The organism is Pseudomonas sp. ZL2, assembly GCF_054788455.1.
This window is the reverse complement of sequence record NZ_JBGOGX010000018.1, coordinates 1-41,247: the sequence shown is the minus strand read 5'-3', so window position 1 is coordinate 41,247 and position 41,247 is coordinate 1. Positions and strand designations below refer to the sequence as shown.

General features: G+C 64.3%; 28 protein-coding genes and 2 pseudogenes. 12 read left to right on the top strand and 18 right to left on the bottom strand.

Features of this window, described 5'->3' with window-relative positions:
• Positions 1 to 50: 50 nt before the first annotated feature.
• The 3 genes from mobA to ABM562_RS14760 form a co-directional block, all read right to left on the bottom strand.
• Positions 51 to 626: a molybdenum cofactor guanylyltransferase MobA gene (gene mobA / locus ABM562_RS14770; protein ID WP_115086476.1), complete on the bottom strand. Its 576-nt coding sequence runs from the start codon at positions 624 to 626 to the stop codon at positions 51 to 53.
• Positions 627 to 687: 61 nt separating this feature from the next.
• Positions 688 to 3,816, bottom strand: coding sequence for an efflux RND transporter permease subunit (locus tag ABM562_RS14765; RefSeq protein ID WP_115086477.1), 3,129 nt, complete (start codon positions 3,814 to 3,816; stop codon positions 688 to 690).
• Between the two features lie 11 nt (positions 3,817 to 3,827).
• The gene (locus ABM562_RS14760) at positions 3,828 to 5,006 is read right to left on the bottom strand and encodes an efflux RND transporter periplasmic adaptor subunit (RefSeq protein WP_134062490.1); all 1,179 of its coding nucleotides are present in this window, start codon (positions 5,004 to 5,006) and stop codon (positions 3,828 to 3,830) included.
• A 156-nt stretch (positions 5,007 to 5,162) separates the two neighbouring features.
• Between ABM562_RS14760 and ABM562_RS14755 the strand changes: the two genes are divergently transcribed.
• Positions 5,163 to 5,864 carry a response regulator gene (locus tag ABM562_RS14755; RefSeq protein WP_115086479.1) on the top strand — a complete coding sequence of 234 codons (702 nt, stop codon included), beginning with the start codon at positions 5,163 to 5,165 and terminating at the stop codon, positions 5,862 to 5,864.
• 6 nt (positions 5,865 to 5,870) lie between these two features.
• A complete protein-coding gene (locus ABM562_RS14750; RefSeq protein WP_115086480.1) occupies positions 5,871 to 7,169 on the top strand; it encodes an ATP-binding protein in 1,299 nt (432 codons plus the stop codon).
• Positions 7,170 to 7,184: 15 nt separating this feature from the next.
• Here the strand turns inward: ABM562_RS14750 and ABM562_RS14745 are convergent, their stop codons facing one another.
• The 3 genes and pseudogenes from ABM562_RS14745 to ABM562_RS14735 all read right to left on the bottom strand — a co-directional run bounded on the left by ABM562_RS14745 (position 7,185) and on the right by ABM562_RS14735 (position 10,707).
• Positions 7,185 to 7,907, bottom strand: a complete 723-nt coding sequence (locus ABM562_RS14745; RefSeq protein WP_115086481.1) for a DUF4434 domain-containing protein — start codon at positions 7,905 to 7,907, stop codon at positions 7,185 to 7,187.
• Positions 7,907 to 9,580, bottom strand: a pseudogene (locus tag ABM562_RS14740) (NfrA family protein); the annotation flags it as partial. The gene ABM562_RS14745 and the pseudogene ABM562_RS14740, both read right to left, overlap by 1 nt.
• Positions 9,581 to 9,813: 233 nt before the next feature.
• Positions 9,814 to 10,707 carry a LysR substrate-binding domain-containing protein gene (locus ABM562_RS14735; protein ID WP_346617215.1) on the bottom strand — a complete coding sequence of 298 codons (894 nt, stop codon included), beginning with the start codon at positions 10,705 to 10,707 and terminating at the stop codon, positions 9,814 to 9,816.
• A 98-nt stretch (positions 10,708 to 10,805) separates the two neighbouring features.
• Between ABM562_RS14735 and ABM562_RS14730 the strand changes: the two genes are divergently transcribed.
• The 3 genes from ABM562_RS14730 to yiaY all read left to right on the top strand — a co-directional run bounded on the left by ABM562_RS14730 (position 10,806) and on the right by yiaY (position 14,194).
• The gene (locus tag ABM562_RS14730; RefSeq protein ID WP_115086484.1) at positions 10,806 to 11,234 is read left to right on the top strand and encodes a PACE efflux transporter; all 429 of its coding nucleotides are present in this window, start codon (positions 10,806 to 10,808) and stop codon (positions 11,232 to 11,234) included.
• 177 nt (positions 11,235 to 11,411) lie between these two features.
• A complete protein-coding gene (gene ilvA / locus ABM562_RS14725) occupies positions 11,412 to 12,974 on the top strand; it encodes a threonine ammonia-lyase, biosynthetic (RefSeq protein ID WP_258579209.1) in 1,563 nt (520 codons plus the stop codon).
• Between the two features lie 71 nt (positions 12,975 to 13,045).
• Positions 13,046 to 14,194: an L-threonine dehydrogenase gene (yiaY, locus tag ABM562_RS14720; RefSeq protein ID WP_115086486.1), complete on the top strand. Its 1,149-nt coding sequence runs from the start codon at positions 13,046 to 13,048 to the stop codon at positions 14,192 to 14,194.
• 109 nt (positions 14,195 to 14,303) lie between these two features.
• Here yiaY and ABM562_RS14715 read toward each other — a convergent pair whose 3' ends face one another.
• Positions 14,304 to 15,656, bottom strand: coding sequence for a GntP family permease (locus ABM562_RS14715; protein WP_134062498.1), 1,353 nt, complete (start codon positions 15,654 to 15,656; stop codon positions 14,304 to 14,306).
• Between the two features lie 99 nt (positions 15,657 to 15,755).
• Positions 15,756 to 16,295, bottom strand: coding sequence for a gluconokinase (locus ABM562_RS14710; RefSeq protein ID WP_115086487.1), 540 nt, complete (start codon positions 16,293 to 16,295; stop codon positions 15,756 to 15,758).
• A gap of 206 nt (positions 16,296 to 16,501) precedes the next feature.
• Between ABM562_RS14710 and gntR the strand changes: the two genes are divergently transcribed.
• From gntR to ABM562_RS14695, 3 genes and pseudogenes are all read left to right on the top strand, one after another.
• On the top strand, positions 16,502 to 17,521 hold the full coding sequence (gene gntR, locus ABM562_RS14705; protein ID WP_115086488.1) for an HTH-type transcriptional regulator GntR: 1,020 nt from the start codon (positions 16,502 to 16,504) through the stop codon (positions 17,519 to 17,521).
• Between the two features lie 45 nt (positions 17,522 to 17,566).
• Positions 17,567 to 18,403 (top strand): annotated as a pseudogene (locus tag ABM562_RS14700) (PAS domain-containing protein); the annotation flags it as partial.
• Between the two features lie 42 nt (positions 18,404 to 18,445).
• The gene (locus tag ABM562_RS14695; protein ID WP_371128680.1) at positions 18,446 to 18,940 is read left to right on the top strand and encodes a methyl-accepting chemotaxis protein; all 495 of its coding nucleotides are present in this window, start codon (positions 18,446 to 18,448) and stop codon (positions 18,938 to 18,940) included.
• Here ABM562_RS14695 and ABM562_RS14690 read toward each other — a convergent pair.
• From ABM562_RS14690 to ABM562_RS14645, 10 genes are all read right to left on the bottom strand, one after another.
• Entirely contained in the window at positions 18,915 to 22,226 is a 3,312-nt protein-coding gene (locus ABM562_RS14690; protein ID WP_460422444.1) for a transporter substrate-binding domain-containing protein, read from the bottom strand. The genes ABM562_RS14695 and ABM562_RS14690 overlap by 26 nt on opposite strands.
• A gap of 7 nt (positions 22,227 to 22,233) precedes the next feature.
• A complete protein-coding gene (locus ABM562_RS14685) occupies positions 22,234 to 22,848 on the bottom strand; it encodes a response regulator (RefSeq protein WP_460422442.1) in 615 nt (204 codons plus the stop codon).
• A gap of 291 nt (positions 22,849 to 23,139) precedes the next feature.
• Positions 23,140 to 25,386: a TonB-dependent siderophore receptor gene (locus ABM562_RS14680; protein ID WP_115086492.1), complete on the bottom strand. Its 2,247-nt coding sequence runs from the start codon at positions 25,384 to 25,386 to the stop codon at positions 23,140 to 23,142.
• A gap of 183 nt (positions 25,387 to 25,569) precedes the next feature.
• Positions 25,570 to 28,494: a TonB-dependent receptor gene (locus tag ABM562_RS14675; RefSeq protein WP_460422440.1), complete on the bottom strand. Its 2,925-nt coding sequence runs from the start codon at positions 28,492 to 28,494 to the stop codon at positions 25,570 to 25,572.
• Between the two features lie 115 nt (positions 28,495 to 28,609).
• Positions 28,610 to 29,554, bottom strand: coding sequence for a FecR domain-containing protein (locus ABM562_RS14670; RefSeq protein ID WP_460422438.1), 945 nt, complete (start codon positions 29,552 to 29,554; stop codon positions 28,610 to 28,612).
• Complete coding sequence (locus ABM562_RS14665; protein WP_233673436.1) at positions 29,551 to 30,063, bottom strand: sigma-70 family RNA polymerase sigma factor; 513 nt, start codon at positions 30,061 to 30,063, stop codon at positions 29,551 to 29,553. The genes ABM562_RS14670 and ABM562_RS14665 overlap by 4 nt, the downstream gene beginning before the upstream one ends.
• A gap of 216 nt (positions 30,064 to 30,279) precedes the next feature.
• Positions 30,280 to 31,659 carry a curlin gene (locus ABM562_RS14660; protein WP_233673435.1) on the bottom strand — a complete coding sequence of 460 codons (1,380 nt, stop codon included), beginning with the start codon at positions 31,657 to 31,659 and terminating at the stop codon, positions 30,280 to 30,282.
• 16 nt (positions 31,660 to 31,675) lie between these two features.
• Entirely contained in the window at positions 31,676 to 32,146 is a 471-nt protein-coding gene (locus ABM562_RS14655; protein WP_115086497.1) for a curlin, read from the bottom strand.
• A 16-nt stretch (positions 32,147 to 32,162) separates the two neighbouring features.
• Positions 32,163 to 34,394, bottom strand: a complete 2,232-nt coding sequence (locus tag ABM562_RS14650; RefSeq protein WP_460422436.1) for an Ig-like domain-containing protein — start codon at positions 34,392 to 34,394, stop codon at positions 32,163 to 32,165.
• Positions 34,395 to 34,429: 35 nt separating this feature from the next.
• Positions 34,430 to 35,776 carry a hypothetical protein gene (locus tag ABM562_RS14645; protein ID WP_115086499.1) on the bottom strand — a complete coding sequence of 449 codons (1,347 nt, stop codon included), beginning with the start codon at positions 35,774 to 35,776 and terminating at the stop codon, positions 34,430 to 34,432.
• Between the two features lie 249 nt (positions 35,777 to 36,025).
• Between ABM562_RS14645 and ABM562_RS14640 the strand changes: the two genes are divergently transcribed.
• The 4 genes from ABM562_RS14640 (at position 36,026) to ABM562_RS14625 (ending at position 41,116) form a co-directional block, all read left to right on the top strand.
• Positions 36,026 to 37,498 carry a sensor histidine kinase gene (locus ABM562_RS14640; RefSeq protein ID WP_115086500.1) on the top strand — a complete coding sequence of 491 codons (1,473 nt, stop codon included), beginning with the start codon at positions 36,026 to 36,028 and terminating at the stop codon, positions 37,496 to 37,498.
• Between the two features lie 126 nt (positions 37,499 to 37,624).
• Entirely contained in the window at positions 37,625 to 39,121 is a 1,497-nt protein-coding gene (locus tag ABM562_RS14635) for a sensor histidine kinase (RefSeq protein ID WP_115086501.1), read from the top strand.
• A complete protein-coding gene (locus ABM562_RS14630; RefSeq protein WP_115086502.1) occupies positions 39,090 to 40,517 on the top strand; it encodes a sigma-54-dependent transcriptional regulator in 1,428 nt (475 codons plus the stop codon). The genes ABM562_RS14635 and ABM562_RS14630 overlap by 32 nt, the downstream gene beginning before the upstream one ends.
• A gap of 143 nt (positions 40,518 to 40,660) precedes the next feature.
• On the top strand, positions 40,661 to 41,116 hold the full coding sequence (locus ABM562_RS14625; protein ID WP_115086503.1) for an REP-associated tyrosine transposase: 456 nt from the start codon (positions 40,661 to 40,663) through the stop codon (positions 41,114 to 41,116).
• Positions 41,117 to 41,247: the final 131 nt, after the last annotated feature.

Here is a 41,247-nt window from a genome sequence, read left to right as displayed (position 1 = left end):
CTCCCACAGGACCACACAACCTCTGTGGGAGCGGGCTTGCCCCGCGATGACTAGTTGCGCAAAAACTCCGGAGTATTGAAATTGCTCAGGCGCGGGTCTCCCTCGGCGCACTCCAGCGCCCGCACCGGATGCTGGCGCAAGGTGCGCTGCACGCCCCGATCCCCATCAGCCCAGGCCTGCTGAAAATCAGCGCGCAAGGCACGGGGAATCAGGCTGAACATCGGCTGCCAGTAACCACCCTGGCGAACCATCGCCGGTTGCTGCTGGTCATTGGCCAGGCTCATCAGCTCGAGTATCAACGCACTGTCGATCAACGGCGCGTCACAGGCCAGCACCAGCAGCCAGTCATGCCGTGCCACCGCCAGCCCCGCCAATACCCCGGCCAGGGGCCCGGGAAAGTCCGCTTCGGCATCCCCCACCAACTGGTCGGCATAGGGCCGGTAGCGGTCCTGGTTGCGGTTGCAGGAAATGATCAGGTCGTCGGTCAGGGGCCGCACCACGGCGTGGATGTGGGCGATCAGCGGTTGGCCCTGCCAGTCGAGCAGGCCCTTGTCCTGGCCGCCCATGCGCTGGCCGCGGCCACCGGCAAGGATGAGGATGGAGCAGGGGGGAGGGGCGGCGGGCATGGTCAGGGTTCCTGGCGGTATCAGCCGATCACCTTCCCATGCACGCCGCGGTCTGTCCAGATCAGCTGTCGCTGGCCACTGGCGCAGGCGTCTGGCCCCTGGCCCGGCGCTTGCCGGTCAGGCGCATCACCACGACAAAGAACACCGGCACGAACACCACCGCCAGGGTGGCGCTGAGCATGCCGCCGATCACCCCGGTACCGATTGCCTGCTGGCTGGCCGAGCTGGCACCGCTGGCAATCGCCAGGGGCACCACGCCGAGAATGAACGCCAGCGAGGTCATGACGATCGGCCGCAAGCGCAAACGCGCGGCCTTCACGGTGGCGTCGACCAGGTCGTGGCCTTCATCGACCAGGCTCTTGGCGAACTCGATGATGAGGATGGCGTTCTTCGCCGACAGACCGATCAGGGTGATCAGGCCGACCTTGAAGAACACATCGTTGGGCATCCCGCGCAGGCTGACCGCAATCACCGCGCCAAGCACGCCCAGCGGCACCACCAGCAGTACCGAGGTCGGGATCGACCAGCTCTCGTACAGCGCCGCGAGGCACAGGAACACCACCAGCAGCGACAGGCCCATGAGGATCGGCGCCTGAGCCCCGGACAGGCGCTCCTGCAGCGACAATCCGGTCCATTCCAGGCCCATGCCCTGAGGCAGTTGATCGACCAGGCGCTGGATCTCGTTCATCGCCTCACCGGAGCTGTGGCCCGGTGCCGGCTCGCCCGACACGGCAATGGCCGGGTAGCCGTTATAGCGGGTCAGTTGCACGGGGCCGGTGATCCACTTGGCCTGGACGAACGCCGACAGGGGCACCATCTTGCCGTTGCTGTTGCGCACGTGAATCTTCAACAGGTCGTCGACCTGGCTGCGCTGGTCGCCTTCGGCCTGCACCACCACGCGCTGCATGCGCCCCTGGTTGGGGAAGTCGTTGACGTAGTTGGAGCCTACCGCGGTGTTGAGCACGTTGCCGATATCGGCAAACGATACGCCCAGGGCGTTGGCCTGTTTGCGGTCGACTTCCAGCTGCACCTGCGGGCTTTCGGCCAGGGCGCTTTCGCGTACGTTGACCAGCACCGGGCTCTTTTCGGCGGCGGCGAGCAACTGGTCACGCGCAGCCATCAGGCCGGCGTGGCCGAGGCCACCACGGTCCTGCAGGCGGAACTCGAAACCGCTGGAGGTACCCAGGCCATCCACCGGCGGTGGCAGCACCGAGTAGGCGATGGCGTCCTTGAGCTGGCTGAAGGCGGCGTTGGCGCGGTCGGCAATGGACTGGGCGCTGTCATCGCTACCGCGCTCGGACCAGTCCTTGAGGGTGGTGAACGCCAGCGCCGCGTTCTGGCCGTTGCCAGAGAAGCTGAAACCGAGAATCAGGGTGCTGTTGCCGACGCCAGGTTCCGTAGCGTTATGCGCCTCGATCTGCGCTGCCACCTGTTCGGTGCGGGCACGGCTGGCCCCCGGCGGCAGCTGGATGTCGGTAATGGTGTAACCCTGGTCTTCGGTGGGCAGGAACGAGGAGGGCAGCTGGCTGAAGCCGTACACCAGCCCGGCTACCAGCACCACGTACACCAGCAGATAGCGGCCGCTGCGCTTGAGCGCCTGGATGACCCAGCGCTGGTAGCCGTTGGTCAGGCTTTCGAAGCGGCGGTTGAACCAGCCGAAGAAGCCGGTTTTCTCGTGGTGCGAGCCCTTGGCGATCGGCTTGAGCAGGGTCGCGCACAGGGCCGGGGTCAGGCTCAGGGCGAGGAACGCCGAGAACAGGATCGACACCGCCATCGACACCGAGAACTGCTGGTAGATCACCCCCACCGAGCCTTTCATGAAGGCCATCGGCAGGAACACCGCCACCAGCACCAGGGTGATGCCGACGATGGCGCCGCTGATCTGGCTCATGGCCTTTTTCGTCGCCTCGCGCGGCGCCAGGCCTTCCTCGCTCATGATCCGCTCGACGTTCTCCACCACGACGATGGCGTCGTCGACCAGGATACCGATGGCCAGGACCATGCCGAACAGGGTCAGCACGTTGACCGAGAAGCCCAGCGAGAGCATCACCGCGAAGGTCCCCATCAGCGCCACCGGCACCACCAGGGTCGGGATCAGGGTGTAGCGGATGTTCTGCAGGAACAGGAACATCACCGCGAACACCAGGGCCATGGCTTCGAGCAGGGTGGTGATGACCTGCTGGATCGAGACCTTGACGAACGGCGAGGTGTCGTAGGGGATGTCGAACTTGGCCCCCGGCGGCAGGTAGCGCGACAGCTCGTTGAGCTTGGCTTGCACCAGGGTCGCGGTTTCCATGGCGTTGGCACCGGGCGACAGCTGCACGCTGAAGGCGCTGGTCGGCTTGCCGTTGAGGCGGGTGCCGTACTGGTATTCCTGGCTGCCGATCTCGACCCGGGCGACATCGCCGATGGTCACGGTCGAGCCATCCGGGTTGGCGCGCAGGACGATGTCCTTGAACTCCTGCACGGTGCTCAACTGGCCCTTGATCACCACGTTGGCGGTGATTTCCTGAGTGCCGGTACCCGGCAGATCGCCAATGCTGCCTGGCGCCACCTGGGCGTTCTGCGCCGCGATCGCGTCGTTGACGTCATCCGGGGTCAGGTTGAAGCCAATCAGCTTGGCCGGGTCGATCCAGATGCGCATGGCCCGTTCCGAACCATACAGCTGCGCCTTGCCGACACCCTTGAGGCGGCGGATCTCGTTCATCACGTTCCGGGCGAGAAAGTCGCTCAGGGTCACTTCGTCGAGGCTGCCGTCCATGGCGGTGAGGGTCACCATCAGCAGGAAACCGGTGGAGACTTTCTCCACCTGCAGGCCTTGCTGGGTGACCGGGCGCGGCAGGCGCGACTCGACCACTTTCAGGCGGTTCTGCACGTCGACCTGGGCCAGGTCCGGGTTGGTGCCCGGCTCGAAGGTGGCGGTGATGGTGGCGCTGCCCAGGCTGCTTTGCGAGCTGAAGTAGAGCAGGTTGTCGGCACCGTTGAGCTCTTCCTCGATCAGGCTGACCACGCTGTCGTCGATGGTCTGCGCCGAGGCGCCCGGGTACACGGCGTAGATTTCCACCTGCGGCGGCGCCACATCGGGGTACTGGGCCACCGGCAACTGCGGGATGGCCAGGGCGCCGGCAAGCAGGATGAACAAGGCGACCACCCAGGCGAAGACCGGGCGGTCAATGAAAAACTGCGGCATGAATCAGGCCCTCACTGGCCGTTGGACTGAACGATGGGGAGGGCGTCCTTGCCCGCGTTATCGACCTCTACCTGGTCGCCGGCGCTGATGTGCTGCAGGCCTTCGACCACCACCCGGTCACCGGGGGCCAGGCCGTCGCTGACGATCCAGCGGTCTTCCTGCACGCTGCCCAGGACCACCGAACGCTCGCTGATGCGTTGTTCGGCATCCACCAGCATTACCTTCGGATTGCCGGCGCTGTCACGCAGGATGGCCCGCTGCGGCACACTGATGCCTTGCTGCTTGACCGCCTGCTCCAGGCGCACGCGGATGAAGCTGCCCGGCAACAGGTCGAGGTCCGGGTTGGGGAACTCGCTGCGCAGGGTGATCTGCCCGGTGCTCGGGTCGACGCTGATGTCCGAGAACAACAGCTTGCCCGGCAGCGGGTAGGGGGTGCCGTCGTCCTGGATCAGCGTTGCGCTGGCCTGGTCCTGGCCCACCTGCTGCAGCTCACCTGCACGCAAGGCGCGGCGCAGGGCATTGAGCTCGCGGGTCGACTGGGTAACGTCGGCATGGATCGGGTCCAGTTGCTGGATGGTTGCCAGCGGCGTGGTTTCGTTCTGCCCCACCAGGGCGCCTTCGGTGACCAGGGCACGGCCGATGCGTCCGGAAATCGGCGCGGTGACGGTGGCGTAGCCCAGGTTGAGCTTGGCCCGCTCCAGGGCGGCCTTGGCCGCGGCGACATCGGCGTCGGCCTGCAGGAAGGCGGCGCGGGCGTTGTCATGGTCCTGGCGGCTGATCGCATTGATACCGATCAGTTCGCGATAGCGCTGGTCCTGCAAGCGGGCCTGGAACAGCGTGGCTTCGGCGCGGGCCAGGCTTGCGCGGGCGCTGTCGAAGTCGGCCTGGAACGGCGCCGGGTCGATGCGAAACAGCACATCGCCCTGTTTGACGTCGCTGCCTTCACGGTACACGCGCTTGAGCACCACGCCTGCGACCCGCGCGCGCACCTCGGCGGTCCGTGGGGCCAGGATGCGGCCATTGAGCTCGGTGGTGATCGCCAGCGGCTGGACGCGCACGGTCTCGACCTTGACTGCGCTTGGCGGGGCCTTTTCTTCGGCAGGCGATTTATCGTCGCAGGCGCTCAGGGCGAAGGTGATCAACAACAGCGGCACCAGGGCGCGCAGACGGACGGGACTTGTACTGGACATGCGGATCTTCCGAAAATGACCCGGCAATGCTAAGGCAGGCGACCGACGGGCAACAGTTAAGCTGTGTAGGCCATATGTAAAAAAGTGTGAAGCTTTACCCAGCGAGCGCTTGAGCTCTTATATCCTGCCTGACTTTCCCAGCCTGTCAAACTACCCATGCCCAATATTCTCCTGGTCGAAGATGACTGCGCCCTGTCCGAACTGATCGCCAGCTACCTGCAGCGCAACGACTTCAGCGTCAGCGTGATTGCCCGTGGCGATCATGTCCTGGCCGAAGCCCGGCGCAACAAGCCGGACCTGGTGATCCTCGACCTGATGCTGCCGGGCCTCGATGGCCTGCAGGTATGCCGCTTGCTGCGCGCCGAGTCCCAGGCCCTGCCGATCCTGATGCTGACCGCCCGCGATGACAGCCACGACCAGGTGCTGGGCCTGGAAATGGGCGCCGACGACTACGTGACCAAACCTTGCGAGCCGCGGGTGCTGCTGGCCCGGGTGCGCACCTTGCTGCGCCGCAGTTGCATCAACGAACCGCGACTTGAGAGCGACCTGATCGTGGTCGGAGGCCTGCGCATCGACCTGGCCGAGCGCAACGTGTTCTGGCGCGAACAGCCGGTGGAGCTGTCCAGCGGCGAGTTCAACCTGCTGGTGGTGCTGGCGCGCAATGCCGGCGTGGTGCTCAGCCGCGACCGCATCCTCCAGCAATTGCGCGGCATCGAGTTCAACGGCACCGACCGCTCGGTGGACGTGGCGATTTCCAAGTTGCGGCGCAAGTTTGACGACAGCGCCGGCGAAGCGCGCAAGATCAAGACCGTGTGGGGCAAGGGCTACTTGTTCAGCCGCGTCGAGTGGGAGTTCTAGCGGCCCATGCTGAAGATCCTCATCCGCCTGTACCTGATCACCATCGTTGCCTATGCCGGGGCGATCTTCCTGATCCCGGATGCCATCGTCGGCGCCTTTCACCAGCGCTTCATCGCCTACAACCTCGACCAGGCGCGGGGCGTGCAGCGGTTGATCGTCAAGCAGTTCGAGCAGGTGCCGCCCAGTGAATGGCCGGCCAAGGCCAGGGAGCTGGCGGCGGATTTCGCTCCGCTGCAGATCGAGTTGCGCCGCCAGGATCAGATCGGCCTGTCGTACGAGGAGCGTGACCGTCTCAACGCCGGCCAGAACGTCGTGCGCCTGGGGGATTGGGGCTATTACGAAACCGCCCTGGCGCCGCTGGACGACACCTGGCTGGTGGAGCTGAGCAACCCGCCCGACCCGCTGGACATCAGCCTGCTGTCCTGGGTAGTGACCGTCCTGATTGGCGCCGCCCTGCTCGGTTGCCTGCTGTTCTGGGTCTGGCCGCACTGGCGCGACCTCGAACGGCTCAAGGAAACCGCCCGACGCCTGGGCCAGGGCCAGTTGTCGGAGCGCACCCATATTCCGCCGCGCTCGAACATCGGCGAACTGGCCCAGGTGTTCGACACCATGGCCCAGGACGTCGAGCGCCTGCTGACCCAGCAGCGCGAGCTGCTCAATGCCGTGTCCCATGAACTGCGCACGCCACTGACCCGCCTGGACTTCGGCCTGGTGCTGCTGTTCGACGAGGTGCCGCCGAACTGCCGCAAGCGCCTGCTGGAACTGGTCGGGCATGTGCGCGAGCTGGATGAACTGGTGCTTGAACTGCTGTCCTACAGCCGCCTGCAGAACGTCGATCAGGCCCGCGAGCGGGTCGAGGTGTCGCTGCTGGAACTGGTCGACAGCATCCTCGGCAGCTTTGCCGAGGAACTCGATGGCCGCGGCATCGAGTGGCAGGTGCGCGCCGACGACAACCTGCCGCGTTTCATCCTCGACCCGCGCCTGACCGCCCGCGCTTTACAGAACCTGGTGCGCAACGCCATGCGCTACTGCGACGGGCAGATCCTCCTGCGCCTGAGCCTCGACCCCCAGGGCCATTGCCTGCTGACCGTGGAGGATAACGGCATCGGCATCCCCCACGACCAGCGCGAGCTGATCTTCCAGCCGTTCTACCGCCTGGACCGCAGCCGCGACCGCACCACCGGCGGCTTCGGCCTGGGCCTGGCGATCAGCCGCCGGGCCATTGAAGGCCAGGGTGGCACGCTGACGGTGGGGCAGTCGGCGCTGGGTGGCGCGCAGTTCAAGATCAGGCTGCCACGCGGTTGATGGGATGTCCTGGCCTCAGTGTGGAACAAGGGTTGCTTGCGCAGTGACGATATCGATGCTCGCGGGCAGGGCGTCCAGGTAACCCTGGCGTACCAATGGAGCCAGGCGTGAGCTGCCGAGGCCATCCTGCCACCAGACCCGCAGCTTGAGGCTGGCCAGTTGCTCGAGCCAGCGGGCGTTGACTGCCGGGCTCAGGCGTCCGGCACTGAAGGCGCTGATATGCAGGGGCGCATCGAGGCGGCGGTTGAAGGCCTGCAACTGGGTGTATAGCGCCTGGCGGCGATCAGCACTGTGAAAGTGCAGGTCGTCTACCGTCATCGGAAGGTACCAGCCTGTAACAGGCAGTTGCCACTGTTCGCGCACTTTGCGTTGCTGGGCCAGGGACTTGCCCAGCTGGGTTTGCCAGTAAGCCATCAGGCCGACGCCGTCCAGTTCGTCGATGTGCTGATCGTAGGCCGCGTCCCGGTACAGCCCCAGCACCAGCTGCAGGCCTTGTTCGTGGGCCAGGCGCAAGGTGTTGGCCAGCCATCCCTGAGCGCCCCCGAAGTCGTTGGCGCCGTAGGCGCTCCATTGCACGATCAGGGTCTTGCCACCCTGGGCCGCGGCGGCTTTCCACAGCGTGCGCCATTGCGCCTGGCTCAGTTGCGCGTCGCGCTCCAGCGGTTGGTAGAACAGGTGTTCGTCAGCCGTTGCCGACAGGCTCAGGGCGAACAGCAGCACAGCGATCAAGCGGCGCATCAAATGGTCAACTCCGCACCCAGCAACAGGCCGTTGGCATGTTCATAAAGATTGCCGCCCAGCGATTGCTGGTATTCGGCGCGTACTTTCAGCGAGCCGCGATAGGCGTTGTAGCGGTCATCGTCGAACCACCACTGCCAGCGCAGGCCCAGACCCGTGCGCAGGTCCTGTCGCCAGTCGTTGCTCGGGTCCTGGCTTGAGAACTCGAGAAAACCGTACGGCATCAGGGTTTGCGCCGTGTCGCTGGGCAGCTTCCAGGTGTGCCCGCGCTGGTAGCGCGACAGCCATTGGTGATCGCCTGCGCGGGTCCACCAGGCGGCGTCGTGGTAAAGGAAGCGCTCGTCCCACTCGTCCTCGTCAGCCCGCCAGTCGTTGCGCCATTTGCCCTGGTCAAGGAACGAGGCGGTCGCGCGCAGCAGCAGGTCGTTACTCGTTTCGGCGTGGCCGCGCAGGTCGCCATAGTTGTCGCCGACCTTGCTCGGGCTGATCAACTGGCCGAGGGTCAGGCCGCCGTACTGGGCATCGTCGATCTGGCGCTGGTGATAAAGCTCGCTGTACAGGTTGATGTTGCGGGTACCGAAGGGCTTGTAGCGCAGGCCGACACCGGTGCCCATGCTGTGCGCGTAGTCGGTGCGGCCAGTGCCTGCGAACAGCACCCGGCCATAGACCGAAAGCGTCCTGCCGTTGTGGCTCGGCTCGTCGCCCAGGGCGTGATCCCACATCGCCATTTGCACGTTCTGCGAGGTGCCACGGCGGTCTTTACGGTCATCGCGAACGTTGTCGTTGGTCGGCATCCCGGCGGGTGCCCAGGTGCTTGCCAGGGTAATACTGTCGCGCCGCGACAATGCCTCGTGAACCCGGCGCTGATGGTACGTGCGCGCGGCCAGGCTGCCGAACACCTGGTCACCGTCGACCAGTTCCTGTTCGACATCCAGTACCCGGCGCAGCGCCTTGCGTGCAGCGCGGTTGTTTTCCACTTCGACATAACGCCAGGCCAGGGCTTCGCCGATCCGGTAGTCCTCGGGGAGGGCGCGGGTGGCGCGCTCAAGGTAGGGGATCGAGCGGGCTCGGGTCGCTTGATCTTCGGCGCCTGCCAGGCGCATGCCGTAGTCGGCGCTGTAGCGCGGCTGCTGCGGTGCCAGGCGCACGGCTTCGGCGAGCCAGGCGGTGCTTTGCTGCAGGTGGCCAGATTGCGCTGCGGTTACCGCTGCGGCGTAGTAACGATCGGCGCGGGGCTGGTGCTTGAGGACCTGGCGCTGGTAGTCCATGGCATCCTGCTCCTGGAGTTCGCGCTGGGCGATGGCGGCGCCTAGCGCCCAGTCATCGGCCGTTATAGGCGTTGCCTGTTTCCAATAGGTGTGCGCCAGGTAAGAATTGTCGGCATTCAGCGCACTGCGCGCGGCAGTAAGGCGGGCGCTGGCGGTCCACTCGCTGTCGGCCAGGCTTTTCCAGATCCCCAAGGCGGCAATGGAATCACCCGAGGCTTCCAGGGCTTGGGCCAGCGGCAGGCGGCTGCCGCTGTCGCCGAGGTCTTCGGCGGCCTGGTAGTAGACCACCGCTTCACCGGGGCGCTCGGGCATGGCGCAGTCGCCCAGGGCGCGCAACTGGCTGACGTCGACAGGGTAAGCGGGCGTTGTCTGACGCAGCTGCTCGCACGGGCCGCTGTCGGCCAGGCTGGGAGCGGCGTAAAACCACAGCAGGACGCTGGCCAGTTGCATCGGCCCACGCAGGTGCTGGTTGATAGAGTGATGACTGACCCGCTTAGGTAGCGCGGCATCGTCCTGATGCATGTCGAGAACCGCGAGCATGAGCCGGGTCTCCTCCTTCTGCCAAGGGGCTGGGATAGGGGGGGTGCAAGCCGAGAGGCGCAGCAGGGTAATCAATTTGTGCGCGAGTTTGAACGGATTTAATTCGGTGCGGAGCAAATAGCGCTGCCCAGCCAATCCAGAAACGCCCGCAGCGCAGGCTCGCGCTCGCGGCCCGGCAACCACACCGCGCTGTACTGCGCGGCCGGCAAGCGCACCTCAGCGCGCCACGGTTGCAGCAAACCCTGGCGCACGCTGTCGGCCACCAGCACGTTGCTGGCCAGCACCAACCCATAGCCGGCAGCGGCCGCCTGCAGGGCATGGTGCTCATCGTCATAGTGATGAAAACGCGCCCGCTGCAGCCAGTCTTCACACCCGGCCAATGCACACCAGCGGGCCCAGTCGATGACCACGCCACTGACCGAAACCCACGGCACCTCGATCAACGACAGGGGCAGATTGGCAGGCAGCGGCTGCCAGCCGGGCGGGGTGTATACCGAAAAATGCTCGGCCAGCAACGGCAACCGCTGCAACGCCGGGTCAGGATTGAATTCGGCACGCAAGGCCAGGTCGAAACGGTGCTCGCGCTGCAGGTCGACCACCTCGCTGCCGGTCAGCACCCGCACTTGAATGTCTGCGTGGCGGCGATGGAAATCACCCAGCCGCGGGATCAGCCACGCGCTGGCAAAGGCCGCGGTAGTGGTCAAGGTCAGTTGCTGGCGATCGCACGGCGGTTGCAGGGCATCGACGCTGCGCTGCAGGTTGGCCAGGCCCTGGTGCACCTGCAGGTACAGACGCTCGCCGGCTTCGCTGAGCCTGACACCTTGGCTGCTGCGCTCGAACAGCAGCAGGCCGAGGTGCGACTCCAGGCGTTTGATCTGGTGCGACACCGCCGCCGGGGTGACCGCCAGTTCGTCGCTGGCAGCCTTGAAGCCGCCCAGGCGGGCCGCCGATTCGAAGGTGCGCAGGGCAGTCAGGGGCAGTTTGGCGAACACGGTGCTCAAGCCAATTGAGGGAGGCTCAATTTAGCTCAATTGAACCGGCGCCTCAACGCGGCTAGGGTGGGGCTTCATTGACGCTCAGGGAGCCGGACATGCAAGGCAAGGCGCGCAAGATCGTCCAGGCCATTCTCTACGAAACCATCGCCGTGCTGTGCGTGGCGCCGGTCTTGTCCTGGGCCTTCGATGCCGGCATGGCCCACTCCACGGTGCTGTCGCTGATTCTCTCGGCGGTGGCCCTGGCCTGGAACATGTTCTACAACTGGGCGTTCGAGTACTGGGAGGCGCGCCAGGCCCAACGCCAGCGCACGCTGTGGCGGCGCTTTCTCCACGCGCTGGGCTTTGAAGGCGGGCTGGTGCTGATCCTCTTGCCGGTGGTGGCCGGCTGGCTGCAGATCAGCCTGTGGGCGGCGCTGTTGACCAACCTGGCGCTGTTCGTGTTCTTCTTCGGCTATGCCTTTGTCTTCCAGTGGGCCTTCGACCGGGTATTCGATGTGCCCGATTCTGCGCGTGAGCCTGCTTGACTTTGCCCGGGCGGCTGCGCTAGTTTCGTGGGCATGAACACATTCCTGCAGTCGTCTCAGCACAGCATTATTACCGCCATTATCGTTTTGGCGGGCTAGCTGACACTTGCACCGAACCCGCCCTGGAGGCGGGTTCTTTCTCTCTCTCCTGGGCACTTAAAAAACCAGGAGTCACCGATGACCAGCCTTGCCGTTAGCCCCCGTACACCGTCCGCGCCGCTGAACCTGCTGTCCGACTACGTGCGGCGCATTCTTGCGGCCCCGGTTTACGACCTGGCGATCGAAACGCCCCTGCAAGCGGCGCCGGCCCTGTCGCGCAGCCTGGGCAACCAGGTGCTGCTCAAGCGGGAAGACCTGCAACCGACCTTTTCCTTCAAGATCCGCGGTGCCTATACCCGCCTCAGTCGCCTGAGCTCGGCCCAGCGCCAGCGCGGGGTGATCACCGCTTCGGCCGGCAACCATGCCCAGGGTGTCGCCCTGGCGGCTCGCGAGCTGGGCATGCGCGCCACCATCGTTATGCCGACCACCACCCCTGAACTCAAGGTTGAAGGCGTGCGTTCGCGCGGTGGCCAGGTGGTGTTGCACGGCGAAAGCTTCCCCCACGCCCTGGCCCATGCCCTGAAGCTGGCCGACAGCGAAGGCGCGACCTTCGTGCCGCCGTTCGACGACCCGGACGTGATCGCCGGCCAAGGCACCGTGGCCATGGAGATCCTCCGCCAGCAACCGGGCGAGCTGGATGCGATCTTCGTGCCGGTCGGTGGCGGCGGCTTGATCGCCGGCATCGCTGCCTACGTCAAATACCTGCGCCCCGAGGTCAAGGTGATCGGCGTCGAGCCGCATGATTCCAACTGTCTGCAGGCCGCTATGGCCGCCGGCGAGCGGGTGGTGCTGGCCCAGGTCGGCAGCTTTGCCGAGGGCGTGGCGGTGGCGCAGATCGGCGCGCATTGCTTTGAGCTGTGCCGCCACTATGTCGACGAGGTCATCACTGTCAGCAGCGATGAGCTGTGCGCGGCAATCAAGGACATCTACGACGACACCCGTTCGATCACCGAGCCGTCCGGTGCCCTGGCGGTGGCCGGGATCAAGAAGTACGTGGCCCGCGAAGGCGTGCAGGGCCAGACCCTGGTGGCCATCGACTCCGGTGCCAATGTCAACTTCGACCGCCTGCGTCATGTGGCCGAGCGGGCGGAACTTGGCGAGCAGCGCGAAGCGATCATCGCTGTGACAATCCCAGAGCAGCCGGGCAGTTTTCGCGCCTTTTGCCAGGCCCTGGGCAAGCGCCAGATCACCGAGTTCAACTACCGCTACTACCCGGGCAAAGAGGCGCGGCTGTTCGTTGGCGTGCAGACCCATCCGCAAACCGACCCGCGCGACAAGCTGCTGGCCAGCCTGCGCGAGCAGGGCTACACGGTGCTCGATCTGACCGACAACGAACTGGCCAAGCTGCATGTGCGCCACACCGTGGGCGGGCATGCCGGGCCGGGGGCGGACGAGCGCGTGCTGCGCTTTGAATTCCCCGAGCGTCCGGGGGCTTTGCTGGGCTTTCTCGAGCGCCTGGGCAAACGCTGGAACATCAGCCTGTTCCACTATCGCAACCACGGCGCCGCCGAGGCGCGGGTGTTTGCCGCCCTGGAAGTGCCGCAGGACGAACAGGCCAGCCTGCCCGAGGCGCTGGACGCCATGGGCTACCGCTACTGGGACGAAAGCGACAACCCGGCCTACCGGCTGTTCCTCGGCTGACTCAGATCAACACGGAGCAGGGCAGACAGGCGGATCCTCAAGGCAAAGGTACATTGCATGAGGATCTCGCCATGAGCAGCACGTTTTTCATTCCCGCCGTCAACATCATGGGCATCGATTGCCTCGAAGAGGCGATGGCTGCCATTGCCGGATACGGCCTGCGCAAGGCCCTGATCGTCACCGACGCGGGCCTGGCCAAGGCCGGGATTGCCGAGCGCATTGCCGAAATGCTGGCGATGCGCGACATCGACTCGGCGATCTTCGATGGCGCCAAGCCCAACCCGAGCATCGCCAACGTCGAGCAGGGCCTGGCGCTGTTGCAACGCGAGCGTTGCGACTGCGTGATCTCCCTGGGCGGCGGCTCGCCCCATGACTGCGCCAAGGGCATTGCCCTGTGCGCCACCAACGGCGGGCATATCCGTGACTACGAAGGGGTTGATCAGTCGGCCAAGCCGCAGTTGCCGTTGATTGCCATCAACACCACGGCCGGTACGGCCAGCGAAATGACCCGTTTCTGCATCATCACCGACGAAGCGCGCCACGTGAAAATGGCCATCGTCGACCGCAACGTCACGCCACTGCTGTCGGTCAACGACCCGGCCCTGATGGTCGGCATGCCCAAGGGCCTGACGGCGGCCACCGGCATGGATGCGCTGACCCACGCCATTGAAGCCTACGTCTCGACGGCCGCCACGCCGATCACCGATGCCTGCGCCATCAAGGCCATCGAGCTGATCAGCGCCAACCTGCGCCAGGCCGTGGCCGACGGCAGCGACCTCAAGGCCCGGGAGAACATGGCCTACGCCCAGTTCCTCGCCGGCATGGCCTTCAACAATGCCTCCCTGGGTTACGTGCATGCCATGGCCCACCAGTTGGGCGGTTTCTATGACTTGCCCCATGGTGTCTGCAATGCGGTGCTGTTGCCCCATGTGCAACGCTTCAACGCCAGCGTCAGTGCGGCGCGCCTGCGTGATGTGGCCAAGGCCATGGGCGTGGAGGTCGGCGCCATGAATGCCGAGCAGGGCAGCGCTGCGGCCTTGGCGGCGATCGAGAACCTGTCGCGGGCCATTGATATCCCGGCGGGGTTGGCGGTGCTGGGGGCGAAGGAGGCGGACATTCCGACGTTGGCCAGCAATGCCCTGAAGGACGCCTGCGGCCTGACCAACCCGCGGGTGGCCAGTCAGGGGGAGATCGAGGCGATCTTCAAGGCAGCTTTTTGATCTGATGTACTAGCAAGGCGTTGCCTTGCATCGCTGGCAAGCCAGCTCCCACACCGAACCTGTGGGAGCTGGCTTGCCAGCGATGGGCTGCGCAGCAGCCCGCAGATATTCAGACCACCAACGACAGCAGCATGATAAAGATGATCCCGACCACCGACAGGATGGTCTCCATCATGCTCCAGGTCTTGAAGGTCTCGGCCACGGTCATGTTGAAGTACTGCTTCACCAGCCAGAAGCCGGCATCGTTGACGTGCGACAGAATCAACGATCCCGCGCCGGTCGCCAGTACCAGCAACTCACGGTTGACCCCCGGAATCATGCCGATCACCGGCGCGACGATCCCGGCCCCGGTGATGGTTGCCACCGTCGCCGAGCCCGTGGCGATACGAATCACCGCCGCCACCAGCCAGGCCAGCATGATCGGTGAAATCTCGGCCTGCACGGCCATCTGCCCGATCACATTACCCACGCCGGTATCCACCAGCATCTGCTTGAAGCCACCACCGGCACCGACGATCAGGATAATCGCCGCGGTGGGCGCAAGGCTTTGATCGAGCAGCTTCATGATCTGCTGCCGAGAAAACCCGCGCGCCGCGCCAAAGGTGTAGAACGCCAGCAGCAGGGCCGCCAGCAGGGCGCTGATCGGGTGGCCGATCAGGTCCATCCACTGACGGACGATATGCTCGGCCGGCAGTACCACGTCGGCGAAAGTTTTCAGCAGCATCAGGAACACCGGCAGCAGCACGGTGATCAGGGTGATGCTGAAGCTTGGCAGGTTCTGCTGGTCGGACTCGCGGGCGATCTGGTCCATCAGCTCCTTGTTCGGATTGCCCGGGATGTACTTGGAGATGAAGTTACCGTACAGGGGACCTGCGATGATCGCCGTGGGCAGGGCGACGATCAGCCCGTAGAAAATGGTCTTGCCGATGTCGGCATTGAAGATGCCGATGGCCAGCAGCGGCCCCGGGTGCGGCGGCACCAGCCCGTGGACCACCGACAACCCGGCCAGCAGCGGAATGCCGATCTTGATCAGCGACACCCCGGAACGCCGGGCGACGATGAACACCAATGGAATCAGCAATACGAAGCCGATTTCGAAGAACAGCGGAATGCCGACCAGGAAGGCGGCGAACATCATTGCCCAGTGCACTTTCTGTTTGCCGAAAGCGCGGATCAGCGTCTGGGCGATCTGGTCGGCGCCGCCAGAGTCGGCCATCAGCTTGCCGAGCATGGTGCCCAGGGCCAGGACGATGCCGACAAAGCCGAGCACGCCGCCGAAACCGTCCTGGAACGATTTCATCACCTTGGCCACCGGCATGCCGGAGGTCAGGCCGAGAAAGCCGGCGGCCAGGGTCAGGGCGACAAAAGGGTGGACCTTGAAGTGGGTAATCAGCAGCACCAGGCCGATGATAGTGACGACTGCATCGAGCAGCAGGTAGGTATCAGTTGCCAAACCAAACATGGTTCAGTGCCTCGTATTGTCATTTTTGTGGGCGGAACATTTGTAGCGTTTACGGGTCGAGACAGCGCTATCTTGGGTGAGCCGAGAAAACAGCCAGGGTCAGGCCGTTCGCGCCAGCAGCGGTTCACCGCAGGGCTTTAGCCACTGGTCTACCTCGATGGCCAGCTTGTCCACCGGCAGGGTGGCGTCCAGGGGCAGGGTCAGCGGCTCGCCATGAGGCGGTTCGAGGGCGGCGAACTGGCTTTCGATCAGGCTGGCGGGCATGAAGTGGCCGGGGCGGGCCAGTACCCGGCGTTCGGCTTCTTGCGGGGTGAGTTCGAGGAACACGAAGCCCAGGTCCGGCACGGCGTGGCGCAGGGCATCGCGGTAGCGCTTCTTCAGCGCCGAGCACGTGAGGATCGGCCGTGCGCCGCTTTTGAGGGTCCGTTGCAGTTCTTCACCGAGGAGGATCAACCAGCCAGCGCGGTCGTCGTCGTCCAGGGGAATGCCGGCGCTCATTTTCTGGATGTTGGCAGCAGGGTGAAAGGCATCGCCTTCGATCAGGCGGCCGCCGCTATGGCTGGCGATGGCGGCACCGACGCAGCTCTTGCCGCAGCCAGCTACGCCCATTACCACGATTGCGGACAAGGGGGGATTCATCGGTACCTCCTGCAGGGCAAGATAGCGCTATCTTGAAGCGAGACGGCTAATGTCTCGAGCGCTTCCCACCCAGATGTTATTGATCTTGTAAAAGCAGTCTGGATGCTCATTCCTGGGCGCATGCAGTTTTGCATTGCCTGTGGTCTGAGACAGCGCTACCTTAGTGCCCGTTCCCCATTCTTTGCAAGTCGAAAATAAAACCTGTCATGACCCGCATCGGCTCCCGTACTACCGGTCGTCCCACCCTGGCTGAAGTGGCCAGGCTTTCCGGGGTTTCCCCGATTACTGCTTCGCGTGCGTTGCGCGGGGTCAGCACGGTGGCACCGGAGCTGGTCGAGAAGGTCCAGGTCGCCGCCGCCAGCCTGGGCTACGTGGCCAACCCGGCAGCACGGGCACTGGCCTCGGCACAAAGCCAGTCGATCGTGGTATTGATCCCGTCGTTGTCCAACCACCTGTTCATCGACACCCTGGAGGCCATCCACGAGGTGATGCGGCCCCGTGGGCTTGAGGTGCTGATCGGTAACTATCACTACGATATCGCCGAAGAAGAGAACCTGATCCGCAACTACCTGGCCTACCAGCCGCGTGGCATCCTGCTCACCGGTTTTGATCGCAGCGACGTGGCCAAGCAGATGCTGGCCGCCAGCGGCGTGCCCTGTGTGCACATGATGGAGCTGGGCGGTGAGGCCCAGGCCATGTCGGTGGGTTTCTCTCAGCAGGAAGCGGGCAGGGCGGCGGCGCGGCATCTGCTTGAGCGCGGCTGCAAGCGCCCGGGCTTCATCGCCGCGCAGCTTGATCCGCGGGTAATGCAGCGCGCCGAGGGCTTTCGCCAGGCCCTTGCCGAGGCCGGTATGGATGCCCACGCCCGGGAAATGCTGGCGCCGCAGCCTTCTTCAATCGGCCTGGGTGGTGAGCTGTTCGCGCAGTTGCTGCAGCGCCATGCCGACGTCGACGGCATCTTCTTCTGCAACGACGACCTGGCCCAGGGCGCCATTCTCGAAGCCCTGCGCCAGGGCATCAAAGTGCCGCAGCAAGTGGCGATGGTCGGGTTCAACGACTTGCCTGCCTCGGCGCACATGGTCCCGCGCCTGACCTCGATTCGCACCCCGCGCGCCGCCATTGGCCGTTGCGCCGCGCAGGCGCTGTTGGGCCTGCTCGATGGCAAACGTGGGCAAGTGCAAAGCCAGGACCTGGGGTTTGAGCTGATGGTTCGCGAAAGCAGCTGAAACCGCCAGTCGGCGGGCGTTGCACGGTGATGTCATAGTGCTTGCATGGCGCCAATCGCCATCTATGCTCAGCAAATCCCGAGCATGGAGTGTTGCAAAATGTTTGATTTGCATCGTAAGTCCGATCTGGCTGAAATCGAGCGTTGCACCCAGGCCTTGGGCCATATGACTGCCAAGTTGGCGGCGATCAGCCGCTCGATGGCGATGATCGAGTTCAGCCCCGACGGGATCATCCTCGACGCCAACGAGCACTTCTGCAAGACCATGGGCTACGGCGTCGAAGAGATTCGCGGCAAGCACCATCGGATGTTCTGCGACGAAGCCTTCAGCAAGAGCGAGGAGTACCGCCAGCTATGGCGCGATTTGGGTCGTGGTGAAGCGCGCAGCGGCACCTTTGCCCGTGTTGACAAGCGGGGCCGCGAAGTCTGGCTCGAGGCCAGCTACATGCCGGTGCTGGGTGCCCAGCAACAGGTCACCAGCGTGATCAAGGTCGCCTCCGATATCACCCAGCGGGTGCAGCACGAGCACGAGACCGAAAGCCTGATCAACGCGATCAGCCGCTCCATGGCGATGGTCGCGTTCACTCCGGATGGCAAGGTTATCGAAGCCAACCAGAATTTCCTCGACACCATGCATTACCGCCTCGACGAAGTGGTCGGCAAGCACCACAGCCTGTTCTGCCACAAAAGCGAAAGCGAGTCAGCGGCCTACAAGGCATTCTGGGCGTCGCTCAACCGTGGCGAGTACCATTCCCACCGTTTTGAACGGATCAACAAACTGGGGCAGATGGTCTACCTGGAGGCTTCCTACAACCCGATCTTCGACACCCGTGGGCGCCTGTACAAGGTGGTCAAGTTCGCCAGCGATATCACCCGCCAGGTCAGCACCCAGCAGACCGCCGCCGAATCGGCCCACGCCACCTCGGTGCAGAACGACGCCTGCGCACGCAAAGGCTCGCAGGTGGTGCAGCAAACCGTGCAAGTGATCGAGGAAATCTCCCAGGACCTCAACGCCGCAGCGCGCAGCATCGATGCGGTGAGCAAGCAGTCGGAGCTGATCGGGCAGATCGTCCAGACCATCCGCAGCATTGCCGATCAGACCAACCTGCTGGCGCTCAACGCCGCCATCGAGGCAGCCCGGGCCGGCGAGCACGGGCGTGGGTTTGCGGTGGTGGCCGATGAGGTGCGTAACCTCGCGGCGCGCACCAGCAAGGCGACCCTGGAGATTGTCGAGGTGGTGCGGCAGAACCATGACCTGTCGTTGACCGCCGTGGCCAGCATGCAGTCGAGCCTGAGCCGCACCGGCCTTGGCGTGGAGCTGGCCAATGAAGCCGGCGAGGTGATCCTGGAAATCCAGCAGGGCTCGCAGCACGTGGTCGATGCGATCAGCCAGATCAACTCGACCTTGCAGTTGCACTGACCCGCTGGACGAGCTGGCCGTCGAGGGTCTGCAGGCTCAGCTCCAGGTCGTTGGCCAGTGCCTGCAGTTGCTCGATGCCGGCGTCGCCGATGCAGGCTTGCTCGAGCGCTTCGCAGCGCTGCACCACGCCACGGGCCTTGAGCATCTTGGCACCGCCCTTGATGCGGTGGGCCAGGCTGCGCAAGGCATCGCGCGCAGGTGCCGGGCCGAGGGCGCGCAGGGCCTTGAGGTCTTCGCTGTTGCTCAGGGCCAGTTCCCGTAGCAAGCGCTCGACCAGCTGCGGATCACCCAGGGTCAGGTACCTGAGGTTGTCGACGTCGAAGCCGCTGGCATGCGCTTCAAGGGCATCATTGGCCAGCGCCGGCGCGGCCGGGGTGTCGAAACCGGCCAGGTGACGGCGCAGTTCATTGAGGCCGATCGGCTTGAACAGGCAATCGTTCATGCCGCTGGCCAGGCAACGTTCGCGCGCCTCGACCTGGGCGTTGGCGGTCAGGCCGAGAATCAGGCAGGCCGGGCGTTGCTGTTGTTGCTCCTCGCTGCGCAGGCGGCGCGACAGCTGGTGGCCGTCCATGCCGGGCATGTGGCAATCGGTGATGACCACATCGAAGTGCCCTTGCAGCCACAGCTCCAGCGCCGCCTGGCCATCGCCGGCCTGGCTGACCTGGTGGCCGAGGACGTGGAGCTGGCGTTCCAGCAGCATCAGGTTGGCGGGGTAGTCGTCCACCACCAGTATGTTCAATGCCCGACCGGCTGCTGCTGGTTCGCTTGCCGGCAGGGTGGCTTGCTGCACGGGCGCCACCGGCAACTGCAGTTCGATGTCGACCCGCGTGCCGCTACCCGGCTTGCTGGTCAGGCCCAGGCGGCCACCCATCAATTCGCACAGGGTGCGGCTGATCACCAGGCCCAGGCCGGTGCCCTGGCGCACCGGTTGGTCGCCCACCTGAGCGAAGTTATGGAACAACCGCGCCTGGTCTTCGGCGCTGATGCCGACGCCGCTGTCTTCCACGCTCAGCAGTACCCGCCGTAGCTGCCCGGGCTGCTGCGGGCCATAGCGCAGGGTCACTTTCACCTGGCCCTGTTTGGTGAACTTGAGGGCATTGCCGAGCAGGTTCGACAGCACTTGCTTGAGCCGCAGCGGGTCGACCATGACGCCGTCGGCCATGGCCTGCAGGTCGGTCTGCAGGACCAGGCCCTTGAGCCGTGCATTGCCTTCGAACACCCGGACGGTGGCGGCGACCAGCGAGGTCAGGTTGGTGGCTTCGTCGTTCAGCTCCATGTGCCCGGACTCGATACGGGCGATGTCGAGAATGTCACCGATCAGCGCCAACAGGCCATTGGCCGAGTCGAACGCCACCTGCAGTGAAGCGCGGTCGGCGTGCCCCTGTTCGGCGTCCTTGACCGCCAGCTCGAGCAAACCGATCACCGCGTTCATCGGTGTGCGGATCTCATGGCTCATGGTCGCCAGGAAGGTGCTTTTGGCGCGGCTGGCATCGTCGGCCTGGTCCTTGGCCAGGCGCAGTTCGTCGAGCAGGCGCTTGCTGAACCCCAGTTCGTGTTGCAGCGCTTGCTGGGCCTCGCTGCGTTGGCGGATCAGGTTGCGCAGGTAGCGGTTCCAGAACACCACCACGGCGATCATCAGGCTGGCGACGATGAGAATCCGCAGGATCAGTGAGCGGTAGTTGTACCAGGGGCTGTCGCTGATCAGTGCGTTGGTGCGCCAGCGGTTGGTCAGTTGCGCCAGTTCGTCGGGCGGGATGCTGAGCAAGGCCTTATCGAGGATCGAGTGCAGCACCCTGGCGTCCTTGGGCGTTGCAAACGAGGCGGTAATCGGCCGGTCGCCATACTGGGAGGCGATACGCAACCGATCCTTGAACAGGCGGCTGATGAAATAGGCCGCGTTGATGCGCGAGCTCAGCACCAGGTCGACCTGTTTATCCTCCAGGGCTTCCATCAATGCCAGCGGGTTATCGACCTCGATCAGCGTCAGCGTCGGGTAACGCTGCAGCAATTGCGCCTTCAAGGGGGAGTCGCGAATGACCGCCACGCGTTTGCCATCCAGCTGTTCGGGGTTTTGCCCGAACTCGCTGTCGGTACGGCACACCAGCACCCACGGATCGGTCAGGTATGGCCGACTGAAGTTGACCCGTCTGGCGCGCTCGGGGCTATAGACCAGCGTACCGGCCAGGTCGGCTTTGCCCTGTTGCAGCAACGCGATCATGGTCGCACCGGCATCGGTCTCGATGAACTCGAACTTCAGCCCCGTGCGCAGGCTGATCTGCTCCAGGACGTCGGCGGTTATGCCGCGAACCTGCTGCTGGTCATCGTAGAAACTCAACGGCGCAAAGTATTTGTTCACCAGCACACGGGTAACCGGGTGCTGTTCGATCCAGCGCCGCTCCTCGTGGCTCAGGGTCAAGGCGCCGCGATCAAGCAACATGCTGGTGCTGCCGCTGCTCCAGCGGCGCAGGATGTTCAGGCGTTCGGTTTCACTGGTGACGCCCAGTGAACGGTTGAGCAGGTGCAACAGCTTGTCGTTGCCGCGGGCCAGGGCAAAGGCGAAGGTTTCCCGCTCGTGTTTGACGAAGTGGGAAATCTGCACGCTGTCCTGAAAGCTCTTGCCGATCAGGTAATCACTGCTGATCGCATCACCGAGAAAGGCGTCGGCCTGGCCCAGCGAGACGGCCGACAAGCCGGCCATGGTCGAGGTGTACAACTGCAGGCGGGCCTTGGGGAACAGGTGCCGGACTTCTTCGTCCGGCAGATAGTGATCGACCATCGCCAGGCGCAGCCCATCCAGCTCATCATCGACGGCGCGGGTCTTGCCCTGTGGCGTGACGATCACCGGCAGATCATCGGCATAGGGTTGGCTCAGCACCAGTTGGGCGTCAGCGGCTTCAAAGCCGTTGGAGCTGCCGAGCAGGTCAATGGCCCCGGCGTGCAGGGCGGTGATCGCCTCTTTACGGCTGCTGAAGCGGCGCACTTCAATCGGGATGCTCAACAGTTCGCCGATCAGGCCGGCATAGTCGGCGGTCAGCCCTTCATACTCGCTGTGGCTGACATTGATATCGAAGGGCGGGTAATCCGGGCTGGAGGTCCCCAGGCGCAGCACGGCTTTTTCCTTCAGCCAGCGCCTGTCAGCCGGCGCCAGGGCTACGCCTTCGCCGCCAACGACTGAACGGGCCAGCAACGTGCGTGGCTCACCCGGATCAGTGGCCATGGCGCTGTTGACCAACAACGCCGACAGCAAGCCCAGCACCAGGGCCGGTAGAGCGGGGCGGATGTTCATTGGCGGCTCAGATCACCTGATTGCGATGGGTCAGACCCATAAGCTCGACGAAAGATCCTACCTGTAGCTTCTCCATGATCCGACTTTTGTAGGTGCTGATGGTCTTGGGACTCAGCAGCATGCGCTCACCGATATCGTTGTTCGACAGGCCGGCCGCAAGCATGCGCAGCACTTCCATCTCGCGGTGGGACAGGCTGCTCAGGCGTTCTTCTTCCGAGCCCAGCGGGCCGCGGTTGGCCGACATGTCTGGGAAGGTCGAGTAGCCCTTGACCATGGCTTTCAAGGCGAAGATCAGCGCCTCCAGGTCTTCGTCCTTGTGCACGAAGGCCGAGCTGCCGGCATCCAGGCAGCGACGGGCGAACAAGCCGGCCGGTTGCCCCGTGAGGACCATGATTTTCGGGGTGTTTTCCAGCAGGTGCAGGCGTTTGATCACGCTCAGGCCATCGAGGCCGGGCAGGCCGATATCGAGGATGACCACGTCGGGGCGCAACTCGCGGGCCATCTGTACGGCGGCCACGCCGTCGCCGGTTTCCCCCACGACTTCATAGCGTTCGCGCTCCAGCAACATGCGCACCGCAAGACGAATCGTGGGGTGATCATCGACGATCAGTACCGTAGGCATTGGCGCAACTCCTTGACGAAGAGGGTAAGCCGTTTCCTGAATCATTCAGGAAGACGAATCGGGCCGGAGCCGGCGAGCCGCCAACGATACGTCGAATCAGGTTGCAAAAGTATGGGAAGTATAGAGGCGTTGAAAATTGTGGTAGGTATTGTCGAAAATTCCTACGCGTCAGCTAGATAAAGGCCGCTGCGCGGCCTATCGCCGGCAAGGCCGGCTCCCACAGTTTCGGTGTACACAGATCTATTGTGGGAGCCGGCCTTGCCGGCGATGGCAGCGAAGCTGCCCGCTGACTCAGAACGAAGTAGTAAACGACGCGAAGTACGCCCGGCCCGCTTCGTTGTAGGTCAAGGCCCCGGCTTCATCCGAGTTGCCTTCGCGGTACAGGCGCTTGTCGAACAGGTTGTTCACCCCCACGCGCATGCTCAGGTTCTTGGTGAACTCGTAACCACTGCTGATGCCGACAATGCCATAGGGATCGACATCCTTCTGCACCTTCTTGTCCAGGGTTTCATTGGCCCGGGCGTTGTAGGTCGGTGCTTCCTGCTTGCCGTAGTAGGTGCCGTTGAGCTGGAACGACAGCTTGTCGGTGGCATTCCAGTCCAGGGTCGAGTTGACCGTGTACTCGGGGATGATGCTCAGCGGTTCGCCGGTTTTCTTGTCCTCGGACTCGATCATGTAGGTGAAGTTGGTGTTCCAGTCCAGCGCTGGAGTCAGCTCGACGAACAGGTTGCCCTCGACCCCTTGCACCACGGCCTTGCCGGTGTTTTCCCAGCGCAGGATACGGCGGCCGTTGGGCAGGCGGAACAAGGTCTGGTTGCCGGCCTCGATCTTGTTCTTGTAGTCGTTACGGAAGTAGGTAGCGCTGGTGCGCCAGGTGCCCTTGTCGTAGGCCAGGCCCAGCTCCTTGTTGACGCTGGTTTCCGGGTCGAGGTTGGCGTTGCCCAGCAGGTAGCAGCCGCCTTCGTTGAGCTCGCCGGAGTTGCAGCCGCCGCCACGGCTGTACAGCAGGTAGTTGGGGTTGGCCTGGTACAGGTTCGGGGTCTTGTAGGCGCGGGCGATGCCGCCCTTGATGCTCAGGGCGTCGGTGATCTGGTGCGAGGCGTTCAGGCTCGGGCTCCAGTTGTCGCCATAGTCTTCGTGATGATCCAGGCGCAGGCCGGGGGTGACGATGGTGTTCTCACCGACTTCGATGTTGTCCTCGGCGTACAGGGCAAAGCTGCGCGCGGTGGATTTGGTCTGGGTGCGGTCGAAGTTCGGCAGCTCGGCTCCCGGGTCATAGCTTTGCGGGCGCAGCGAGCCCGGGTCGTTGAGCGACTCGTACAGGTACTCGCCGCCCAGGGTCAGCACCTGCTCAAGGCCCATGCTCAACGGCAGGTTGACCTCGCCGGTGGCCCGGGTGTTGCGCAGACGTGATTCAAAGCGCCCGGCACCGCCCGATGGCGCACCTTCGCCCCAGCCGGCCAGGCCTTCATTGAGGCGGCCGTTGCGGGTCAGGTCGTAGGACAGCGAGGCGGTCGAGGTGCCCCAGTCGTAGTCGCCGCGGTGGGTCACGGCAAAGCTTGAGCGCTGCATGACGTTGGTTTCCTTGCCCACCTGGCTTTCGACGAACTCGCCGCCGGCGTTGAGCATGGTGTCGCCGGCAAAGATGTTGCCCTGGCGGCTGTAGCTCGACTCCAGGTCGACGGTGTTGGCCGGGTCGATCTTCCAGCTCAGCAGGCCGTTGATGTCCTTGTTGCGCACGCCTTCGCGGCCGGCCATCAAGGATTCGGCATAGGCCTGGTGCGCCGAGTTGATCTTCATGTCGTCGGCGTCGGTCTTGTTCAGGTTGCCGTACACGCGAAAGATCAGGCTGTCGGTGAGCGGCCCGCTCAAACTGAAGTTGACCCGCTTGCCGGTGCCTTCGGAATCGTCCTCGGGGAGCATGGTGTACAGGGTCATCGAGCCGCGCAGGTCCTGGGTCGGGCGCTTGGTGATGATGTTCACCACACCGCCCATGGCGCCAGAGCCGTAGCGCGCGGCAGCCGGGCCGCGAAGGATCTCGATGCGTTCGACTTCTTCGGCCGGTACCCAGTTGGTTTCGCCACGGGTGTCACGGTCGCCGCTCCAGCCGTAGCGCACGGCGTTGCGCGAGGTGGACGGCTTGCCGTCGATGAGGATCAGGGTGTTCTCCGGGCCCATGCCGCGCAGGTCGATCTGGCGGTTGTTGCCGCGGGCGCCGCTGCTGCTGTTGCCCGTGAGGTTGACCCCGGGCTCGCGGCGAATGATATCGGAGAGGTCGTTGACCGGCGGGCGCTTCTTGATGTCTTCAGCGGTAATGATCGACACGCCGGGCGCCTGCTTGAGTTCCTCTTCGGCAGTGCCCAGCACGCGGGTGTTTTCCAGCTCGATCGCCTGTCGGCTGCCGTCCACTGGCAGGTCGGTGGGCTGCACCTGGACTTCGTCCGGTTGAAGTTCCAGCGGGGCTGCGGCAATCGCCGTGGAACCCAGGGCAGCCAGCAGGGCAATGCTCATGGGGCTGAGGTTGAAGCGCGACACCATGTCAGATTTCTCCTGAAACAAAGGGTGAACGGGCTGGACGGAAAGGCCAGAGTCGCTCGGGAGTCGAGAATGATAAGAATTACCATTCGCGAGTAAACCCTTTAGAAGAAAAATAAAATATTAACGAAGCAGGGCGGTAAAACCCTGCTACGCAGGTTGCGACGAGTTACTGGCCAAAGGCCTTTAGAATTGTAGGGATGCTGCCAGGCTTGAGGTACGGCCGGGTGCCGGCATCATGCTTTGCGACATTGGGTCGAGGTAGTACTGGTCGGTAAAGTTGTAAACATTGAAACTGACCTTGAGTTCGTCGCTGACCTGGTAGTCGGCGAAGAAGTCGTAAATGCGCGCTTCCAGGTAATGTTGCTGCGGTGTGGTGGTGCCCACATGCCAGCTCTTGTCCAGCACATACATCGGCCCGCTGGTGTAGCGCATGCGCACGCCAGTAGCCAGTTTCTGCTCGAAGGCCTTGGCCCCCAGCACCAGGTTGACGCTGTAGCGCGGTGGGTTCTGGGTGTTGGTGTAAGAGCCCTGGAAGCCGCCGGTCGTGCAGTTGGGCGTCTCTGACTTGCCACCCTCGCGCAGGGCCTGGGCAAAGGCACGGTCGCAGGTTTCGGCCTTGATGTTGTAGACGTACGAAGCGTCGGCGAACCACCAGTGGCTGTCGTAGTGGCTCTGCAGCTCGACGCCCTGGGTGGTGAAGCTGTCGACGTTGCGGATTTTCAGCTCGCCGTTGAACCCCGGGCGGCCTTTGGGGTTGTAGCGGTAATTGCGGGTGACCATGTCGTCGATGGTGTTGTGGAAGTAGGCCAGCTTGACGCCGGCCTGGTCGTTGTCCAGCAGCAGGTTGCTGCCCTTGAACGAGGCACCGACCTCGAAGGTTTTCATCCGCTCCGGGCGCAGGTCGTAGTTGGGTTCTGCCGACCAGCTGCCGAGGGTGGTCTCGAACAGCGACGGCATGCGCATGCCCTGGTTGTACAGGGCATAGGCCATGACGTTGGGGGTAAAGGCATAACTGACGCTGTAGGCCGGGGCGAAGCCGTGGCCGGACAGCTCGGCGTTGTCGGCAAAGCCGGCAAACTCCGCGTTCCACCACGGTGCGTCCGGGTCGGCGCCAGCCGGTGCGGCAAACAGCGCCTGGCGGTTGCGATCATGGATACGATAACCGCTGTAGCGTCCGCCCGCAGTGAAGGTCAGTTCAGGGATCGGCTTGTATTCCAGGGCGGTGCTGAGGCTGTATTCGTGACGGTAGCCATTGCGTTCGATGCGGTTGTTTTCCAGGTCGTCCTGCCAGGGCTTGCGGGTCGGGTCGATGGTTTCATAGAGGTACGAGGCACCATAGGTCAGGGCGTAGTCGCCGGTGCCGGTAACGAAGCGGCTGGTGTTGCTGATGTCGGTGCCGACCTTGAGGTTGCTCAGGTCGGACTTGAGCGATTTGCGGTAGTTTTCGCTTTGCTCGTCCTGGTAACCCTGGCCCCGTTGCGGCGCGGTAAAGCCGACATTGTTGTACATGATGCTGCGGCCGAAGGTTGCCCAGGCATGGCCGTTGAGGTCGATATAGCGCGCCAGGCTGTCGTCCTCGGGGCGCCATTTCAACTCGCTGGTGAGGGTGTGCAGCTTCATGTTGCCGGGCTTGAACTGGATCATCTGGTTGGCGTCGGTGTAGTCGTACACCGGGTCCAGCGTCTCGCGCACGTAGCAACCGGTGCTGTCCCAGCGGTTGTCGCCATCCGGCACCGGTGCATCGATGGCCGAGCACTGCTGGTAATACTCGGGGTTGGCGCGCATCCAGAATTCTTCGTCGTAGCGGTCGATGTCTTTTTTGAAGTCGCCCAGTGGCCAGGTCATCGACGGGCCGGTCCGGCCAATCTGCGAGGGCATGATTTCGCCGAAGCTCGAATCCATGTAGCGGTAGCCCAGGCCCAGTTCCAGGCCGTTGTCGCGGTACAGGGTGCCCTTGAACATGAAGGATTTGTTGTGGGTGCTGGAGTTGAGCACCTCTTCGCCGGGCCAGTAGTTGCGCGCCACGGTGTTGGCATCGACCAGGGCGCCGCCGCTGCTCACCGAGGTGTCGTAGCGCGAGTAGCCGTGCTTGCCGGCGAAGTAGTTGTTGTTGCGTCGCTCGGCGTAGGCGGCGACCACGTCGAAGGCTTCGTCCTTGTGAGCGAAGGCCAGGCTGCGCGACCAGTCGTGCGGGTGCAGCAGGTCGTTGCGCTCGGTGCGTGGGCGTACCCGGTAATCGCTGGGGACATCGGCTGTGCTGTTGTCCGACAGCGAGCCGCGCAGGCGCCAGCCGGTGGTTTGGCCAGGCTTGAGGATGTCATCGACGGTCAGGGTCTGCATCTCGACCGAGCCGCCGATGGCACCGGAAGCGCCGGCGTCCAGGCTCGGGCCCTTGTTGACGGTGACGCTGCTGATCAGGTCCGGGTCGATGTAGGCGCGCTGCGCAGTGCCGGCGTAACCGCGATAGACATCCAGCGATTGCTGGCTGCCATCGACCTTGACCGGCACCCGGCCCTGGCCCTGGATACCGCGGATGTTCACTTCGATACCGCCACCGTTGCGCCCGTCGGAGGTCTGCACACCGGCGATGCCGGCGAGCATGTCGGCATTGGAGCGGCCGCGAAAGCGCTCCAGTTGTTCCAGGTCGCGGGTTTCCACCGAACGCGGCACGCCGTAGTCCTTGAGCGCGTCGTCCTCTGCCTGGCCCTTGACCCGGGTGGCGCCGAGCTCCAGGGCATCGCTGGCTTGCGCGGCCCTTTCGATCAGCACCCGGCCATCGTCACTGAAGTACGCGCTCAGGCCGCTGCCGGCCAGCAGTTTGCCCAGGGCCTGGGCGGGCGAATAATGGCCCTGCAGGCCCAGCGACGGCTTGCCGGCGGTCAGGCGTGCATCCACCGACAGCAGCAGGCCGGCGCTGGCGGCAAACTGGGTCAGGGCCTGGTCGAGGTTGCCGGGCGGAATCTGGTACAGGCGTTGCTCCTGGCGGGCAGGTTCAGCCTGAACCGGCGTTGCCAGGGTACAGAGTGCAGCGCTGAGCAGGCCGCCGAACAATCCGGTGCGGATCGCCAGGCTCAGGGTGGACGGGCAGGGTGGCAGCAGGTTCGGCATCCCGAAGGCTCCTTTGAGAATGCTTATTGGTTAGCTTTGATGACTAACCCGAACGAGCGCCGCAAACCGACAAAGGTCAGCGCAATTAATTTTGCAAAAGCGGATGGGAGGAGGGTCAACGCGCCTTGACGGTCACCCAGTAGCGGCTCAGGTAGTGCACCTGAATCGGCAGGCTGTCCTGCAGGGCAGTCAGGGTGCGCTCGCTGTCGGCCAGGGCAAACACGCCGGTAATCGGCAGCTCGGCGATTGCCGGCTCGCAGCGGATGATCCCGCGCCGATGCCGGCTCAGTTCATCGAGAAACTGCCCCAGCGGCTGGCGCTCGGCGATCAGCCGGCCGTGTTCCCAGGCGATGCTGTTGCTGTCGGCGGCATGCTGCGGGCCGCAGCCTTGCGCGTTGAACCACAGGCCATTGCCGGCCTTGAGCAACTGCTCATTGCCCGCCTTGGGGCGAATCATCAACGCGCCTTCGAACAGCTCGACACGGCTGCCGCCCTGTACTTCGCGCACGGCAAAGCGGGTGCCCAGCGCCTGCACTTCACCGGCAGGGGTATCGACCTTGAGCGGCCTCGGGTCCCTGGCGCTGCTCAGCAGCAGTTCGCCTTCGAGCAGGTGGATGCGTCTTTCGTGGTTGCTGAACCGGATGTTCACGCTGCTGCGGCTGTTGAGCAGCAACTGGCTGCCATCGGCCAGTTGCAGGCGGCGCACTTCGCCGGCGGCGGTACGCTGATCGGCCATGGCCTCCCGCCAGGGCAGGTGGCGCTGGCCCAGGTAACCACTGCCGCCCACCAGCAGCAAGACGCACAGCTGCCGGAGCAGGGTGCGCCGGCTCTGGCGCTCTTCGAGCACGCTGCGGGCGGTTTGCGCGGGCACCGCGGCGAGGGTCTGCTGCAGGGTTTGCAGGCGTTGCCAGGCGCGCTGGTGCTCCGGGTCTGCCGCTTGCCAGTGGGCAAACGCCAGACGTTGTTGCGCATCCAGCGGCCCGTCCCAGTGCAGCATCAGCCAGTGGCTGGCTTGCTCGACGATCGCCGCGTCGATCGGTGCATCGCTTGCCGGGTTCATTCGCTGTAGAGCACCTGATAGCAGGCCTGGATGGCACGGATCATGTACTTCTGTACCGAACTGACGGTCACCCCCAGGCGCTCGGCGATGTCGGCGTAGCCCAGGCCTTCGAAGCGCGACAACAGGAAAGCGCTGCGCACTTTGGCCGGCATGCTGTCGAGCATCTGGTCGATCTGTTGCAGAGTCTGCAGGATCATCGCGCGGGTCTCCAGCGAAGGCGTCTGCGGTTCGTCCAGGTGAGCGATGCTGGCCAGGTAAGCCTGCTCGATACGTTGCCGGCGCCATTGGTCGATCACCAGGTTGCGCGCCAGTTGCACCAGGTAGCTGCGGCCCTCGTCGTGACCGGGCAGGCGGCCGCTGACCAACAGGCGCAGAAAGGTGTCGTGGGCAATGTCGGCGGCGCGCTCACGGTCGCCCAGGCGCTTGCGCAGCCAGGCCTGCAGCCAGCCGTGGTGATCGCGATAGAGGCCATGGAGCTGTTGCTGGGGGGCGAGGGAGGTAGGAGGCACCCGGAGATCCTGAAACATGAAAGATGCAGTTGCGAATTGTTCGCATTATAGGGGTAAAAAAGGAACCGTGACCACCCTGTCGGTGAGTCACGGTCAAGTGGGGGGAGAATCAGATTGCGGCGGCCGCATCGCTGGCAAGCCAGCTCCCACAAGGTGCATGCGGTCTCTGTGGGAGCTGGCTTGCCAGCGATAGGCTGCGTAGCAGCCTCAACATGGTTACTGCTGCAACACTGTCGCCTGGTTACCCGCACCAAACTGCTGGATGTTCGCGGTCATGTTGGCGCCGCTCTGGTCGACCAGCGCCTGGTTGGCCGAGCCGCCCTGGGTCACGTAGGCGACGTTGACGCCATCGGCCTGCTTGATGCTGGCCTGGTTGTTGTCGCCATACAGCTGCCAGGTGTAGCTCTGGTTGCCGCTACCCGACTGCTCGACCTTGATACTGTTGCCAACGCCGTTGCTCAAGCCCGTGGCGTAGTTGACGGTGCCGCGCTGGTCGGCGATGAGCAGGTTGTCGCTGCCGTTCTGTTCGAAATACAGCTCGTTGTTGCTGTCGGCCTGGGTCAGGTTGGCGCTGTTGCCGTTGCCGGTCTGGTTGATCTCGGCGCGCTGGGCACTGCCGAACTGGCCACCGAGCTTGTCGCCCTTCCAGTTGCTGGCGAGGATCTTGTTGCCATCGCCGGTGGAGGTCACCGTCAGCACATGATTGTCGCCATTCTGGTAGGTGTAGTAGACGTTGCCTTGGCCGTTCTGCAACAGCGTGGTGGTCGACTGCAGCGACTCGTACTGGTCGGCGTAGATGGCGTTGAGGCCGCCGAGCTGGGTGATGCTGGCGATGTTGCCGTCGCCGAAGCTCTGGTCGATCACACTTTCGTTGGTTTGCCCGTACTGGGTCACCGTGGCCTGGCTGCCAAGCTGGGTGTCCTGCCAGACTTCACTGGAGTTGGCGCTGCCGTTCTGGCTGATGGTCACCGTGCCGCCCTGGCCCTCGCGCTGGTCGCCATAGGCCCAGTTGTCGTCGCCGGCCTGGAAGATGCCGATCTGCCCGTTGAGGTGGTTGAGGTGCTCGGCGGCGCTGTAGTTGCCGCTACCGGCCTGGATGCTCAGGGCATTGTTGCCGGCGCCACCGTACTGCTGCTCGACGAAGGCGCGGTTGTTGTCACCGTACTGCAGGGTGGTGCCCTGGCTGCCGGTCTGGGTGTCCTGGTAGACGAACGAGAAGTTGCCGGTGCCTTCCTGGGTCTGCTGGGCGGTGTTCTCGACGCCCAGCGACTGGCTGGCGTGGGTGTTGTTCAGGGCCCCGGCGTTCTGCTGGTTGATCTGGCTGCCGAACTCGAACAATTGCTCGGCGTACCCGGCGTTGTAGTCACCGGCGCCGCTTTGCTGGATCTGGCTGTTGCCGCCTTCCTGTTTGGCGGCGTGGTTGTTGCCCTGGCCCAGTTGGTTCTGGGTGGTGGTACTGAGCGGCGCGGCGATCTGTTTGACCTCGGCGATGTTCTCGGTACCGAACTGGTTCTGGGTCGACAGGCTGTCGTCGGCCATGGCCTGGCCGGCAACGGCCAGGACAATGGCGGCGCTTAAAGGAGCGAGCTTGAACATGGTGGTGCCTCCAGGTTTAACGGTATTGGTTGACCTGCACGCGCTGACCGTTGCCGGCCTGGATCACCGAGCTTGAAAGCCCGCTGCCGGCCTGTTCGATGCTGGCGCTGTTGCTGTTGCCGTACTGCTCGATCTGCGCGCGGTTGTTGCTGCCGCTCTGGCTGATCGAGGCGCTGTTGCCATAGCCCTGCTGGCTGATCGAGGCCATCAGGTCGTTGCCTTGTTGCAGGATGAACGCCTCCTGCGCCCCGCCTTGCTGGACGATGCGCCCGAGCAGGGCCTGGCCGTCCTGGCCGATGGCGGCGCGGTTGCTCTGGCCGTTCTGTTCGACCAGGGCCTGCTGGCCGCTCGAAGGCGCCAGCGCCTGCATCGACATTTCGCCCAGGTCACTGCCCACGGCCAGGTCGGCGTTGTCCATCAGGTCGTCGGCCAGGGCGGCCTGACCGCTCAGGGTCAGGCAAAGCAGCAAGGTGGTCAGGCGCGCCATGGTCGTTCTCCTGTAGTTACTGCACGGTGACCGGCACGGTACGCACGGTGCCCTGGCTGCTGCGCACGGTTGCCGTCGGCGCCGCGGTCGGGATCACCGTGGTGCTGTTGCTCACCGTCAGCCGCCAGCGTCCGGTCAGCGGCACCGCGGTGCTGCCGAGGGTGACCAGGCCGGTCGGGGTGGTGACCTGCACGGTGATGGTGTTGCCGGTGGTCACCGACGAAGTGCCGGAGATGTCCCAGTTGAAGCGGTTGTTGGAGCGCGCGGTGACCGTTGCCGCCGTCACCGCGAAGGTTTCCGCCGCTGGCCGTGGCGACACCTGCACCGTGACCGTGGCCGGTGCCGACAGCGCGCCGAGGCTGTCGCGGGCGACATAGCTGAAGGTGGCGGTAAAGGCCGTGGTCACGGTGGCCGGTGGGGTGTAGGTGACCTGGCTGCCATCGGTGCTCGCCGTGCCGCGTCCGGTCGCAGGCTGGGTGACGCTGGCGACCGTCAACGGCACGTTGCCTTCCGGATCGCTGTCGTTGCCCAGGACGTTGATCGGCAAGGCCACGCCCAGGGTCGCGGCCGTGTCGTTGACGGCAGTTGGCAGCTGGTTCGGGGCGACGTTGACCGTCACTGTGGTTACCGCCGATTGCAGCCCTTTGTTGTCCTGGGCTCGGTAAGTGAAGGTGGCCACCAGCGGCGTGTTGACCACGGCCGGTGGGGTGTAGGTGACCGCGGTGCTACCGTTGAGCACCACGCTGCCCTGGCCGCTGGCCGGCTGGGTAAGCTCGCTGATGCTCAGCGGCACGTCGTCGTCCGGGTCGCTGTCGTTGGCCAGCAGGCTCAGGGTCAGTGGCACGCCGAAGCTGGTACTGCCGGTATCGGCTTGCGCCACCGGTGCCTGGTTATCGGCTTCGACCGGTGCATTGCCGACCACCACCACCGGCTCGCTGTCACTGCCGCCCGCGGCGGATTTCACCGTGACGATTGCCGGTGGCTGGGCCAGGTCGTTGACCGTCAGGGTTTGCAGCGTGCCGGACTTCGACAGCCGGCCGTAACCCTGGGCGACCAGGTCGGGCACCTGCACTTCATCGCTGGAACTGGCTTCGATGCGCAGGCGTTTGTTGGACCAGTCATAACGGGCGGTGGTGACCTTGACCACATCGCTGAGCTTGCTCGACAGCGCGGTGGGGCGGGTGGCGCCGGTCGGGTCGGTGGCGGTGACCACGATCACCGCGGGCGGTGCGGCGCTGCTCAGGTGATGGGCGAAGAACAGGCCGTTATTGTCGGCCAGCAGGTTGAACTGGCAGGGCGAGGGCGGGGTGCCCGGTACCAGCGCCAGGGTGTCGCGCATGCACAGCGTGGCGTTGTTCGGCGCCTTGGCGAACACCTCCACGCGGGTGCCGGCCGCAGTGCGCCGGTAGCTGGCCCGCTGCAGCTCGGCAGGGGTTTGCTTGCGCGGGTCGAGGACCTTGCCGGAGACCGTGAACAGGTTGGTCTGGAGGGTCCCGGCCGGGCCCTGCATACGCACGAAGTTGGTGTTGTTGGGGCTGCCGGTCACGGCTTCGGTAAGGTTCGGGTCGCCGATGTAGGTTTCGCTGGCGCCGGTATCGGGGTTGATCTCGGTGTAGGGGCCGCCGACACCGCGCAGGAACGGCCCGACCGCACCGTTGAGTACGCCGCTGAAATCCCCCGGGGCACCGATGCCGATGTCACGGGTGATGTTGATCGCGCGTCGCCCGGCGGTGGTGACGTTGACCGTCTCGACCCCGTACGGGTGGGTGATCACATAGGTACCGGTACGCGGCACCGAGGCACGAATGCGGATGCGCGCGAAGCTTTGCTGGTCGCCGTCCACCGGGTTCTCGCTGGCGAACGCCGCTTCGATGCCGGCGACGTAGACCTCCAGCTCGTAACCGCTGTTGCCCACCTCGGGGATCGCGGTTTCGGCCAGGTACCAGAACATCTCCGGTGGCCAGTTGTCGGGGAACACCAGCGGCAGGCTGTCGTCGTAGACGCCAGGCTCGGGCAGCAGGGTGCACATGTAGTTCGGTGGCACCGAAGCCGGCACCCGCGAACTTGCCGCCCGCGACTGGCACAGTTCCAGCGACAGGTTGCCGTGGTCCTGGTACCACATCGGGTAACGCCCGGTGGCCAGGGTGTAGGGGCCGGGATCGACCGCCTTGAGGCCGGCCCAGGCAGTGCCGGCCAGCGAGAGGGAAAGCCCGGCTGCGCAGAGCGCCAGGCGTGGCCAGTTGTTCATGCTGCCTCCTGCTACGGGACGTGGCGTAAGAGTGTTCATGGCACGAGCACCACTTCTTCGCTGTCGCTACCGCCGTTGGCGCTGGTCACCGTGACCTTGGCGGGCGGAATCGGCGACAGGCCGGTGGTGAGGGTCTTGACCGCGCCATTGCCGCTCAGGGTGCCAATCGTGGCGCCGTTGCCGGTGCGGGCGCTGAGCATCGGCGGGCTGGTTTCGTCGCTGGTGCTGGCGACCAGGGTCAACTGCCCGGAGGCCAGGCTGTACTCGGCGCGCTGGATCACCACCAGGTCGGTCAGCGGCAGGGTCAGGGTGGTGGGCGTGCTGCTGGGGATCGCCAGGTGGTTGTCGGCGGTCACCTGCAGGTTCATCGGCAGGGCCGGGTTGAGCACCGACTGGGCGTACCAGGCGCCGGTGGTGTTGGCCTCGGTGAGGGTGAGGTTGGGGGTCTGGCTGATCAGGGTGGCGCTTGCCGGTGGCGGCGGGGCCTGCACGAAGACGTCCTGCTGGGCGCGCAGGTCGCCGTTCTCGCTGTGGCGCGAGTAGGTGCTGCGCTGGGCGATTACCGGGGTTGGGCGGACGACGTCGGAGAGCTTGCCCGAGACCGAGAACAGCTCGGTGCGCAGGTCCAGGCCGTTGGGCCCTTCGATGCGCACGAAGTTGGTATTGAACGGGCTGCCGGTCACGGCTTCTTCCAGGTTCGGGTCGCCGATAAAGCGCTCGCTGGCGCCGGTGGCCGGGTTGGTTTCGGTGTAAGGGCCGCCAACGCCGCGCAGGAACGGGCCGACATCACCTTTGAGCGCGCCCATGTAGGTCTTCGGCGTGCCGATGCCGATGTCGCGGGTCATGTTGATCGCCCGTCCCCCGGCCGCGGGTACATCGAACACTTCGACGCCGTAAGGGTGGGTGACGATGTAGGTACCGGCGGTGGGGACGTCGACGCGGATACGCACCCGGGCAAAGCTGACCTGGTCGCCGTCGACCACTTCCTCGGCGGCAAAGGCCGCCTCGATGGCGGTGCCGTAGCTCAGGTCGATGCCACGGGCAGCGTCGACGATTGCGGCATCGGCGGTGAACCAGAAGGTCTCGTCGGGGTAGTTGCTGGGGAAGCTGATCGGCTGAGTGTCATCGAACACCCCGGGGGCGGGGTTGAGCACGCACATGTACGACGGCGCACCGGGGGCGCCGGGCACCCGCGAACTGACCGCCTTGGACAGGCACAGATCGAGCACCCGGCCGTGGGTGTCCTGGTACCAGGCCGCAAAGCCGCCAGTGGCCGGCAGGTAAGGGCCGGGGTCTACTTCGAACAGGGCGGCCTGGGCCGGCGTCTGGAGAATGCTCGCCAGGATCAGCAAAGCCAGTGGGTGGGGCGTTGGACGGTGCATGAGTCTTCCCTCTTGCAATCGGGCCCATGGACTTGGGTCGTCTGCACAGGCATCGGCAACATCCGTACCAACAGTTTGTCAGCGGCCTGCAGGCCGCTGCCGGCAAGGCCTGGAGAGCGGTCAACGGGTGCCGGGCGGGTTCACCGTCACGGGGCGTGGGCCCCAGGGTTGGGGGCAAGTGGGGCAAGCCTGCGGGGGAATTCCCCGGGCTGGGCTATAACCTATGGAGCGTTCATTCGGGAGTCAGTGATGAGCAGCCAGCCACGCCTCGATTCGTCATCCTTGCAGGTCGCAAGCCCGGCCCCCGCCGCCGTGCGCAAACCGTTCGACCTGCTGCGCTGGTACGCCTTCGTCAGCCTGGCGATCATTCTTTCGGTGGCGGTCGGCCTGGGGCTGATTTCCAGCCGCTTTGTCATCAACGAAAGTGTCGAACGCGACGCCTTGCTCACGGCCCAGTTCATCCAGGCGATTGCCTCAGCCGAAGTGCGCAGCGTGGCCATCCCCAATGTGCGGACCATGGGCGACCTGCTCGACCCCCGCCTGGACCAGGCCTTTGCCGATGTCAGCCCCGAGGCCCGGCGTGCTGCCCGTGGAGAGTTTCTCGACCACATCGCGCATTTGCCGGACATGCTCCTGGCCAATATCTACGCCCCGGACCGCATGGTGATCTGGTCGACCAACCCGGCCCTGATCGGCAAGATGATCGACGCTGATGACGACCTCGACCAGGCGTTCCTCTACAAGCGGCGGGTATCGGCCAGCTACCACACGGTTGATCAAGCCCGCAGCGAGCAGAAGTTCGTCACCCCGCCCGAGCAACTGTTCATCGAGAACTATATTCCGCTGTTCGACGCCGACGGCGAGAATGTCACGGCCATGGTCGAGATCTACAAGGAACCCCGTGACCTGATCGTGCGCATCGAACGTGGCCTGCTGCTGATCTGGCTGGCGATTGCCGTGGGCGCCGGGGTGGTGTACCTCGGCCTGTTCTGGATCATGCACCGCGCCGCCCGGCAACTGGCCATCCAGCAAAAGCAACTGATCAGCAATGAAACCTTCGTCGCCCTGGGCGAGATGTCTTCGGCCGTCGCCCACAGCCTGCGCAACCCCTTGGCCAGCATCCGCTCCAGCGCCGAGCTGGCCCAGGAGATCGAGGAGGGCCCGGCGCAGAAGAACATCGGCGACATCATCAGCCAGGTCGACCGCATGTCGCATTGGGTGCGCCAGCTCCTGCAATCATTGCGTCCCCTCAGTGATGCAGCCGAACCTGTGGAGTTGCTGCGCATCCTGCAAGACAGCCTGCAGGCATTCGAACCACAACTGCTGCGCCAGGGGGTCAAGGTGCAGATCGACGCCGTGCCGGCGGTGCAGGTGTTCAGCCAGCCGGTACTGCTCGGGCAGATTTTCAACAGCCTGATCGCCAATGGCCTGGAAGCCATGCCCGAGGGCGGTACGTTGCGCATCGAGCCTGTGCGGCACAACCGCCACAGCCTGATCCTGCGCCTGTGCGACACCGGCAAGGGCATGAGCGACCAGCAGCAGCGCATGGCCTTCAAACCGTTCTACAGCACCAAGCAAGGTGGCCTGGGGGTTGGCCTGGTGCTGGTCAGGCGGATCATGGAGAGTTTTGGCGGCACGGTGCGCCTGAGCAGTCGTGAAGGCAAGGGCACCTGTGTGCAGCTGAGTTTCAGGCTGGCCAGGGCCGCCCGTGAACGGCGCTGATACTGCCGTACAGGCATGGCTAAATACTATCACTGCATCTTCGCTCATTAGTATTGATGTCAGGCGCCCCGGATGGCCTGAGCTATACATTTGAAGAAAAAAAGCATCCCGGAAGGAAACCATCCGATGCAGATGCTCAACCGCCAGTTGGCCGATGAAGGCCAGCAATCCCAGGCTGCACAACACAAACCGCCGCGCCAGTTCAACCTGCTGCGCTGGTTCTCCGTGGTCAGCCTGCTGATCATCGCCTCGGTTGCCGTGGGCCTTGGCTACGTGTCGACGCGGTTTGTCGTCAATGACAGCGTCGAGCGTGATGCCATGCTCACCGCCCAGTTCATCCAGGCCATGGCCCAGGCCGAAGTGCGCCATTCGCGTATTGCGCCGGGCACGACCATGGCCGAACTGCTCGACCCGCGCCAGGACAGCCAGCACAGCCAGGTCAGTGCGCAGGTGGCGGCGGCGACGCGCACCGAGTTCCTCGATCATGTCGACAGCCTGCCCGATACCCTGCTGACCAATGTCTACGCCCTGGACCGGACCATTGTCTGGTCGACCAATCCGCAGTTGATCGGGCAGCAGATCGAGGGGGACGCGGACCTGGACGAGTCGTTCGCGTCGAAAGTGCCGGTGTCGGCCAGCTACCACCGGGCCGATGAAGAGCGCGAAGAGCAGAAATTCCAGCGTGAGCCCGAGTACCTGTTCATCGAGAACTACCTGCCGATGTTCGACGCTTCCGGCACCCGGGTGGTGTCGATGGTGGAAATCTACAAGGAGCCCCATGATCTGGTGCGGCGCATCCAGCGTGGGTATGTGCTGATCTGGACCTCGACCATCCTCGGCGGCGCGCTGATCTACTTCGGCCTGTTCTGGATCGTGCGCCGCGCGGCGAGCATGCTGCGCACCCAGGAAACCCAACTGGTGGCCAGCGAGACCTTTGCCGCCCTGGGCGAGATGTCCTCGGCGGTGGCCCACAGCTTGCGCAACCCGCTGGCCAACATCCGCTCAAGCGCGGAACTGGCCCAGGACATCGCCAGCGCACCGGCGCAGAAAAACATCGGCGACATCATCAGCCAGGTTGACCGTATGTCGCGCTGGGTGCGTGATCTGCTGGTGTCGTTGCGGCCGATGAATGACGATGCCGAAGCGGTGGAACTGGTGGCAGCCATCGACGACACCCGCCATGCATTCGCCCAGCAACTGGATCGCAACAAGGTCCAGGTACAGATCGACACACCGGCGCTGGCCTGGGTGGTCAGCCAGCCGGTGTTGCTGACGCAGATCCTCAACAGCCTGTTCGCCAACGCCCTGGAGGCCATGCCCACGGGGGGGCGCTTGAACGTGGCGGTGCAGGTGCTGGAAGACCGCCGGCAGCTGCAACTGACCCTGAGCGATACCGGCAAGGGTATGACCCAGCAGCAGGAACGGATGGTCTTCAAGCCTTTTTTCACCACCAAGCAGGGCGGCCTCGGGGTCGGCCTGGTGCTGGTCAAGCGGATCATGGAACGTTTTGGCGGCTCGGTGAGCCTGGCCAGCCGTGAAGAGGAAGGAACCCGTGTCTGCCTGATTTTCAATGTTGCAGCGGGAGGGGACCATGGAACAGAGCATCCTGGTAGTCGAGGATGATGAAATCCTTGCCGAGAACATCCAGACCTACCTTGAGCGCAAAGGCTTCGAGGTCACTGTCTGCCATAGCGCAGAAGAGGCCCTGGAACAATTGCCACGCTGCCAACCCGATGCGGTGTTGACCGACAACTCGCTGCCCGGCATGAACGGCCACGAACTGCTCAAGGTCTTGGCCCAGCGCGAGCCGGAGCTCAAGGTGATCATGATGACCGGCTATGGCAACGTCGAAGATGCCGTGCTGGCGATGAAAGAGGGCGCGTTCCACTACCTGACCAAACCGGTGGTGCTGGCCGAACTCAAGCTGATGCTGGAAAAGGCCCTGGCCACCGAGCGCATGGAGCGCACCTTGTCGTTTTACCAGGAGCGCGAGGCGCAAAAATCCGGTGGGCAGGCACTGATTGGCGAGTCACCGGCCATGCTTGGCCTCAAGCACACCATCCGCCAGTTGCTCGACGCCGAGCGGCGCATGGCCAGCGGCGACCTGCCGCCGGTGCTGGTAGAAGGCGAGACCGGCACCGGCAAGGAGCTGGTAGCCCGCGCCCTGCATTTTGACGGGGTGCGCAGCAAGGGGCCGTTTATCGAATTCAACTGCGCGTCGATCCCGGCCAACCTGCTGGAAGCCGAGCTGTTCGGCCATGAGAAGGGCGCGTTTACCGATGCCAAGGATCGCCGCGTTGGCCTGGTCGAGGCGGCGGACGGCGGTACCTTGTTTCTCGACGAGATCGGCGAGATGGACCTGCTGTTGCAGGCCAAGCTGCTCAAGCTGCTGGAAGACCGCACCATCCGCCGCATTGGCGCGGTGAAAGAACGCAAGGTCGACCTGCGCATCATCAGCGCCACCAACTGCAACCTGGAGCAGATGGTCCAGCAGGGCAAGTTTCGTCGTGACCTGTTTTTCCGCCTGCGCATCATCTCGATCAAGGTGCCCAGGCTGTATGCCCGTGGTGAAGACATCCTGTTGCTGGCTCGGCACTTTCTTGCCCAGCACGGCAAACGCTATGGCAAGCCGAACCTGCGCTTCAGCGACGAGGCCGAGGAGTTGATGCTCAACTACAGCTGGCCGGGCAACGTGCGCGAATTGCGCAACATGCTTGAGCAGACGGTGTTGCTGGCGCCCCAGGAACTGATCGCCCCGCACCAGCTCAACGTGTGCATGAGCCTGGTGGATGAGCCGCTGGAGATGCCGGCGCTTGCCGTGCACGAGGCGTACGGCAATGGCGATGCCCAGGCCTCGGCGAGCCTGCCGGAAGTGGAGCGCGACATGGTGCGCAAGATGCTTGATCGCACCGACTGGAACGTCACCAAGTCGGCGCGGCTGCTGGGTTTGAGCCGGGATATGTTGCGTTACCGGATCGAGAAACTTGGACTGACCCGGCCTGACAAGCGCCAGTGGTAGCGTTGGGGCTGCTGCGCAGCCCTTCGCCGGCAACGCCGGCTCCCACAGGGTTGTGCATACCCCAGACACATCAGGTTTAACTGTACTGATACCCCAATGTAATGACCGGGCTAGCCTGAAAGTTCATCTTCAGGAGACCCGACATGGACAGCCCAGCCTCCCACCGCCTGAGACGTGGGCGAGTATCGACACCTGGCGGCTTGTACCTGCTGACCAGCATCACTGAAAACCGCCAACCGGTTTTTACTGATTTTCACCTGGCTCGGCTGATGGTTGAACAGCTGCAATATGCACAGCAACAAGCCCTGGCGAAATCCCTGGCCTGGGTGATCATGCCCGATCATCTGCACTGGTTGATCGAGCTGCAGCAGGGAACCCTTGCATCCTTGGTACGTCGGGTCAAATCCCGCAGTACCTGCCTGATCAACAAGGCCAGCCGGCGCACGGGGCGCTTATGGCAACAAGGCTTCCATGACCGGGCGTTGCGCCGGGAAGAGGATATTCAGGCGGTGGCACGTTACATCGTTGCGAACCCATTGAGAGCGGGATTGGTGTCCCGCATTGGCGACTACCCGCATTGGGATGCCATCTGGCTCTAGACCCCTGGGGTGATCGGAGCATGCACAACCCTGTGGGGGATGGCGACCGCTGCGCGCTCGATCGCTGGCAACGCCAGCTTGTGTCTTGAGGTAGGAATAGAATCAGAAGTGAGAGCGGTGAATGGCAAGCT

Bases quoted from the DNA above. Each gene is read 5' to 3' on its own strand.
- ABM562_RS14710 (WP_115086487.1), bottom strand. From the start codon at position 16,295: ATGAATCCCCCCTTGTCCGCAATCGTGGTAATGGGCGTAGCTGGCTGC.
- yiaY (WP_115086486.1), top strand. From the start codon at position 13,046: ATGAGCAGCACGTTTTTCATTCCCGCCGTCAACATCATGGGCATCGAT.
- ABM562_RS14635 (WP_115086501.1), top strand. From the start codon at position 37,625: ATGCAGATGCTCAACCGCCAGTTGGCCGATGAAGGCCAGCAATCCCAG.
- ABM562_RS14670 (WP_460422438.1), bottom strand. From the start codon at position 29,554: ATGAACCCGGCAAGCGATGCACCGATCGACGCGGCGATCGTCGAGCAA.
- ABM562_RS14715 (WP_134062498.1), bottom strand. From the start codon at position 15,656: ATGTTTGGTTTGGCAACTGATACCTACCTGCTGCTCGATGCAGTCGTC.
- ABM562_RS14630 (WP_115086502.1), top strand. From the start codon at position 39,090: ATGGAACAGAGCATCCTGGTAGTCGAGGATGATGAAATCCTTGCCGAG.
- ABM562_RS14765 (WP_115086477.1), bottom strand. From the start codon at position 3,816: ATGCCGCAGTTTTTCATTGACCGCCCGGTCTTCGCCTGGGTGGTCGCC.
- gntR (WP_115086488.1), top strand. From the start codon at position 16,502: ATGACCCGCATCGGCTCCCGTACTACCGGTCGTCCCACCCTGGCTGAA.
- ABM562_RS14685 (WP_460422442.1), bottom strand. From the start codon at position 22,848: ATGCCTACGGTACTGATCGTCGATGATCACCCCACGATTCGTCTTGCG.
- ABM562_RS14645 (WP_115086499.1), bottom strand. From the start codon at position 35,776: ATGCACCGTCCAACGCCCCACCCACTGGCTTTGCTGATCCTGGCGAGC.
- ABM562_RS14760 (WP_134062490.1), bottom strand. From the start codon at position 5,006: ATGTCCAGTACAAGTCCCGTCCGTCTGCGCGCCCTGGTGCCGCTGTTG.
- mobA (WP_115086476.1), bottom strand. From the start codon at position 626: ATGCCCGCCGCCCCTCCCCCCTGCTCCATCCTCATCCTTGCCGGTGGC.
- ABM562_RS14750 (WP_115086480.1), top strand. From the start codon at position 5,871: ATGCTGAAGATCCTCATCCGCCTGTACCTGATCACCATCGTTGCCTAT.
- ABM562_RS14660 (WP_233673435.1), bottom strand. From the start codon at position 31,659: ATGTTCAAGCTCGCTCCTTTAAGCGCCGCCATTGTCCTGGCCGTTGCC.
- ABM562_RS14675 (WP_460422440.1), bottom strand. From the start codon at position 28,494: ATGCCGAACCTGCTGCCACCCTGCCCGTCCACCCTGAGCCTGGCGATC.
- ABM562_RS14745 (WP_115086481.1), bottom strand. From the start codon at position 7,907: ATGCGCCGCTTGATCGCTGTGCTGCTGTTCGCCCTGAGCCTGTCGGCA.
- ABM562_RS14650 (WP_460422436.1), bottom strand. From the start codon at position 34,394: ATGAACAACTGGCCACGCCTGGCGCTCTGCGCAGCCGGGCTTTCCCTC.
- ilvA (WP_258579209.1), top strand. From the start codon at position 11,412: ATGACCAGCCTTGCCGTTAGCCCCCGTACACCGTCCGCGCCGCTGAAC.
- ABM562_RS14755 (WP_115086479.1), top strand. From the start codon at position 5,163: ATGCCCAATATTCTCCTGGTCGAAGATGACTGCGCCCTGTCCGAACTG.
- ABM562_RS14730 (WP_115086484.1), top strand. From the start codon at position 10,806: ATGCAAGGCAAGGCGCGCAAGATCGTCCAGGCCATTCTCTACGAAACC.
- ABM562_RS14655 (WP_115086497.1), bottom strand. From the start codon at position 32,146: ATGGCGCGCCTGACCACCTTGCTGCTTTGCCTGACCCTGAGCGGTCAG.
- ABM562_RS14640 (WP_115086500.1), top strand. From the start codon at position 36,026: ATGAGCAGCCAGCCACGCCTCGATTCGTCATCCTTGCAGGTCGCAAGC.
- ABM562_RS14625 (WP_115086503.1), top strand. From the start codon at position 40,661: ATGGACAGCCCAGCCTCCCACCGCCTGAGACGTGGGCGAGTATCGACA.
- ABM562_RS14680 (WP_115086492.1), bottom strand. From the start codon at position 25,386: ATGGTGTCGCGCTTCAACCTCAGCCCCATGAGCATTGCCCTGCTGGCT.
- ABM562_RS14690 (WP_460422444.1), bottom strand. From the start codon at position 22,226: ATGAACATCCGCCCCGCTCTACCGGCCCTGGTGCTGGGCTTGCTGTCG.